Source organism: Gammaproteobacteria bacterium (genome assembly GCA_029882975.1).
In the GTDB taxonomy this organism is placed as follows: Bacteria; Pseudomonadota; Gammaproteobacteria; order SZUA-152; family SZUA-152; genus JAJDNG01.
The window spans coordinates 1-53,118 of sequence record JAOUJW010000035.1; the positions used below are offsets into that span (position 1 = coordinate 1).

Genomic DNA, 53,118 nt, shown 5'->3' on the forward strand with positions numbered 1-53,118 from the left:
TATGTCGAATAAAGATCAACATAATCCGGCAGAGTGCCCTTAAACATGCGCGAAAAAATGATATAGGCATCTTCGATAAAACTGACGAGAGGATTGAGGAAACTCATACAGCACCAGCGGGTGTATGCCAATTATACAAACTAAGCAGACATATCAGTTGCAATGATATTAACATCAGCATTCCTTCTATAATAGACAGCGTCCTGGCTCAAAGGTATATTGAGTGATAGAATCTAATACATAGCAAAAAAATATGCAAGGAGCTTAAACATGCAACGATCAAGGGCCTGGATTAAACACACAGTCTATTCATTCTGCGCGGCGTGTACGATTTTGTACTTGCTCGCACCGATAGCGAAAGCAACGGGCGGGGAAGAAGCGGCTGCCATGATTTTATTCCTTGAAAAATTTTACGACGAGTATTTAACGCCAGACGATAACGAACGTACGGCCAAAGTGATGACCAGCATTGCACTGGCGTCTGACAAGGAAAACAAAACGGTCGTTGACCTCTACAACGCCCGAATAGCATACGATTCAGCCATTCCACCGAAAATGTGCACCAACAACGAATCCACTGAAGCGGTCGCCGCTTCGGATCAAATCAAAAAATCGAACAGCAGGAGCCTCGACAAGCCATTAACGGACGTGAACACGTCAACCACTAACCCATATGCCCACTCAGTGGCGCAAGTCAACCATCACAAAGAGAACTATTGCGGAAAAAAAGAGGAAAACTGTAAACCCGGCCGGTACCCGAATGCCGATCTGGAAGCCGCTAATCTGTATGTCGACGCATACAATAAAAGCCAGCTGATGGCGGCGATATCTTTCGCGGCACGCACGACTAACCCGGATCCCACCCCGCCGCTACCGAAAAGCGTGAAGGAATCGAAACTCGCGGTCCTCGCACAAAACATATTGTATGCAGAGTCGGCCAAACTGTCGCTAGCGCAACATAGTTTAAATCAGATTATTTCGGACCGAATTCCATCAAAGCATTTAGGCAAAGTACTGGACAAACAAAGCGCTAGCCCGAAGGAGGTGCGTGATCACGAAGCAGCGAAACGGTACGGTAATCAGCAGTGGGAAACGGAAACACTGGAGAATCCACCCGCTGCCGCTGTCCGCGACATTGCGTTGATGATGGCGTATCGCATCAAACAGGAGGAACGTCAATACGAACAAAACCAGCGTATTGAAAGCTTGCTTGCCATATTAGTCGCACAACAAACCAAGCAGTGGTCTAAAGAACAAATGGAGCTGTTACGCAACAAAGCGACAGGAGGAATGTGATGACCAATATCGCCAAAAAACTAGGAAAAGCCGCTGTCACGCTAACTGGCGCAGGTTTATTCAAAGGTGCATATGATCATCTCTCAAGTGATGCAAATGCGTTGAAAAACCGGGGGAAGTCCCTAAATAACGAGGTACGATCCGCTGCTAAACAACAAAGCAGAACATCCTACGAAAGTTTTGAGCAGATGGTAATCGGTGAGAATGCCAGCGAAGCACAATTACAAAAACGCTACGCCAATTTAAGAGCACAATATTTCGTGTTTATGGCGGGCGTTTTATTAGCCCCCTTCTTGATTGCCACTAGCTTCAATGCTGGGTTTCCCTCAGCGGCGTTCGGAACCATCGGCATCAGTGCATTGATGCTGGCAAAAGCGATAAAAGCCAGCTACTACGCCTGGCAGATCAAACACAAAAAACTAGTGCGGTTAAAGGATTGGGCGCAAGACCCGGCAAACTGGATACCCAGGCGGTAGATTAGCGAGAAAACTGAGGCTCTGGTTCTTGTGCCCGAACGTACGCTTGCCTCCCTTGTTCCCAGGAATTGGTTAACGCATCCGGCAAATCGAGAGTATTTGGATTGGTCTGGCGCAACGCTATTGCGCCGGCATCCATTTGACCGACATACCGAATCATATCCAGTGCCGATTGGTGGTGCAGGTTAAACTGATCAAATTCATTGTCAATCAAGTAGTCTCCCGCCGCGCGATGACACTCCAGCGCTTTGCCATATAGCGTATCGCGATCAATAGCGCCATTGTCGTACAGATATTTAATCGCCTCACGTGCATCACCAGGCGTCAAGTCAAAACCAGTCTCTCGCGCCAGGCGTTCTGCTTCATAAAAAATATAAGCCAGCGGCGCACGACTATCCGGGCTATCGACACTGGTTGGCAAAGCAGGAGATAGTCCTTCTGGATACTCGTAAGTGCCTGGTCTCTGATCGTAATCCAAAGTGGTGTCCTTTTGGTGAGATTGTTTCATAGCATGGAATAACCCTTCCAATTCTTTCAGCTCCGGAGCCACTTGTTCGTAATCTAATGTTTTCTGTGAGTGCTGGTTCAAGAATTCCCGGGTTATCATAAAGCTGGTCTCATAGCCTGAGGGTAATTCAAGGTGCTTCGTCTGCGCTAAATCCCGCGCATAATCTAGCATCCCCGGGGTTGGCCGCAATTCTTCCATAAACGACTGGACCGACTCGCGATCCACATAGATGTGCGAATCATGGGTATGGCGACTGTTCGCAACATAGGCCAGCTCGCGATTCAACATGCTGTCTTCGGAAATTAAGATGAATGACTCATGGACGGTCGACCCTTGCGATTTGTGTGTTGTGGACGCATATCCATATTCAAACTTATTGTAGTCCTTTAGCATCATACGCTGGCGTCGACCACTGTCCAACTTAAGAGTCACTGACCAGTACCGCTCGTTCGATGGTGTATGCAAACCGGCAACGGTGGCCAGCGTGCCATTAGCCACTTTGTAATACTTGGAATTGCGAGTGGTCATCAGCCGATCACCAACGCACAATTCCATGTCACCGCCTGGTGTGGACACTTGGGTTCCGTTAACCAGCTGCCCCAGTTCTTTCAAACGATACCGGGCCAGAGCGTTTAAATCGTTCACCTGGGCGCGTGTATTGGCGATCATACATAAGGAATGGTCAGGGCGTTGTTGTCGGGCCTCCATCCAATCGGATACTAAGCGCAGCTTTGAATCGACCGCATTGTCCATAATATGCAGCCGCCCTCGCTCAAAATACATACCCATGGCCTTAGCAATATCGCCTTGAGAAAAGTGGGTGACCGCCTGTTTGGCCCAATCATTTTTCTGTCTCATGATCTCCGTAACAGGAAACGCTCCCAATTCATTGGTAATCGCCTTAAACGCGCCCCCGGCCAATATAGGCTGCAATTGCTTATTATCCCCGACCAGCAACAATTTAGCGCCGGCGTTTTCGGTTTCCCGAATCAAGTCGGACATTTGCCGTGAACCCACCATTCCGGCCTCATCCAACACGACCACTGTACGTGCACCTAACTGCAAATCACCTCGGTTGATATCACCCAGGAAACTGTGGAGCGTTTGGCTTTTAATGCCACTGCTTTTAGACAACTCCGTTGACGCCTTACCCTGCAGCGCATTACCCACCACACGGTATCCTGCGCTTTCAAAGGCGACTCGAACAGCCTCCATGGCCGTACTTTTACCTGTACCCGCGTCCCCGCGTATACACACCACACCACCGGACTCGGAACACACACCACGCACTGCCCGCACCTGCTCTGAGGTCAATTCAAATCCTTTGTTTTGCTGAACGCTGGCAATCGCTTTCGCTACAACGGACGGATTGATTCGATGATTCGAATCGGATTGTCTCTTCACAGCACTTTGGACCATGGACTTCTCCAGCTCCATCATGTCAGTCGTGGAATACTGGATCTCTACACGTGAGCCGTCCGTCCGGCTTAGTATAACCACATCGGGATGGGACAAAATTTTGATCGCATCACGCTTTACGGATGCCAGGGATTGAACGCCTTGGCTTTTCTCGGCAACCAAGCGGAACACATCACGCTCAAGAAACGTACTGCGTTTTTCTGTTAATTGTTTAAGGGCTTCCCTGGGCGGAACAACTGAAGAGATACTCACAGCATTGCCAGCGAACCGCCGCTCGGGATTGAATAGCCGTGCCACCTCGTCCGGGCCAAACCCCAATCCCCTGCCTCTGTCTTGCCATTGCGCGAATAGCTGAGGCCTATCCACCATTGCTTTGCGCTCCCGAGTGGCGCTGGAAATCATTTGAGCGCCCTGGGCCGTTGTCCAGCCTCTCGCCTCTAGTTCATTCACTATACTAACCCGGCGTTGACTGAATTCCAGTTCTACCGATTTTGGTACCAGTTTGACACGAAAACTGCCACTATCCTGCTCCACCTGCAGACCCAGCTGGGTCTGTAGTAGATCGGCCAACTCCGCCCGGTACATGGCGCCTAGCGCCATTTTCCACTGAAAAAATGGTCTGCCTTCCAGACAACCCCAGCTACCATCGAAACGCTGGGCTATGTTGGCAACCAGGCAATGCGTATGCAACTGTGGATCCTGCGCCCGTGAGGTGGAATGCTCGAATTTAGCAACAATCAAACGCTGTACGGCTTCTTTCTCGTTGCCTTGGGCGCCCCTCGGGGTTTTGGCAACGTGTTCCTCCACAAAGGCAAGGGTACGCTCTACAGCAAGGTCCTGGACGCGTTGAATCGAATGCCGCAAGTCCGTATCTGCCTGAGCCCATACAACCGATACACTTTTGGGCGCTGAGAATGTCATGTCCCACCCCGCAAAATGCTCTGGCCCTGCGTTTTTGGTTAGCGCCGCTTGAGTAATAGGATGAAAGCCAGCCAGCACTGAGCGTAGCGTGTCATCCGTTACGAGTGTATTGGTCAACCCCAAACCTGATAGCTGATGATGGTTGTGCCACCGGCCAGGCGGCTCACCACCTTTTTTGTAATAATCCTCAACCGCTAAATTTGTGTAGTAGTCACTTGCACCGTCTCCGGCTTTACCCATAGGGTATACGGTTAACATGGGTCAGATACCTCCATGGCGGATTGACGAAACCGAACAATGTGCCTCTCATAGTCCGACTCACTGATCATTCCGGCAATATATTCCTGCTCATGTTTTTTTAATGCCTCGGAAAACATGAGCCCATCATCGCGAAGGAGATCGGCCTTATACCTCGCTTTTTGCTGACGCACATCCAGGCTATCTTTATCCTGCTCCGCACGATCGGCAGATGCAGTCCGGATGACCAGCCGCTTCGTCTTGCTAGTAGTTTTAGTTTCGTCAAGGCTGAGTTGTCTAACAGGCATGTTTGCAGTTTTCTTTTGTGCCGGTTTTTTCTTACTTCGGGTTTTTTTCTTGGCTGACGCATCATTATCTTGCCCCATCCATCCCGGTACCTCACTCCAGTCTGGCGGGCTTTCATTCGATGGCGCCGCCGTAGGCGTCATACCTTCAAAACACAGTTGGTCGTTATGCGACGCCCTTGGCGGCGGTGGAACTGGCGGCTGCTCCTGAACCACTGCTTCCTGTGGAATTGCCCAATGAGCCCGCACAACCGCAGCACGCAAAGCGAGACGCTGCCGTTTTTTCCATTCCAGCCGGTGAATGTTAGGCCAGCCAGTGCACACCAACAAACCAGTGAAACTTTTCTCGCCCATCGTTAAATCCGTGGATAGTTGGCTAGCCATAATAACGATGCTGTCGCGCTTTTCCGGATGGGTACTCACAGACAAACGATTACTCTCTGTGTCTAAACTCTGGCCATGGACATAACGCATTATCTCGCGCTTGCCAATCATTTCATTAGCAAACCAGTTCGCCGTATCTCCCGGAGAGGTGAACCCGATGAACTTCGTGCCCAGTTGTGAGAACCAGGTATTTAACGTATCACGGCCATACTTCTCGTTGATCTGCCCCTTATCCTGGATTCCAATAACAGGGATGGCGCCCTTAGAGCGGCAAACCGATATCAACGTTTTTAATTTTTGGATAGGTTTTAATGTATCCAACTCGTCGAGAAAATAAAAGACGCGATAATCGTCCTGCCTTTGCCTGACTTCTGGAAAATGGGCGTCCGCCATTTCGGATATCGCGATCGTTATTAAAGCAGAATGCAACGAGGACGCGATAGTCCCGTGAGATTCAGATCCTTGTAATATCACCATTCGGGGGCCTGAATAATCATCCTCCAACCATTGGCGCACGGAAAAACCATCTCGGCTCCCCGGCCAGGCCTCCGCCAAATCATAGATAGCCGACATCTCCGATTGAAGGTTGATCATGATGCCCTGTCCGGTTTGGCCACCCTGGCCTTCTCGACTATTTAAGTTGGCCATCGTGGTTACGGCCTCCGGAGAAGTAGACGCCAAAATAGCCGACAGAGTTTTAGGCGTTTGCGAGATGGCATTGCGAAGATCGGCAAAATTCCACCGGCCTGGATTTGTATTAATGAGGTGGGTTATGACGCCAGCCAGTATCTGCTGTGCCGCTTTCGACCACATCGGATCGCGTGACTCACTGATGATGAACTCGGAAAAAACCCGCGCGTCAGATTTTGTTCGTATATCCGCCGCAATATGCCAAGGCACGCCACGCTCATCCCAGGGTGCAACCAAGGTGAACTCGGGTACATCCAGGCCGCTGGTATACTCGCCTTTTTTGTCATGGATCAAACACCGGTGCTTGTCTTTGATGACTTGATCCAATAAATCAAACAGCAACCGGCTTTTCCCGGATCCTGAGGAACCCGCCATCAGAAAACCTCTGGACTCTCTCTCAAAACTCAGAGGGATTTCGCGGTGAATACGTAAACCACGTTTTCTGAGAGAACCTCGGCGTTGCCCTTGCCGTATTTCCAGAAGACTGGTTTGGCGCGCGACCTGAACTGAGCGCTTAACATCCTGCAGATACTGCAATCCGCGTAGGTGGATATCTTTAGGCGTGAAGTAATGCAGTGACCACTTCATCACCACCGAGGCCACGGTGAGCGACAGAATTAATGGGATCGCCATGTGAGCGTAAAACGAACCCAGCACACCGCGTTGCCCCATTTGAAACCAGTAATCCGCCCACGGGCCGCCGCTGGATAACCCAAAGATCGTTGCCAGGCCATCTGCTAAATACGGCATGTGGTTATCGATATCGCCAAATCCAGTTAATCCGACTAACGGCATAGACCAGGACCAGGTCAACCCAGCCACAAGCCAAAAGCTCAACCCCAGGCTAAACAGGGTGAGCACAAAGGGAAAGAGGAAGGTGTTGTAATAGCCGGGATTATTCGATGCGTCCATGCTCCCCTCCGTTTAATCGTCGATCACTTCTATTTTCAGTGCCGATATTTCATCCCGGATTTTTTGCAAAATACTCAGCTCCATTTGCCGCAGCCGAGTATTGATTTTGATCATGATGTCGTCATGTTCCTTGCGTTCATAATACAAGCTACGCAAATATTCGGTAGGCGTTACGCCGCTATTAGTCGCTACTTGAACCAGTTCCTCATACTCAGTTTCCTTAAAACGTATGCCTATCATCTTACTTGCCATCCGTTGGGGCGCTCCTTTGACTGGACGTTGTAGACCACAAGTTTGCCGATTAATTAAAAAATAGCAAGGGATTTCAATGATAACAGGTGTTATCACTATCGCAGTAGTATCTATGGCCCTAAAAAAGAGTTGTACAGATAACACCCTGATAACAGTGTTATCACTATAAAAAGTCTATTAAACAATAAAATAGGGGATAGTGATAAAATGGCTGTAAACATTTAGTTCTTCAGGTGTATTATTCCATGGCCGTGGGTCGAGATTGCACAAAAATCGATCGTATACGAATTTTGCCGCCGGTCGCGTCTAAGTTCGTCTCCCGCCCCCTAGTCGTTCCCGTTTCAGGGTCTGTGGTGGCTCACGCCTCTGAGTCTCTCTGATCGCACCGTGTTCTGGCCGGTTAGCCAAGCAAGAATGGAACTGGCAGGAACAGGAACCAGGAACCAGGAACCAGGATCAGGATCAGGAACCAGGAACAGGAACAGGATCAGGAACAGGATCAGGAACAGGATCAGGATCAGGATCAGGAACCAGGAACCAGGATCAGGATCAGGAACCAGGAACAGGAACAGGAACAGGAACCAGGAACAGGAACAGGAACAGGAACAGGATCAGGATCAGGAACAGGATCAGGATCAGGAACAGGAACAGGAACAGGATCAGGAACAGGAACAGGAACAGGATCAGGATCAGGATCAGGATCAGGAACAATCCCGGAGTAGACCGGGATTACGGTCTACTCCGAAATGGAAAGGCGCTCTTTCTTCAATTTGGCGATTTCTTCATCAGATAATTTCAAATGCGCCTGAATCGAAAAAAGCAACCGATCTTGTACAGGGAATTCGTATGGACGCGTTCGCATCTTTACCCAATGTTTACGGTCATAGCCGAAAAAAGCGGCACATTGCGGGCCACTCAATTGCAGAATACTTTCGACCTCTTCCAGTTTGAGCGTTTTCTTTTTTGGCATGTTGTAAATTACATATGACCGGTAATTAGCCAGCATTATACCATCTCCCCTGCCCTTTCGTTCATTCCAAATGACCCGGTCCCGCCTCGTCCGCCACACTAAATACAACAGCGATGGAATGAGGATTAAGCTGGATACTTCGCGCGAGTTTCGCCGCCTCCCTGGCGTTATCCGCCTCTATATCAATTTCCCACGTCACAATGAATCGCATGCGGTTACCCTCCAAACAAAAAACCGGGCGGGATAAACCCGCCCGGTCGGTGACTACGCCGCCTCTGCGATCCGTTTCCAGGCGCTAGGCTGCAAATCGAGCAAGCGCCCGCCGATCGTTTCCAGCTCGGTGGAACGCTCATAGTTCGGGTGGGTATTCGCCACTTCGGTAATCGCGTTAAGCGCTCCCCAGCGGCTATAGTCCTGCCCGCGAATCAGATTTTCCAGCACACTGCCCTTTTCCGAATCATTCAGACCACAGGTTTTCCCCAGCACTTCCACCGCTTTGGTCGGCACCTGGATACGCGATCCGCCCGCCGCTTCACGCATTTTTCCCAGCAGGATATTGAATATGTCCTGACTGCACGCCGCCCGGACGGTGTCTTGCAGTTTCAGCAAAACCGCTCGATCATCGGCCTGAATGGTTTCATCGCGGAAAATCTCATAGTTGGTGCTATCCGCTGCCACGTTGCGACCAACGTGGTACTTGTTCAGCGAATAATCGCCGCTGGCATCCGCTACCAAACCGTTAGTACACACTAGCCGGTAAATCAGCGGTGCTCAACAATGGATTTACCGTTATTCATTGGGCCACCTCCGTTTTACGGCTCATCACCGGCGGCAAGCCACGGATCATAGAAACCTCTTTTATTGAGTTAAAGGGTCCGGGCTTGTCTGTGAGCAGCATAAGCAGTTGCTCAAAATAACGCGCCGCTAGCGCCAACGTGCGCCAGGCATTTTCCTGGTCATCCGCTGAAAGCGTGTCACAGCGCATAGAACACAGTTCTTGCGAAACATCCAGGGCGCGCTTTACATTATGGACATGCTGTTCAATGTTCTCGCAGGCTCTGCGATCGGAAAAAATGACTTTGAATAAATACTGCTGTTGTTCGACGTACTCTGCGTGAGAGACAGGTTTTACCAGTTGTTTGATGGGTATGTTAATATTAGACTTAGACATAAAATTACCTCCACGGGTTTTTTGTGTTTAGCCCTAGCCGGTGGTGACCGCCACCAGCTAAGGGCGCTTTTAATTAGTCGTGATTTTCGACCGGCATTGCATCCAGCATGACCAATTCATTGACAATCACCGCAGTTGAATAGCGATCAACGCCGTCATTGCCCTGCCATTTGCTGTTTTTCAATTCCCCTTCAATGTAGACCTTGGAACCCTTGCGTAAATACTCCCCGGCGATATCAGCCAGCCCTCGGAAAAAAGCCAGCCGACCAAAATCACTTTATTCACTGATTTAGACATGTAACGAATCTCCTCTATTAACGTTGGTGGTAAGTTAATTATATGTCGCATAATGCGACATTGCAAGGAAAAAATGCTAATAATATGAATAAAAATAACTAGTTACACCGTCTTTCTGGCATAAATACTGAAATTCCCTCCATGATTAACTGGCCGAAATCGCTCGATCAACTAGACTCAGCGGCGTGAGCCACCACAGACCCTGAAACGAGAACGGCTAAGGACGAGGAAAAGACTTAGCCGCTACAGGCGCCCGGAAAAGCCGTACGAGGCAACCAAGCGCAAAGCAACGAATGGGCAACACCCAGCAAGAGAAAAAAGGCCAAGAGTTTTGGACCGGAAGGACAAAAAAACTGGCAGACAGCCGATCGCGCGGGGGAAAAAGGAATCGAAACGCTAAGGGAAACTAATCAACAAAAAACCGAAAGCCAGCTAGCGGCTGGCCGGTTCAGGGAGAACAACAGGAAACGCTAACTTTCCGTTTCCTTTTTCTTTTTGGATTTAGCCGCCAACACCAGTTGACGAATACGCGAGGCTCTATCACTGCCTGTTGACAAATATTTCTTAATCGCCCGAACGCTCAAACCATGAAGAACACCGGATTGTTGAGCGGCAAGCACTTTTTTAACCAAATCGTCATCCGAGGCAAGTGCACTGTCTGAATCGGGAACTGGCGACTTACCAAAAGGCACCACCGTCGCACCCGAGCGCGACTTGGCCCGAGCGGCATTCATTTGCGCCATTCGGGACGGTTCAACCACAGCGCGACGGTCAGGCCCTGACGGCGCCTGTGCCTTTCCTGCGGGCAACACCGGCGGGACGGCACCCTCCGCAGGCTCACGGCCTAAAACGGTCCCAGACGGGGCATCAGACGATTCCGGCGGCACGCCAGGCGGGTGTGCCATACCGCGCTCACCACCAGAGGGAAACGGGCCGGGCTTTAGCGCGAGCGGATGAGAACGCCTGGGCGCGGGCTCAAAAACCGCATCCGCCGCAAAAACCAAACGGTCGTTGTCCGGGCTGAAATAGCCAGACATCAGTTTAACCGCAGTGGTGATCAGCACGATGCCAATGACCTCAAACAACAACGAGAGTGTAACCAGAAACGCAATACCCCAATACCCTTGCTGAATCCCTGTGAGCGATTCCAAGCGCAAAAAAAAGTCCGAAGACGACTCTTTGCGAGACCGGTCCAATTGGCCCAGCTGCTCCAGGATCGCAAACTTCTTTTGCTCTAGTTCAACTGCGCGATTAATCGAGTCCTGCCCCAACGCCCGGCTGTTGGCATAAACGGACTGGCTTTGTGTATCGGCATTCTTACGGTAACTGTCGATGATAGAGGTTAAACTCTCCAACTGCTGTTCCAGGCGCAGCCGCTGACTATCGTTGGCGGCGGCCTCCCGCACACCGGTTTGTAACGACGTGCTCTGTGCCATTGTCATGATAAAAACAGAAAACAAAAACAAGGAACACCCCAGCGAGAAAAACCCCGCCCGGCCCAGCCTGGAATGCTGGCCCAGCACATCCGTGGACGCCAGCAAAAACAAAATAACTTCGGAAACCTGCAACACGATAGCGCCAATGATCAAGACATTGGTCGCGCTGCCAAAAGAACCAGAAGATAATCCTTTGATCAGGAAGAAGGCAGCGCAAATCATACTGACGGCGCCACACACCAAGACAATCGACCACACCCCAAAATCAAACCGCGAATGTTTTCTCATCCAATACCCCTGTAGAAAAAATTAACAGCGAGACCATATTCCTTACGCAATGAAACGATGCAAACGAAAAGCATGTACGGCACGAACCGCACGGCGAGCGCCAGCGCCGATACCAGGACCAGCTCGCCAGCAAGCAACCCACGGCCCAAGGCAAAAACGACAAAAGGCGTCAAACTCAACCACGACAATATGACAATTGAGGCAAAAACAAACCTGGGTATTTGAACAGACGGGAATAAAAAACAATAAAAAAAGGCCCATTCAGCCCCATAGATCGCCAAAGAAACCAGTACAGAACAAAAGGCAAAATAAGAGTCGTGGGAGAAAACAAGCCAAGTCCCTCTGACCAACGCTAACAACGTACCTGTAATACTTAATAAAATCAAAGCGATAACAACCCTTGCAAATCCTTGTGGGTACGGCATCGAATTTTCCATTTCCTCTCCCCTTCATCGGGCCCGGTCCCTAAACGGAACAACTAAGGAACCATTATACACGCTGCCCGCTACACCACCCCTGCCCTGCTCCGCTCCGCAAGAAAAGTCACCCCCACTGTTTTCAAGCATGCTTGAAAGCTCACTTTGCGAGAGATTTCTTTGCCGTTGCCAGTTCTTTGGACAATCGAGCCAAATCTGATATACCCAGCACGTAACGGTGCTCTTCTTTACCGTTATAGGCAATCGACAACACCGGTTTATCGGCTACCATTTTTATACTTGCTTCGCGCCCTGCTTTGGCACTAACAGTTTTCTTCTTGCCCGTTTTAGCCTGCTTCAAAACACTCTGCACCGATGTGCGCAAAGAGCCTTTCAATTTGTTATTCCGGGCATCCGCCATCCAGGCTCGGGCAGATTTCTTATCCTTTTCATAAAGCCGCTTTAGCAACACGATGGTGTCGATATCTTTGGTCACATCCTCATCAGCAAACTGCAACACTTCATCATCGGCTTTTAAAATCAACAAACGGTTTGATACATAGGTATCCGAAACTCCCAAATCTTCCGCCGCTTTGCGCTGGTCGCCGCCGAAAAATTTATTGACATAATTACTGTGCCAGGTTGCATCCTCTAATGGCGTTAAGGATTCACGGTCCTTGTTTTCCGCCATCTGTAAGCGCGAAATTCGATGTAATTCGTCATTAGAGAAATCTCGCACCAAAGCTTCAATTTCCGAGAATTCCGCCAGCTGTGCAGCACGCCAACGGCGTTCTCCAGCGACAATAATAAAACGCTGCGGATCTGCCTCATTACGCCGAAGAACGATTGGCTGGATCTGGCCGTTCCGTTTCAGAGAATCCGCCAGCTGTTCCAGATTCACCATTTTTTTTCGAGGCTGACCTGGGTCATTACTAATAAGGTGCACGGGTATTCTTCGATGATCGCCAGAAACAGACGATGATTCAATGATACTCAACAGCTCATTGTCTAACTGTGATTGGCGCGTTGGCTTGTTGGCTTTTTCACCACCTAATTTCAGCATTATGATAGTTCCCTGGTTATCTCAATAATTTCATCAATAATAAGATCCACTTCCTCTTTAGCCGATTTATTATGGCCTTCAAATACTGTCTGACCTCGCGAAGCAGTCTGCTTATAGATTTCCCGGTCGTAAGTACAGCTGCGAAACAAGTTCACGCCTTGGTCTTCCAAGGCATTACGCACTTCCGCAGATAACGACGCATTGGGTTTTTGCCGAGTAATCACAAACCGTGACACCGGTCGGCCATTAGCCACGCTCTGACGGGTTTTCACCAGGTCAACTAATTCACCGCAGGCCCAAATGTCGTAAGGGGAAGGGTTAATAGGGATCATTACGATGTCAGCGATCACAACAGTCTCCGCATTAATCGCCATGTCCGTTGCCGGCCCGTCAATAATCACAAAATCCTTGTCGTCAGCGACCTTGGCAATACCACGGACCAGCTGCGGGCGGTCGATTCCATAAACAGGCGCGAAATCGCTCTCGTCACCACCTGCGGAGTACCAGTCCCGCGCGGAACCTTGCTGGTCGCAGTCTCCGATAATCACGGAGAAATTGCGTTTTTGCAGGCCGCGCGAAATATTGGTGGATAGGGTGGTTTTACCGCATCCGCCTTTCGGATTAATGATGGAAATAATTTTAGCCATCGTTTTTACCTGCCTGTCAGAGTCAAAGGGCAGGGAGAGTCGACACTTTTAACCCAATTCAAGCATGCTTGAATTCAGACAAGAATGACGTTCCCCCCGTAGTTTTTTAATATTTTATTGCGAGTTAATAAACGCATAGGCTCAACCGCACTTTGCGCCAACAACAAACGGTCGAACAAATCATCATGATACTCGGGCAATAGATCCACCTGTACTGTATGTGCTGCAGACAATGGCAGCGTTTCAAATCCGCTTTGTTTAATTGCATCCGCCAGCTCTTCCATATCAATATCAATCACACCATCGCGTCTTTTCCTGGAAATTTCCCACATATTCGCGGCGCTGACAAAAATATCATTGTCCGCATCCAAGATAATCTCTGTCACTTTTGCCGGTAGCTTCTTGTCATCCCGCAGCCACATCAACAAAACTGCTGTATCCAACAACACGCGCATTTTTAGTTCGCATCCAGGTCCTGTTTAATCTTCACTTTGCCTTTCAGCAATCCCTTAGGCCGATGCACCAATTTTTTCACCGGCACAATACGGGCGCAGGGGACACCCCTGCGAGCAATAAACACTTCCTCGTTTTCTCTTTCTACATGTTCGACGATTTTCGAAAGCGTCGATTTAGCATCGTGCATGTTGATTGTTTTCATTGAAACGCCGAAACGATAAAAGATATAGCTAATCATAGCTATATCTCTATGGTGCGTCAACGCTCGGCCATGCTACGACACCTCAAACGGTGTTGCTGTTGAAACTAGACAAAACATGTCCTCAGATAAAAACAAAAAACCCGAAAGAATCCACAGGCCAATCCGAATAGCAGAAAGAATGAGGTGCAACCCACGCATTGATTGGACGACCAAAAACGTATTGGCACGATGGTTGTACGGGAAGTAGTGCTGTATTTCCACTGTATGGATTCGAACGGGTTTAAAGAATTCAGTATGGTATTGTGTGGCGAGTAGTGGTGTTTCAGTGAGGGATTTCTAACACGGGCAATGCAGAAAGCGGTTTGCTGGTGCGATAGCACCAGTATCCTTGTGATATGTCAAATTAACTGAATCTATTAAACAGATAAATACGAATCCGATTTATTCCAAATAATACGCTAAAAAGAATGCGATTTATATTGATTAAAATACACACACTTATACACAATGCGATTTAATATCTTAGAAATAGTAACCATACAGGGTACAGAACAGCCGGGAAGGCAAATAGCATGGATAAAACCGCTATTACACGGCCTAATAGAGCGTATTGCCACACGCAATGTGGTCGAAGGGGAATATGAGGCCGTTAACGAACGTTCGTTAAAATGGAAATAAGGAAGGGGTACAGGGATCGGGTCAAGGGGGGTCAGCGGAACTGAGCATCCCGCGAATTTCATCCATGTAGGTTTTCGCCGCCGTTTTATTGGGATTGTTTGTTGCGCAGGCCTTGGCCGAAAAAGCTGGCTGGACACTAGGTGGCTGAGTTGGCTTAATACGATCGCCCAGGTTCTTTTTGATTTTCTTTTTCATCCCCAACAAATCGAACAATTTCCAGGTCAGCCATTTTTTCGATTTGCCTTCCCGATAATAAATCGCTCCGGATTCATCGCGTTTTTTTATTTTCATTGGTTTGGACCGATACAGGCCCAGCAATTTGAGTTTAACAATACAGTCGTTCGCGGTGGACAATGACAGGCCGGTCCAATGAGCAATATCGACCAGCGCCAGGTCATTGACTTCCAGATTGTTCAACCGATTGTTCGGCTGGATGTTGCATTTCAGCACCAAGCAACGCAGCACGCGATCCAGAGAAAGCAAAAACTGATCCCTCACTTTACGTTTTCGGCCGTCTTTGTTGAGTTTGTCATTGTGATATTTGAACCGCTGCCATAGCCGTCTGGAATAGTCCTTAACATGCCACCGAATACCGGTATTAAACAACTGGCCTAAACGTTTTTCAGCTTCTTGAATGTAGAACGGATGGGTTTTCATAGGGGGTAGGGTATAAGTCCCCTCACGATGTCGCTTGAATCTATCTGGATTTTTGGCAAATGCAACGCTCATGGTTTCGCTATCGTGAGCAAAACCACGGGGATTTGGCGTTTTGATGGTCACGCAACCACCGGTCTCCGAAAAATAATCGGAAACGTGCATCATGCGCCCGTAATCTATTGACATCTTGTCAGAGTTGATTACACTATCCCCATACTGCTTCGGCAGTGAGGCACAAAAAAGCCTCACCATCAAAGGTGATTTTTAGGAAATTTTTTGTGTTTAGCCAACGAGTGAAAGTTAACTAAACGAATTGAAAAAAACCTGCTGCGCCAACAGCGGGTTTTTTCGTTTTCAGTCTAAAAAAATCTTCTGGTCTTTCTCCTGATTAAACAATAATCAACATATAGTGTGATTACAGAAATTTGACACACAATATATTGTGTTAAATACAATAGTCAAGAAAATCGGTGAGATGCTACAAAAAGGGACTGTTGTCCACAGATATGACTACAAAAAAGGACTGCTTTCCACAGATAGCGCTACAAAAAAGGACTGTTGTCCACAGATATGACTACAAAAAAGGACTGCTTTCCACAGGGGTAGAGAACGACAAAACAGCTACAAAAAAGGACTATCAACGCGCATCAAACTGTGCTTATATGACTACATACGCTAAACAATGTAGCTGTATAGTCATGGAGGCCTGGCCCGATGGGTTATCTTAGCGAAGTCATTGAAGGCACGGTTACTAAAAGTAACGATTTAATTGAAGCTAGCTATAAGCTCACACTGAACGAGCAGCGGCTAATACTGTCGGCCATCTCAACGATCGATCCCGATGAGCCCCTGCCAAAGGTTTTAACATTTACCGCAAAGACCTTTGCAGAAGTTTTCAATCTTTCTGATAACAAAGCCTACGAAGCATTATCCGAAGCAGCGGACAGGTTATTCGACCGGGACATCAAAACCTATGACGGTCGTAACGAAGAGCGTATACGCTGGGTCAGCCGGGTTAAATATATGAAAGGGGAGGGCACAGTATCCGTGTCGTTCACGGAGTGGGTGGCGCCGTATTTGACGAAATTAAACAGCCGTTTTACATCCTATAAGCTCAAAAATATTGGCTCCTTGCGAAGTGTGTATGCGATCCGCCTCTATGAGATGGTTATGCAGTACAAAGATGAACACGGGTTCACTATCGGCGTCAACGAACTGCGGGAGCGATTTGAGATTCAAAAAAAATACGAGCGGTTCTCAAACTTGCGTGCACGGGTCATCAATCCAGCACTAAAAGAATTAAAGGACAACTCCGGCTTGGTAATCAATTTCAAACCGTTCAAAGAGGGACGCAATATCACTCATTTGAAATTTAGCTATACGCTGCCGGATTAAAAAAGGCGGTTGGAAGCGTATCTAAAACCCCGAATATGACTACAAAAAAGGACTAGCCTTAAAAAATACGTATAACTTATTGATAAATATAAGTAATAAAACTAAGATACAGCTACACTCGTTCATTGGATATATGATATGCCTACAAAAAAGGACTTGTTCAACCGGATTCTTAGGGTAAAACCCTCAAAACACACAAATAACACTAAACGCGCATAATAATGTAATATTATGCGGGGGTTGCATTAATCATCGTCATGTTTTTTCTCCTATCAGGAATACTGGAACCGCCAGCGCGGGATTTTTAAAATCAACTAAATTGTACCACATTTAAACGGCATCACGGCGCAAAGACAACATTTCCGACACTATCGCCCGGCGACTATCCTCTGGCAGCTCCGCCCAAGGCAGTTCCACGACAGCGCCCCACGGAACACCCGCATTGGACAAAATCAATTTCTTTGACCGCACCGGCAGGTGCGGCCAAAGGACGTCAATCGGCACGAGCTCATCCACTGCCGTACTCCAAATCCGACACCAGTTACGCTCCGGTGCAATAAACTTCTTGCCAATAGGCGGATAAAAATAACTGTCCTCACCCATGACCAACGCGCAGGCCTCATTCATTTCCCAACACTCAACGCCTTCCTTTTCCATAATCGCGCGACAAACCGAAAAGTAGTCCGCTAACGTGATCACCCCGTGCGACAAACGCAGGTCCGACGTATAAATCTCACTCCTGTACTGCTCGGCAATTCGTTCAAAATTTTCCATCATCAAATCCTTTAAAAAAGAGCGCCGGTAAAGGCGCTCAAGGGAGGGCAGAACTAATACCCCATCGCTTTCTTAACACTCAAAACACGCACCGCGTTTTCATCCCCAGGGTCCTCGCACCGGGCGGTCATGTCCTGGTTGTAATAATCAATCTGAAACAAAAACCGCTCACCGTTATGCGCAAACACCCCGAAATCGTGTTCCTCGCGAGGATCAAAACACGGCCTAAAATCATCAAACTCCCGCACTTTATTCAGCACTTCAAATAACACCGGTTCCGGCAACGCCTCCACACCGGGCGATACATTCACCGAACCACCTTTAAACGACCGACGAAACTGATCATTCAACAACGCCACCCGAATCATCCGAAACTGAGAAATCTTCTTCGCACCCATCCGTACACCCTCCATGTCTTGTCTTTTAATAGAATTTCGAACATCGCCCCCTGGGGGCAAAGGGAAAGAAGGGTTAAACCGCACAGGTTCTGGCGTAGGCCAGGGAAGGCCCTGACCTGCACAAGCGGAATGTTTTTGATGAAGCGCGGAAGGTTAGGGAGGCGTCCCTTGCCGCAGCCAGGTTCTGTGCTACCCTGAAATCCCGCCCAGGGGGAGATGAGACAAACAGCGTGCGCAGCACAGCCGACAGAGGGTTTTGACTTTAAGCTTTAAGCGCTTTGACAAGGATGTCTAAGCGCAACGGGCAGGGAAGGGCAGGCGGTATCGAGCGGGAACGACAGCCACAGCCACAACGCCAGTGACCGACCGATACCGCCTGCCCGATGCCCGGAGTGAAGCGAGCGAGTGCTTTCAACGAGCTGGCGTAGCGACAAAAAACAAACAGCGCAACCGCCCACCGGTTGCCTCCGATACCGCCCGGGTTTTCACACCCTATTGCCCACACGCCGCGCTTAGTCAACCAGCGCTTTGTGTGGACAAAGCGTGCAAAAACCAACAGCTTAACTGCCTGTTAGAAGACAACCAGAAAACTATTCGCTTAACACATGCCGTGCTTTGCGTATCCAAAAATACAAATGCACCGGACCTGAGGCACTGACCAGGTCTAAAAACTGATCCAATTCAGCGTAGCTCATGGTCCCGTCGTTGCCTTTTTCACGCAAGCATTGAAACGCCGCCTGGTCGGCGTCGTCCCTGCAACGCCAATCGTAGTCATCGAAAACTTCCAACACATCGTTGGCCTGGTCATCCAGCGCCGCACTGTGGACCAATTCTTCTAAAATGACTTTCATCAGGGAATTTTGTTCCGATACGGTCAAGGACGAAGTGTCCCGGTCCGCGATGGTCTGAATTTCTTTTGTCATCACTCACTCCATTAATTATTTGCGTACAGACTCAAAGATACCTCCCCGAAAGGGGAGGTCATGCCCAAAATTACTCAAACCTCTGCGGCATCCAGGACTCCCGGATCGAGGCCAGATTCTCAGGCAACCCATCCCCATCGGTATTGAAAAAGTCGTGGAAAAATTGAACCAGATCCTTTTTCTTGTCCCTCTTGTGATCGTCTAGCCAGTCATCGCCAAACCATTGCTGGCCCTGGGCCAGCAAATCCGCTGCACTCAGACGTTTGAAAAAATTGTCGCCATTAGGCCGCCAATAATCCGAGTACGGAATATTCAACAAACCGGCGACGTGTTCACCCAGGGGCGCACGTTCTGCGTCGGACAACCCTATCTCCAACAACTGGGCCACCGTGAACGCGACCAGCTGCCCCTTCAATTTCGGCGCTAACGCCCGAAACGCCTCAAAGCTCTCGACCGGCTCATCGGCGTTAAGCCATTGTGTTGACAACGACAGCAGATCCTCAGCCATGGCCTTGGCCGCTTTCGTTTGTTTCAGATCATCCAAGCTGGTGTTTTGTTCACAAACCTCCGCCCGGAAATTGATCACAGCGTCATAATAGCCGTGCTTATCCAGCACTCGCTTGCACACGCTGTAGTGCAACAGATCCGTGGCCAGCTTGGCATCGCCGCACAATGCCGCCTGCACAATCTGCTGGCGATACAAGGCCAGATCCGACAAGAGGGCAGCGGACAACGAACTGGCCGGAGGGAAATCACTGGCCGCACAGGCCTGGCTCTGCTGATTCTTACTGGCCGCTTTGCTCATCAGCCCGCGCAACACCAGCAGTTTACCTTCACTGTCTACCGTCACGATGCATTGGCTCTGCGCGATCTGTTCATCCGTGTATTGCTGGTAGGTGTCTTTCTTCGCTTCCAGCTCATCCATTCGTTTTTCCAGTGCCTCGAACTGTGCGTATTTTTCATCGGTCCAGTCCTCGGCATCATCCTCCATCGCACCCATAGCGGCATCTACTTGCGTGATCTCGGTCTCAAGTGCGGCGGGTACGCCCACGAATTCAGGCTCAGCCCGAAACAGCCCGGCACCCGCATGGCAACCTTCTAGCGACACCTCCACACGCGCCCAGCCTTCTTTTTTCACGTTAGCCGACACTTTGTTCAGCTTCTTAGTGGCCAGCTCGTTAAGCAAGGGCAGGTCGTGCAAATACGTCCGTGACTCAAACAAATCACTGCTGACAACGCCACCGGCTTTCTTATACGCCGCCAGGCCCACAAACCGGCAAATGGGGGAATCACTGGTTTCCGCACCATTGAGCAAGTAGCTTCGGATACTGTGCGGGTACACATGGCCGCCCAGTTCCTTATAACAATGAAGCTGCTTTTCATGGTCTGCCTCCACCGTAAACGCCATGACTTCCTCAATGCCTAGTTTACCGTTGCGGTAATCCTCGACAATGGCCGGAGCCACGTCCGCCAGGCGCAGGCGTTTTTTAACGTGGGCAGTCGCAATCCCGAATTCCTGCGCAATGTGTTTCTCGCTCATGCCCCGGTTTGCCATCGCCTGGTACGCCATAAACTCATCAGCCGGGTGCATCGGTTCATGCAGATTCTCAGACAACGATACGGCAGTCACATCGTCATCCGCACTGACCCGGCAGGGCAGTTCAATATTTTCATCCCAAATGCCTTTATCGATCAGCACACCGGCGGCGGCAAAACGCCGCCCGCCGGCGATGACTTCAAACACGTTTTTCTTGCCAGTCGGTGCCACCACTAAATTCTGCAAGATCCCCCGCGCCTGCATCGACGCCAGCAATTGCTTGTCGCTATGCTTGCTGGCTGAAACCACCCGCACATTGTCTTCAGAAATCGTTAACTGGGAATACGGAATATTCTTGATCATAAAAACCTCCAATGAATTATCAATATTGAAAATGAAAAAGAGCGCCGCGAACGGCGCTCCCTGCGCTAGTACTCCAAAGCCGTCATAATGGTGAGTACGCGCACCGTGACCTCCGGGTTCGCCGGATCGGCGGAACGGTACTCCATGCCTTTGTCGTAGTAGTCGATTTTGAAAAAATACCGCTTACCTGCGTGTTCCACACAGCCAAAATCATGCTCGCCGTAGGGATCATCCTCAGAATCAAAGGCATCGAAAGTCATTACCTTTTCCAGGACGGCGCTCTGGTCTGCCTCGGGTAAATCGTAAATCCCTGGCGTCAATAACACCTGGCCACCCAAAAACGAGCGGCGAAGCGAATCGTTTAGCGCCGCAATACGGTTTAGCTGAACTGCCGTTACTGCTTCACACATGTTTAATTACCTCCAACGGAATTAAGTTGTTATAAAAGCTCTTATAAACATCGCCCCCTGGGGGCAAAGGGAAGAAGGGGTAACGGCACAGGTTCTGATGGAAGCAAGGGAAGGCCCTGGCCTGCACAAGCGAAGTGTATTTAAACGAAGCGCGGAAGGTTAGGGAGGCGTCCCTTGCTGGAATCAGGTTCTGTGCTACCCTGTAATCCCGCCCAGGGGGAGATGAGACAAACAGCGTGCGCAGCACAGCCGACAGAGGGTTTTGAACTTAAGCATTAAGCGCTTTGACAAGGATGTCTAAGCGCAACGGGCAGGGAAGGGCAGGCGGTATCGAGAGGGAACGGCAGCACCAGCCACAACGCCAGTGACCGACCGGTACCGCCTGCCCGATGCCCCAAGCGACACGAGCGAGTGTTGTCTACGAGCTGGTAGAGCGACCACAAAAAGCCGCAGCTGCAACGAGCAGCTGCCCGCCAAAGCCCACCACCGGCCAGCGGGGCGCGAAACTCGCACCCCGCGCAGCACGATATCAACCTGCAGAAAACGCCAGCCGCAACACATTATCCGCCGTCAAGGACAAATTTGAATCAAAGGCCGCAACCGCCTCAGCCTCATCAATCAACAACTCATCACTGGCTTGCTTTGCCGATTTCAACCAGCCTTTAAGCCGCCCGAATTCAACATTCAGCTTGCAAATAAAAGACTGATTGAACTTAATATGCAGATTGCCATTCATGAATGCTCGCACCTGCATCAAACAAACTGTTTTACCGCTGCGATGGCAATCAAAGTCGATACGCTTGTTGGACTCCCATTGGTACTGCCTGGCGTTACAGTGGCCGGTTTCAAAACCTAAATTGTTCGCAATGGTCAGAATATCATTCACCAAATGAAACGCACGCTCTTCCAGGCCATTAAACCGGTTACGATCATAGGACCACTGTGAGGTACAAATACCACCGGTGCGGTGCAGAACAATGCGATAGTCCAATCCGTACCGGTCCAGATCCTTAGGTGTGGTGCAATAACGCCATTGCTCATCACCGAACGTATTCTGATTCGACACGTACAGCTGAATACTGGCTTTTTCTGTCATGCGTTCCACCAGGGCCACCAGCTGGTCATCAAAATACACATTGGCATTCTTGAGCACCCAAATCAAAACGGCATAGGCATTGGAAGCGGTATAATCCACATGGGTATGCGCGGTTAAATGTGACAGCATCGCTTCACGGGTTTTGTGCGTGAGCCGTTCCGTGATCTTGGACAAGTGATTAAATAACTCTTTCCAGTAGGTATCTTTAAGACCTTCTATTTTCTGCCGCAACGCCGCGCGCAGGCCTTCGAGGTTCACATCCAGCTCTTTTAATATCACGGGGTCAATCGCTTCCAGCGATTGATAATTACCAATGAGATTGTCCAAATCCCGCCGGTACAGTTTTTCCAAAGCGGTCACAATATCGGAACCGGCCACCAGTGCTTGATTCACCCGCTCGCTGACGGTTGCCTCCCGCGCAGAATCCAAATCATACTTACTGGCTTCCGTGTTGTTGATCTCAATAGCAAAATTCTCTTCAAACCAAAGGGAAAAAGGATCAACCTTAATCTGAGAGCTATAGCGGCTGTTGTAGCACAAACGCACCCGCACAATATCAACTCTAGCCCGCGCCTGTCGTTCCGCATGAAGAAAATCGAACTGGCCAATGACATCCGCTTCGGCGCTTCGCGCTGCTAAGGCCTCCGCGATCGCGGGGTCATCGGACCACCGGGAAGGGACCACGAAATAGACGAAAGGCGCATTCGCTTCTCGAATGATTTTAAGCATCCAGAGTGAAAATTCGCTATAAGGCGGGTTACAGAAAACGAGATCGACTTTTTTGTCGATCAATGTTTGTTCTGCGAACTCAGTACCAACGATGAAAATGGATCGGTCCATCGCATCGAGCAATGGACGGCTTTTCTCAATGGCATACCGGTCGCCATCGGTTAACGCCTGCAACACCCGGCCATCACCCGCACCACAATCCAAAATACTGGGATGATCAAAGTCCCCGGAGAAATCCTTTTTCACCGCATCAATCATCTGCGGCGTGGTTGGATACCATTCAAAATCCTGCCCCGTTGATTTCGCCAGTTCTAAAAGTTGTTGAGCCTGTGCATTCATTAAAAATACTCCCCATTGTTATTAAAAGAGCGCAGCGACTGCGTCCTGCGCTCCTGTCCTGCTGGCGAAGCACGGGGGTAGCAAGTGCAAGGGAAGGGTGCGGGAAGGAGGGAGCTGGCGCGGCCCGCAGCGCAGCGAGGACACGGGCGACCGGATGACACGGCTGACCTTGCAGGCGCGAGGGGTGGCACCCCTTAGCATCAGACAGCGATGGAAGCCCGCAGGGCCAAGACAGGCCTTAACTGGCTTGGTTCACGACAGCGCGGTGCGCAGCAGTCTGCTAGAATGAAAACCCATTACACAAACACAACGACAAAAAAGGACTCACGGGTGATCTTGTCCCTCAACCTCGCCACAGAATCCGGCACACCCGGCTGGGTCAGTCTGGAACCACCGGCAAAAGCCGTGTACCTGAAAACAGCCACCAACGAAAACATCAAAGCATTCTTAGGGAATATCGAAGACAACGGCCTGCCCAAAGGCTACGCCGTGAATATCAATGCGTTAACCAAAGCACCCTGGCAATTCGCCAAATCGCTGACCTTGAAAGCCAGCGGATTCACAATACAAGCCATCGATGGGGGACAATACCACCAACAAATCCCACTCGACAAACAACTGACCTACCGAGGCATAGTCCACGAAGAGAAACTGTACGCCTACCTGGTTGTGGAAAGATCAACAGATGGCCGGTTTTTCTATTACCCGGTATTGGCAAACCGAAAAATATAGGCAATCGCTGCTACAGCGAGACGGCACAACAAGATATACTCGGAAGAGGGGCACGTATGGCTGGAAAAAGGTAACCAACGTGGAGAAAAATAAAATCTAAATAAACAAAAGTACACTGCAGATAGCGCAGCCGGATCTACGCTGAAATGAAAATAAAGCCGTTCCACGCTTATACACAAAAACTGTGGATAAGTCTGGGTACTCATGGCGAAACACCGCAAAGAGAGCTACATTCATTAGAATGATCAAGGCCCACACATTTTCAATTGTCACCATCGCCTTTATACAATGCATATCAATAGCCGCATTTGCAGACACAGGCCGTGTGATTCATGTCGCGGACGGCGACACCATCACCATCTTAAACGGCAAGCAGAAAACAAAAGTTCGACTGGCGGAAATCGACGCGCCCGAATCCAAACAACCGTATGGCAAAAAAGCAAAACAAGCACTGGCAGGGTGGATTGCCGGTAAAATGGTCACAGTAGAACCAGTCGGCAAGGATCGCTATGGCCGGACGATAGGGAAAGTGTACCTGGACAATCGCTATATCAATGCCGCTATGGTGGAGGCAGGGTATGCCTGGTTTTACCGCAAATACGGCAAAGATAAAAACCTGCTGGAGCTGGAGAGCCAGGCCCGGTCAGCCCGGCGGGGCATTTGGTCGGTGGCGCACCCGATACCGCCCTGGGAATGGCGTAAACACCAATACAAATCCAAAAACTAAGAACCATGCTATTTGAACAATTACCCGCCTGGGTGGAGAAACTGCCCTAGATAAATTGAAGGAAAAGCATTACCGTAAACTCACTAAACAAGCGTGAAGTAGGTAATTATCCAATGATGGAGGTAGTACAATGAAATATATTTATGTATTAATTTCCTTTGTAGTATTGTCTAACCCGGGCAGTGCAGAAGAAATATTGTACAGATCTGATTTACAGTACAAATATTATAATGATGTGTGGAAAAGCCAAAACAACAAAAACATATCGTTAAGAATTGAGCCACAAAATAAACGGATAGATATATACGTTGAGGAAATATTACATGTCGGTGTAATACAGCTTGATGATGAAAACAGAAAGAAACTTATTGATTCAATATTGAAATATAACGCCTGGAACAATCAAGCGACAAAAAAAAGAGTAAAAATTGACAAACAAATTACGGAGATAAAACCTATCAGGTATTATTTTAAATCTGGAAATGACTGGTATGAAACATGGGGCTGGCCATTTACAGTACAGTTTTTTTCACAATCGTCAAAGATTCACCAACTTGTATTTTTGTTTCCAAATGTTCCTTCAACCAGTAATGACTATATTAAGCATCAAATTAACACGATGTATTTTACTTACCAGCAAGCGAATAGTCTCAGAAAAGCATTGCTGAATGAATCTATTGATAAATTTATGGCTAAATACAAAGAGAAAAAGTCGATAGAAGACGAGTTCAAATGAATGTATACAGCTAGCAAGAAGGCAACACCACCCCGCCTACTAAGGGTATTTAATCCCGGCTTACAGTTGCACAAAAAAACGTGGTTTAAGCAACCACCGGTAAATACCTATAATGCTGGTCCCGGTGAGCACCATAGTTTGCAAAGAAATAGCCATGTCGGAAGACAAGTAACCGTAAGTCAACCACAAAATATTTGCAATCAGAAAGAATAGCCACCCCCATGCAGAGTAACGGCAATTAAAAGCCAGAAGACCCGCACCGGCGACTGTAGCCAGAGAAGCGAACCATTCAACAACTAGTATCGTACTCATCCGCTAGGGCCAAAACGGATCAGAGATCCATTCACGAATCAATTCACGCTCCGGGCCATCAAGAGCCGATATAGCATCCACCAGGTCAAACCCGTAACGCTGATTGTTGTGGAACCAAAGGGAAGCGAAGAATTTTGCCAAATGCACCTCGCCACTGCTCATTACGCCCAACTCTGCCTCAAACAGTTCGACCTTTAACGCCTTTTTTTCTATATCCCACAAATGGCTAATTCTTGGTACTCTTTCCAGCATTAGAAAAAACTCTTTTTGACCATCGGACAACCGCGAGAACGCTTGTTCTCGTATTTTTTTCAACCGTTTCTGTTCTAAGTCGTCTTGACTCATTATCCACCCCTTAAGTGATGACACTAACTTGTATTGTTTTTGAGATCGTTGTTTCTCCACAACAGTCAACTTAGTGAGCGCATCCTGATATGACTCGCACGGCACAACCATCTTACTCCCGGTCGCCTGGCCAATGCCACCCCAGCAACGAAAAACCTCCCAACCAAGTAAACTTTCCTGCAGATACGCCTGGTAGTATCTGCGTTTTCCTGGATGTTCCCAGCGCCTCGTAATCCAGGATTTTTGCGCTGAATTTTCTGACATAAGAATCACCAAAACTCTATTATAGTAGAGTATTCATTATAGCATAGCCATGCTATAATGTAACTATTAACACCGTATTCTATACATTGTTTTTAAGACGGGTTTAATTACACTTTTTTGACCCATTTTGGACCGTTTTTAGAGTGTCTCTTATACCATGGTATGTGATACATTGAATTTGCACGAGGATAAACGCATGACAACACGAAACAGCACAGTTTTAACCATCACCGAACAGCGATTGCTGGACGACAGTTCCGTCAGCTTCTGGGTAAAGAAACAAATCCAGGAAACAAAAGACAGGGATCTGGTTGACGCAACCCGTGACGCAGAATTACTTCTCATGATTCTAAAACAACGTTGCATGGAATCCGGGCTGCCGCAATAATGTTAGTCGGATACGTCCGGGTATCCAAAACCGATGGCAGCCAGGTGCTGGATATGCAGCTGGACGCCATGAAGAAGGCAAAGGTCAAGTCAAAGAACATTTACCAGGACAAGGCCTCCGGCAAGCAAGACAACCGGCCAGGCCTGGAGGCCTGCTTGAAGGCCTTACGCCCCAAAGATATCCTGGTGGTATGGAAGCTAGACCGCCTGGGTCGTAGCCTCAATCATCTCCTGCAGGTGATAGAAGACCTCACCGAACGTAAAATTGGATTCCGGGTACTAACAGGGCAGGGGGCCACTATCGACACCACCACACCCAGTGGCAAGCTGGTATTCGGCATATTCGCTGCTCTGGCCGAGTTTGAACGGGAATTGATTGTGGAGCGGACCAAGGCGGGCCTGGCCGCAGCTCGGGCCAGGGGAAGGGTAGGGGGACGCCGGTGTCAGTTGAGTAAGTCACAAGTCCGCTACTTACAATCCGCCATGAAAAAACGGGATACCGTCGTGGCGGATCTGGCGGAGGAAATGGGCGTCACACGTGCTACACTTTATCGGTATGTAGGACCGAAAGGGCAGTTGAGGGTGTATGGGAAAAAAGTTTTGAAAACATAATTATCACTATATAGCAAATAATAACCTAAATTTATCATATGAATAAAACCAAGGTATTTGAATTCTTAAGCAACGCAACAATACCAGTTTTGTTTGCGGGTGCTGGAGTATCTGCAAAAGCTGGGTTACCGACGTGGGGTACTCTACTAAAAGAATTAGCGGAGCAAACAAGACAATATAATACATTAACTAGACAAATGATGGTAGAAAGAATAGCAGAACATGATCTAGTTAATGCTGCTACTTACTTTTTTTCATGTCCCGGTATGACAATAAATAGCAAATTTATGGCAATACGATCTATTCTTGGCTCATACGATTCCAACGGTCTACAAGACGTAATGAAAATACCATTTAGATCTGTCGTGACCACCAATTATGATAGAGCATTACATGATGCATACAGTTATGTCAAAAGGAGATCATCGCTAGAATTTCATGGCGATAAACTTAATCAAGCAGAGTATGAACGGGATTTCTATATAGCTCGAATACATGGCGCTATAGAAGACTACGATAGCATAGTAATGAGCGAGGAGCACTATAGAAATATAAATAACAACGATAAGTATTGTGACTTTCTAACTCACATGTTTACTACAACGAATATTCTTTTTGTTGGCTTTTCATTTCTTGACCCGGCAATTAAGAATGTTCTAAATATCATATACGACAAATATGGCGGTATTCACAACGGGAGCCACCTCGCTTTAGTACCGAATAATGCTCAAGCAGAGCTTGTTTCTGAATTTGATAAATTTTCAATAGAAAAAATTCATTACAACTCAGAGAATAATCACAAACAAATGTGGGATTGTTTGCGAGAGTGCGCCAATCGACTATCTCAAGGTAGTTTTGATTTCGGCTCGTACAAACTAATTCCATTCAAAAAAGCAGAACTTTATTTGTCGTCTTGTTATGCCAGAACAAAATTAGGTCCGCAAGTTATGCCTTTAAAAGATGCAATAATTGAAGGTATAATCAGCCAGTTGATAATTTCATCAGGCATTGGTGCTGCACGATCAGAAATATATTGTAAGATCCATGAAAGTTTAGTTATATCACAAAAAGAGTCAAAGGAACTTGTGGACAGGGCTATTTTTAAATTGACTTCCGAGGGATTATGTCAGGAAAAAGACAACAGATTTGTGTGGATTGGCAAAGACGATAGTATTTTTAATGAATCTTTAGAAAAGTTAATAAATGGAGTTATCGATAGATTTATTGTCCGCTATGGTGGACAAGATAAACAAGAATACCGTGATTGTTTGCTAAAAGTATTTGAAAAACTGATACTCTACCGCGGCTGGGATTTGGGAGCCGCCTATGCTAAATATGAAACTCCTGATCAAATAAATATTAGACCTATTTTCAACGAAGAAACACCCAATATCTCCAACCATACTAAACAAAGTATATTTGAGTCATTGGAGGACCTACTAAACAATCCTAGCACTACCGAATCTAGAGTCCTGGCGGAATTAGGAAGAATTTCTTTCGGTTTAGAGGTGGTATTTCAGTCGCCGCACGATACATTATTTCACTCATTGACACTACCTGATGCAATATATTTGGATGCCAATGTACTAATGCCAGCTATAACAAAGGGACATCCATATTACCAAATATATGTGGATACGATCGAAAGCCTAGTAAACGCAACGTCTGAATCAGGTAAAAAGTTAAATATTTACGCATATGGTGAGTATCTTAAAGAAACCGTACGTCACAAAAATTATGCAGAAACCGAAATCGAATCAATGGGGGATCGAGTTATAGATATGCTAAGAGACGAAGTTGTACTATTTGGTCATAGCAGTCTAAATGTATTTATTGCTGGTTACTTGAACTACGTTGCGAGAGACAAAAAACTTACTTTTAATCAGTATTTGAAGGAAAATGCACCATATAATTCTATCAAGTCAATGGTCCCATTTATAAAAAAGAAAGGTATAGAAACTATCGAAGACAAAAATACGGTCGATAGAAATGCCGATTATCCAGGCATACTCAACGAATTGGAAAAAGCTTATGTCGATGATTCTGAAAAAAGTGCCTCACTAATACAACATGATGCAAAAATGCTGTCAATGCTTAACTATGACTTACAAGCTGGTAAATCTTCTCTTTTTATTACCGCTGATAACAAATTGAAAAAGAAAATTGAGAAAACTAAATACTCCTCTTTATCTAACTATATGATGAGCCATATTGGGTTAAGCCAACTTGTAGATTTGTTAGTCGGAACAAAAGTACATTCAGGAATCACAAAGTTATTGTGGTCTACACAAGTTTCGAGCGACACCGAAAAAGTCAAGAACTTACTAATCAGCAAAGCCTTACATCACTACGATGAAGGTTTAGCCATGTCTCTTCCAGACAAAGTCGAAAGTGTGGCAGAGGATATAGTTATCGAGTTGAATAAGAAAAACTTGGATTTAAGTACAAACGACGCTGGTGACCGAGAGAAAATATTTGATACTATTGGATCGTTTGAAGAAAAGTTTTATGAAGGGATGCGAGCTGCTATTGAAAAAAAACGACTGGAGAATAACGAATAAAAGTATTATCTAAGAAAAAGACTTGATAATGTCTGGAAACCCCGCTCCTTGATACAAACCAATAATCCGTTAAAATAGGATTAATACGGATTATTGAGGTGTCTAATATATGTCCAAAATTGGCCAAGCACGCGTACTGGATGAAGACCAATTCGCCGCCCTGCTGGCAGAAATACAAAAAAACCGGCACCCGGAGAAAAATACCCTGCTAATGGAAATTAGTTTCAAGCTGGGTCTACGGGTCCAGGAAATCGCGTTGCTGCGGATCAAGGAAGTAGTGGACCTGGGACCGCAGTATCCTCGGGGCTTTAAAATCAAAGATCTTCTTGTGTTACCCAAAGGCTTTACCAAAGGTGCGCGTGCCATGGAGAGATGCCAGGCTACACCGTCACGCCGGAGTGTACGGTTTACCCTGGAGGAATTTGACCAAGTGGTGCAACGCATTGTGAAAGACGCTAAGTCTGGGCCGGTAAACCCGGAAGAATATTACCCGGAACAAACGAAAAAAGGTGGCAAAACGCGGGAATTGCCCATTGTGGATACAAATCTTAAGTCCGCGATTGGTGGATACATTGAACACCGGCTGGAAAAGAACCCGTCCCTCAAACCCAACAACCCGCTAATTATAAGCCAGAAAGGCGGTGCCTACTCACCCAACACGTTGCAGGATCACATGAGTATGATACTCAAAAAATGGGCGGGTATAGAACGCGCCTCCAGTCACAGCGGACGCCGCACGCTGGCCACGAAATTGCTGCATAAGCAAAAGGAACATCTCAAGACTGTTCAACAAATACTGGGACATAAAGACGCGTCAACGACGGTGATCTATCATGAGCTGCCAGAATCGGAAATACGGAACGTTCTTAAAAAAGTTGGTGAAAACTTCGAGTAAATTTGTATTACGCCCTCTCCGGCTTACGCTTTTGTAGTCCGTGGCAACTGAGACAATTGCTATTTTGTTCTATTCACCGCATCCCTCACAACTAAACTCTAATTCGTTTTGCATATTCGGGTTTTACCCCAGAATCGTCTTCTTAAGTAACTATCAACAATTAATTCGTCGGAATTCAAAATGCAACACCTGTAGGTAATATTACAAATTATCAAACGTCACGTTATTATTGGTTTGGCTCGTCACCGTCCCGCCGACGCATGTAGCCTCAACACGCAATGTGTGCAATCCACTAGTTCCTGCCGATTGAAAAAGCGGTACGTAAAATTGTTTTGTTGCAGTTATATCCGGCGGCAATGATATCGGTATAAAAGAGTAAGAATAGTGAACGTTATCAATAAAAAATTCAGCCTGTTGCACACCAGTAGTACAATACAAATCCACACTAAACATCGCATCACCGCTGACCGTGCTGTTTTCTGCCGGGGTAAAGTTCGTGATGACCGCACCATCCTCGTCGATATCAATGGGTGCCACACCGGCGTATACCGCGTCTGTGGCGCCATTAAACACCAATGCCGCCGGAAGCATTTGTTCCCGTGTGAAACCGGTTTGATTGCGCGTATTGTCCACATGGCGCATCAAGACCACTGCAATGTCATGATGATAGGTGTTGGCATCAATGCTTTGATTACCAATCATCAATTGGACACCACCGGCGCTCAAACCGTCCAACAAGCCATCGGATACAATATCATCGTAGGCGTTGTTGATGAAATCGATACTGGTATAGGGCCGGGCGCGACTGCCCTGCCCGGCTTCAATCGACCAATCCAAGGTCATTTGGCTGATTCCGGCAAACAGTATAGTGCTTCGCTCACTCCTTTTTTAGCGCCAGTACAATGTATTACAACATTTACTGATACCATACTTGGAACACACACAGGTTGCGACATATAATCTTTTAGGGGCTTTCTATTATCGATCATATTGTTGGCGAATATGTGTGCCGAAAAAAATACAGAAGTAGAAATAAACACCAGCCTAATGATTATCATTCTAAGATCCCTTATATAATTACGGTATAGTTATTAACAAGTGCGTTGCCATATAGCCCGAGCCAGGCGTTATCTTTAGCCAAAAGGAATCTCGAATGGAATTCGCGTCGCAAGATGCCGAAATACTAAAATACCCAGTCGCCGCACATAAAATTCACAGGGATACAAGATCGAATACCTGGCGGCAAAACACGGGAGCTACCCATTGTTCCCAGCTTAGCTAATTTTCTCCCTTCAATAAAAATATACGTCGGTAGGCTACAGATTATCAAAAGTGACATTGGTATTTGTCAAACTAGTAATTGTGCCGTAGACATTAGTAACATCTACTCGCACAGTATGGGTGCCGCTTGTACCGTCGGGTTGGAAAACAGGGACATAAAACTGAATCGTCGAAGTGGTGCTCAATGGTCGCGTATTGGGAAACCAGCCATAAGAATAGTGAACATCATCAATAAAAAACTCAACTTGCACTATACCTGTAGTATCTACAAGATCCACACTAAACATCGCGTCTCCGCTCACTGAACTTCCATCTGCTGGTTCGAAGTTCGATATGACAGCACCTCCTTCGTCAATAGCGACGATCGGTGTCTCGCCATAAATAGAGTCCGTAGAATCATTAACAGCTATCGCTAACCCCAGCATACCCACTTTGTCGTAACCCAATAGGTTATATGGGTTATCGGCAAATTTCATCATGGCCACAGCCAGATCATGACGATACATTTCCGTACCCACAGCCCTATCGCCCATAAACAATTGAGTCCCATTAACACCTACCCCATTTAATACACCGTCGTAGCGGATGTCGTTGTGTGCGATGGTGATATAATCAGCGATCGTATATGGACGCATTCTCATGACATTACCGGCGTTCACTGATTCATCCAATGTCAATTGACTAATTGCTGCGTGGACGTACCCATTTAGTATTTCATTGTCTGTATATGTTCTCGTCGGCGCTACGGAAACCTTGGCAACGTTGGTATGTAGAATATTAAATCCAGCCAAATCCCAAATAGCGTCATTACTGACAGAAATATGTAGAACTGGATTAACAGCGAATGAGTTCGAATATTGAGCCAGTCCAGTCGACAAAGTTGTATAGTAATTGATGTTTGCAGTAATGCGGCTGTATATCGATGTATTGTAAGCGACATATAGTTCGTCGCTACTATTGATAGTAACCAACGCCATATCCGCATCCTCTATGTAATCACCAGACATCCATCTATTAATCGTGGGCGTAGACGTAGAACTACGTTCAACATCATATATCCAAATGTAATACATTCCCCTGTCCAACAACTCAGTACGCGCGCGCTCTTCACCCTCATATAGCGAAGCGGCCACCAATCCATTATCTGAACTGCTTAACGTTTGTCCCCAGATAGAGTAATCAATAGTGACGGGATCTGGCTGTGATTCCGGATCATCGGTGCCACAGGCAGCAATAGAGCTGCCTATGACAAAAAGAAAAACGTGTAGCTTACGGAACATTAGCGATTCCGCGTGTAGAAAATAGACGATGTCGATAACCACCATAGCCCTGTTTGACCACAGAAAACGTACCTATACCTCCGTCTTGTGTTATATTAGCTTTGATTACACCGTAACTGTGTCCAACAGCAAATATACTAGTGCCTGTGACATCCAAACCAATGAATTGCGTCTGAGAGCTATTGAGAAAACTAGGATCTCTTGCCGCCTCACGTGCCGACAAATCGATACTAAAAGGAGATCCAGGGATCTGACTAAAAACGCCGGTTTGGAAATCCACCGCGTACGCCATTATGGTTTCATTATCAGCAAGTATATACACATATTGGTAATCGCTCGAAACGAGCATTATCTCATATGCTGGGGATAATAGTGTCGTTACGCGATTTTGCACAACTAACGATCCATCAGCCGATACCCTAAAACGGGAAATGGAGTTATTCGCACTATCCCTTAGATACGCATAGTCTCCTGCAGGATCCAACAAAACATCAACAAATTGTTCTGTACTTAGTTTAGAAACGTTACTTTGGAAAGACAAACTGCCATTTGGTTCGATATTGTAAATCTCGATCTCGTGGACACCGGTAGTAATTACAGAACCAACATATATTCTGTTATTGCTCGGGTGGACTGCGAGTTTGAAAACAATGCGTCCGCCCGTGGAAATCGAACTAATGAAAGTTAAAGAACCGTCCTGCTCTACCCGGTAACGATGAATACTACCCCCTGCTGTATGCGACACGCCTGCGTAGAAATATTCTCCACTTGCATCAAATACATACTGATTTAGCTCGGAAAAACCAGAGGTAATGTCGCCGTGGTAAACATCTACTTCGACTGGGTCAAAGGGTACACCTGTAACCGGGTCCAATTCATAGCGCAAGCTACGGGGAACCAGTCGATCCAAGGCATAAATGTATCGCTGGTTTGGATTAAGAGCAAATACTTCTATGTCAATTAACTCACTTTCTTCCGTAAAAATGCCATTATCAGCATACGAGAATGCCTGAGTATTCGACTGAAAAGCAGGCCTGGAATCTCGAATAGCATTATGAGCATACAAATATTGTTTGTTGTCTATATTGATCAAATGTTCCGTATTGTTTGTAGTACCAGCAATATTGGTTACAGCTAACGTGAGTGTACAAATACAATCATTCATAGCAAATGTATCTAAATCAAAGGAAAAATCAGGGATTGTCGCAGATACTCCCTGCGATGCTCCGTTATAAAACAACTCAACGCTAGAAACGCCAACCAGGTCAGAAACCGTACCGCTTACGGTAACCAAGCCACTACTGTAAACATTATTAGAAGGACTGAACTGCGTCACCGTAGGCCCGCTCTCATCTATTGCCACTGTAGGTATAGAATCAAATAGCGCATGGGAGGAATCATTGAGCGCCCGTGCGCTGGGCAACAACTGAGTAGCTGTCAATCCAGTCTGATTATTGATATTGTTCGCCATTCGAATGATACCCAGCGCAATATCGTGACGATAGGTGTTAGCTGTTATGTTTAGCCCGCCGAAAGTCAGCTGTCCGGTACTTCCAATCCCATTAAGCAGTCCATCAAACAAAGCGTCTTCATACGCCACCATTGAGAAATTGATAGAGTTAGTAAACGAATGAGGGGACGGATCGAAAACAGTGCTCAAATCAAGCGACCACTGAGATAGTCCACCAGCATAGAAACCGTATAGCAGGCTGTTAGTGAGAGCGCCAGCATTATTAATGTCCGTGATATCACGAGGTACTGTAGACAGTATGTCTAAGCCGAGAATCGTTGAAACATCATAATTAGCGCTGAAAATTGCATTATCGACTGAACTGCCGTTGGCGATTCTGTACTGCGCAATACCTGTGGCAATATTGGTCCACGTGGTGACATTAACTTTTACCGTGTTACCTGGTACGAGGTGTGCCACTGCTCGTAATATGTGATTCTGGGTAGCTTGCAACGGTATATTGATTGCACTGGCTTCCTCTATATACCTCCCACTGGTGACTTCTATCAATATCGGTGTAGCAGGTGACAAAATAGACAGCTCGTAGCGGCCGAGTGCGTCCGTAACCGTAGCAGCAAGCTCGGCCCCTTTTACGCCGCCCGCAAAGCTGTACACTCTTAGGTCCCCATTGAAAACCAAATTCTGGAACACTTCACCATCCACCGTAGACGGCGGAGTATTGAACACGTCGATGTTTCGTGTAAACGTGTCCGCACCATCGAAAATGTTCGTTGCCACAATCTGTAAATCATACGGTCCGTCAACAATAACAGTAGTATCAATAGAGGCCGAATAATTGTTGCCGGAATTAGTAAAGTTAACCGGAGAACCAGCCAAAGTAACTGTCACGTCTTTTATTCCGTACGGGTCAGTAATGGAGAAGTCCGTGACGAGCGTCCCGACAGTATAGCCTGTCGTATCGGTATTGAATGTAATAGTAGGTAGTGAATCAAACGATTGCGTAGGCAAACCACCAAACACACTGTCACTGGCGAAGTTCAAGGCCTCTACTGTGGCTTTTACGTCGCCCCCATCCAAACCAGACAAATTGTAAGCAGAATTGACAGCCGTAAACATAGCGCTGGCGGTTTGGTAACGGTATGTATCTACGTCCACTACAACTGACCCTAGACTAATCGAACCCTGAGATCCCGTGCCATCCAGTAACCCATCCGCTAACAGATCATCGTATGCAGTAACCGACAAACTCAAAGAATGATATAAGGAGTGCGCATCCACTGCATTAGCTTCGCCAATTTCCAGCGCCAATTGGGATACCGCCGCTATTGCGATACCGTAGCGATGACCATCGGTCGGAAAAGAAGTGCGGTTAGCCGCATCGGTAATGTTCAGTGCAGCAGTTGAGACCACATCAAAACCCAATAGAGTAGCAAACCTCTGGTTAGCCTGAGTAATGGAATTAGCCGCCGTCTCACCCTGCCCAGATAAGTAGTTGGCCAACGCATACGCCAGGTGCGTGTAGTAGGTTAACGAAAGCTGCGCAGTCTGGTTGAGTTGAAAGTTATGAACGGCGCACAACTCGTATCCGTTAGCGTTCACACCGACATCGCTGGCCCATTCTCTATAGGAACCATTACTGGAACAAATAAGGATTGGCGTATTTAATATACGCAAGTCAAACGTGTAAGTACCAGCTCCATTGGTGTTGGACGTCGCCAGTTGCGCACCTTTGGAATCCGTCGCGCTGGGGTCATACTCGAAAACTGTCACCTGGGAAAACAACAAACTTGACACGCCGGATAGTTGAGTGGCAGTACTGTTGATCACCACAATCTCCCGCTCAATGTTCTGTTGAAAACCGTACACATTCTCAACCACAATCGACAATGTATAACGCCCATCCGGAAGCAAAGTGGTATCCAAGCTAGCGGCAGCACCATCACGGTTAGCGTTTTCGGTCACTGTCGCCGGTAGGGTGCCGATGGTCGTAGAAACATTCGTGACGCCATATGGGTCGCTGTAAGAAAAATTCAAATTAGCCAGCCCTTCAAACAAAGTGGATGTATCCGTGTTCAAAGTCACTGTTGGCTGTTGATAAAAGGGTATAGATACCGCGCCGCCAAACATTAAATCGACCGAAGAATTCAAGGCCTGCGCCATATCTTTAATGGCCGACCCGCGCAATCCGGTTCGATTGTAATCTGCCTGCACGGCCTGAAACATGGCCATAGCCAATTCGTGTCTGTATAAATCGACATTAACTGGCACAGTACCCATGGTTAGTGCGCCATTCGCCCCCATTCCGTCTAACAAGCCATCAGTAGAAAGGTCATCGAACGCTAATTCACTGAAGGCAATGGTGTTATATAACGCATGCACATCAACGTTGTTGGTCTCGCTGATATTGACAGTCAACTGTGACAAACCGCCCAATGCTAAGCCATACAAGTGACGGTCAGTAACAAAGGAAGTGCCACTGGCCACATCCGTAATATCCACAGGCCGGGTTGTAGTAGTATCGAATCCCAGTAAGTTACCGGTTCTCTGGTTTGCTGCACTAATGGCAGACTCAGTCTCATCACCGTTGTCGATATTGTAAGTGGCCAGAGCGTAGGCTAGATGAGAAAAAAAACTCACATTGAGTGACAAATTCTCCCCAGAAGTATAAAGGCTGAGGGCGCACAATTCCTTGCCGGTAGCGGGAACCTCTCGGTTACTGGCGGCTTCGAAGTAAGTGCCATTGGTGGCGCACACCAAAATTGGTTGATCTCGGGTTTGAAGATCAAGAGCGTAAGATCCATTTCCATCAGCGGTCGTACTCGCCAGCTCGTCACCACGAGCGCCATCGTAGGCATAGGCAGTGACATCGGCGTCAACAATCGAACTGTTGCCGCTAACTTGGCTAACAGGCCTCGGCTTAGCAGTTACCGATGTTGTTGTTTCTTTCTCACACCCTGCACTAAAAAAGCAGACTAATAATACTAAGAAAATCACCCGATCTTTACGCCACATACTCCCCCCTTAAGGTAAGAAACACATCCATATTCAACTAAGAGTCATCGGTGTTCAACGTTAATTTATTATCCCAATCTTTGTCACTGTACAAATCGACACCTCTGGCGCTGGCTTCTTCCTCCACCATCGCCAAATAGGCATTAAAACGTTCAAAGTCTTCCTGATTTGATAATTTATCCACGACCTGCAACAAACGCTGGATGAACATTAAAGGCTGAATATCAAGATACTTCCAACGCGAGACAGCCGAGACCTTACTACCCAGCATCAACGAAAAATCCGTCATAGAAACCGGGTCTTCACTAAAAAAAACATCATTCACTTTGTCGCGTAATTTCGCGGCATCCACATTTTTTAAAAGAGGCATTTCCTCTGGATATTTCGTGTAAAAGCGCAACAAAATAGCGATCGCAGGAGACAACGGCTCTTCTTGTTTCATACGCTCGTACAATTTGGAAACAGAAACAATGCCAAAAACGTGGCAAGCCTCCAAAGTATTTAATTTGTGCTTATCAATAAACGCTTTAAAATTAGACCCAACCATAGGTCGAGATTTTTGGGATCTTCTAGCCATATACTTCGCCCGTTCTTATTTTTAGCCACCATCGACCCGCCTCTAGCCCGTAGTCAGAAAGAACCGCGCATCGACATCATGTGGGCTGTATACCATATGATGGCGACAATGCAAATCCAAATCACCTTTCCGAAACCGCTCTCTATGCAAATGTTAAAAATAGGAGCGGTAAGAAAAAACATGAACAACGGCACGATGAGATTGGCGAATCCGTGGCTTGAGAAATACAAAGAAGCGACGACCCAGCCACCGATATTCCCGAAAAACGCTGTCACGGCCAGCATTCCCAGCGCATCGTCAGCTGCGCCCTTAGGGATGCGCACCACCGCGCCGTTGCTGCGCATGGCGATAATCGAAGGCAGGCAAAGTAAAGAAAAAAAGATGACAAATGCAAGCATAGTTAGTCTCCTTATGGCCGGTTAACCCGGCATCAAATCCTCTGTTGAATGATCCGTTCGACTTGGCTGTTCGTTGCGTGAGGCCAGCGGTGTTCCGTGTTGGGGGCCTTGAGTTTGATTATGCCGCTCGCCATCGTTTTGCGCGGAATCTTGTTCATGAACACTAGCCTGCTCATGACGGCCATTGTTTTGACCGGCTACACCTCCGTCATCACGTGCATCCTCGGCACCCTGGTGCTGCTCATACACATCGAAGTCAAAACCGGGGCCGTGCGGGATGCTTACGGTATCCTGGCTGTCAAACGGCAATTCCGCCTGATGACTCGCGCCTTGCGTCGAATCTTGCGGGACATGGGAATGAGCCTCTGGCATTAGGTCATCGGTTCCGTTGACTTGAGCGGCAACAGGACGACCAAAGCCCCGACCTCCCCCATCGTCGTCGCCGCTACCACCACTGTTTTGGCGCGGCAACGTTTTCATGGGTTCGGGAACACTGTTTTTTTGGCCACGCCCTATGTGCGCGAAAAACGCCCCGAAATTGCGCAACTCTTGACCCGGCTCCTCAGAGTGCGGCGCAACCATATCTGTTTGCCCGCCACCGTACCATTGCGGCACCCAGGATGGTACGCGGTAGACCAGCGAAAAACACTGCCTGGCCAGTGCAATAACAATCGCGACGTAGATAAACATGATCGTCAGCGAGTGCATGAAATCATTCATACCCGACAGCGCCATGAAACCAAACAAAATATTATTCAAGAATGCGATCATGACATAGAACAAGACAAACCCGGAAATCAGGCCTAACAACAACAAAACAGGCCGCAAAAACAGTTGCAGCAATTGATAGTAGCCCGCCCTGGCCTGACCGGTCATGCCGCCCCCTTCGGGCAATAAGTGCAACACACCCCAAACAGGCGCAGAGATCATGGCGTTAATCACCATGATCAACCAGCCTCCAATGCCAAACAAAAAAACGATAAACGGCATCAGAGGCACATACGTCCCCAATAACCCACCCAGCGCAAACAGTATGAATTGAACCAGCGTCAGCAAAGCGGGCTTGTCGTCCCATAACGTCATCCCCACTGCGATCGCCATCATATTACTGCCCAGCGACTTCATCATGAGCAACGGGTGCTCTGCGCTGTCGCTTTGCAGGACACCCAGCATCATTTCGCTCACTGCCAGCGCAGCCTTGTCTAACCAGCTATGCTCGCCATTGCTATCCATTTGATCGATCTCAGCCAGTACACCACTGTTTGAGGCGATATAAGCGCGAATAGCATCCACCCTGGATAGACGGTCCGTGATATAGGTTTCCAACCTATTAAACCAACGATCCCTAGGGTCATAGCGGTTAAATTTAGCCAGGTTATCGTAAACGACCGAATCCACTTGACGTTGCATTTCAGCCAGCCGCCAAAACCAGGTTCCCGCGTATACCCACCCCCCTTTAACGGCGTTCTCTTTGAACTTATGGACCATTTTGCCTTTGTACAAATCAAAATACCGCAATGCATCGTTACGCAGGCGGGTATCATATTCAAAGACGGATTGCTGAAATAATGACGCGAGTTCAGCGGTGCTGTCCGCAGCGCCGGATTTCGGAAAGACAATACGCTTAGCAATGCGGCGCATGTCCACGATCAGCTTGTCAATCAACAGCGCGTTATTGTATTGAATGGCGTTGGCCAGCAGGACGCCGCTTTTCTCGTCGGATTGCGTCTGTATTTTAATCGGGAACCGCAGCGTACCGCACATATCGGCAGGAAAGCCTGCCACACTCCAGGTGATTCGACGGACGACGACAGACCGGTGTCCGGAGAGTGACGACTTGGCATGATCGGGCATCCAATCCTTATAATCCAATTCCCAAGGCCGGGCGCTCGCCGTAATATCCTTATGCCGGTAATCAATTTTTGCGTTATTGCTCGCTTCTTTTTCCTGACGATACAACGACCACGTACAAACCTCAAAACTTAACAATGCGGTTGCTAGATCGTAATGCAACTCATTGTTGTTAATCGCACCCGTCGGAGTAGAGATGATCGTATTGGTGCCTGTGTAATCAACAACCGCTTTCCAGGTTTGATTCGCTAAACCGCTGCTGACGAGCACAACGAATATCACAACCACCTGCGCAGGGACCAAACCCGCCAAGAGCGGGTTAGGATAAATCAACATGACACCCACGATGGAGCGAAACGGCACCCAAAGACTGTGCCAGCTATTTCCCAGCAGTTCACCTGTATGGCCCGTATTGAGCGCCCCGGCAATCACCACATAACCGCCAATAAAACCGGCGAGCATGAAGATGATCGATGACAGAGTGACTAAAGCGGAGACGAGCAACGCCGGTTTTTCAGGATCTAAATAGCAACTCGTGTCTTTCGCCACAGTGCACACAAAATCACCAAACAATTGCTTTAAGAATCGGTAGGATTGATCATCTTTCCCTGGCATATAATCCATGAAACCATCGATGACATCGGCCATCGCCACGCCAGGTAACAACAGCAAAACGGCGAGCAGACCGAATTGCCACACTGTTATTTTTTGCGACGCGTAATCCATGCGAAAAATCCTTTGATTATTTCGAGATAATATATTAGATTTTACCATTCGATGTAAAGCACAAACGGGATGATCGGATAGAAGGAATACTGATAATGAGATCACTGCTACTGATAAGTGTGCTTAGTTTGTTCACCCTAAGCACAAGTGTATGGGCTGGCCAGCAATGCGGAGTCAAACCCAAAGAGAACAAATGGCTCGTGGGAAAACCTTGCTCCCTGGTGGCCAGTAAAACCTTCAGCGCCCTGCTCAAATCCGGCACACTCAAAGAAGCAGTCAAAGGGATGTTGAATGCGTATTATCAATATCAAGATATAATGAACTCGGATTGTTTAGGAATGGACCGAATGCTAGAGGGTTCTAAATACCGGGATAATTTTTCGTTTCAGTCAACGCGTCAAAGAAAATCGGTAGAGTATGCTGTCGATAGCGATTTAAACGGAGTGATTCAGGAGGCGATTAGGCAATATTATGGGCCAGGGCAAAGACAAGAATAGTATTACGCCGCCGCGCATAATTGTACCGAACAACTGGTATCGCAGTGTAGCGGCCAAAAGTATTGCGCTCAATATTCTTTTAGGACTAGCGGTTGTTGTGATGGCTTTCGACAAACTCAACGCGCCGCCGATTCAAACCAAATACTTCGCTGTCTCAAACGATGGAAGAGTCACGGATTTGATTCCGCTCAACAAAGCGCACGAAAATCAGTCAAAGATTGCACAGTGGTTAACCGATGCAGTCACGGAAACGTATGCATGGAATTTCACCAACTACAAGGAAGTGACGGACACGGTTTGTAAAAAATATTTCACCCAGAACGGCTGCAACGGCTACAAAGAGTCTCTAAAGGAAGAAATTCTAACATACGTGACCAACAACCGCTTGCTGGTCTCGGCTGTGGTTGTCGATACGCCGTTGATGGTTAGAGAAGGGCTGACAGAACAAGGTATTTATTATTGGACCTTCCAGTTACCATTACGGGTGACGTACGAATCATCTGATGCGAGAAAATCACAGAAACAAATATTGACCGTAACCATACTTCGGGAAAGTCTGGCAAACAAACCAAGGGGACTGGGCATTGAGGATATTGTTTACGAACGACTGGAAGGCTAAAACCATCGCTGCACTGCTCGGTGTAGTGTTCGCCGCTGGCGCTCAAGCAGAGGAAAAAGCCCAACCACCGGCAGACCCAGCATTTGAAGCGGCGAAAAAAGCGATCCTGCAATTAACGCCGGCCCAAATCCAGGAAATGAACCGGGCCATGGATGAGATGGAACGCAGCAAGTCTAAGCCGGCGAATAACCCCACCCCAATAGTGGCGTCTGACGTCATATACCTCGCACCCGGATCGCCCATACGCAGCGCACGCCTGGCGGCGAATAACACGTCTTCCCTTGTATTCCTGGATGCCACTGGCGCCGTGTGGCCCATCGAATCCTACGATTCGAACGCGGAAGTTTTCAACATAACACACCCTAAAACGCAGAAACACGTGCTGAAAATATCCCCCAAAACAGCCTATGCCGTAGGCAATCTCAGCATCACATTAGAGAAGCTGGATGTGCCGGTTGGGATCCAGTTGGTAGCGGGATTCGAAAAGGTTGTGGATTACCGGCACGAGTATCACATCGATGCCCAAGGGCCGAACGCAAGAACAGACCCAAGCAAAAAACCGGACATCATAGACGATGACATGCTCAGCATATTAGACGGTGTTCCGCCAGCGCAAGCGCGCGGATTGAAAACCAGCAACCAGCTTGCTGAGGTGTGGGAGCTGAACGGACAGTATTACATCCGGACGCGGGCAATATTGCTACTACCCGCACCTATCGCCAGGCAGAAATCGTCGGATGGAACCACAGTGTACAAAACCGCTAAACTCCCAAGTTTGGCGATGAGCGAAAACGGACGTTACGTACAGGTAAGAGTCTATGAATGAACAAACGCAAAACAAGCCTTTTTATAAGAAACCGGCCGGTTTCATACTACTGGCGGCTATGACTTTTGGGATGGCGTCATATTACACAACAGAGAAAAGCGAACCGAGTATAAAACCGTTCAACAACGTTGAGGCGCCTCGCGACTTGAAATACCTGCCAGGGGAAGGAACAGAAGAATACAAGCGCACTATGGAAAGATGGAATGAGAAATTGAGAGAGGATGTCTCGCCGGGCGAAACCTTACTGGCGCCCCCACCCGCCTGGTCGGAAGCCGATACTGTAGAAAAGAAGCAACCGGACGAGGCGATTATCGCAGCGCAGGACAATACAACACCTAATGAACCCACCGCGATAAACACGGCTGATGTGGATGGCAAAATAGTCATGGCCAGTGCCAGTGGTGCGCTGGCACCGCTATTCGATAGTGTAGAACCGGACTTTGAACCAACGCAGGCAGCAAACCCAGCACCGGCGGAAACCGAACCAAAGAAAAACAAAAACAGCAGACAAAGTCATGTCCCGTCACAGGCACAGCAAGACCGCCAACCGGGCGAAGAAGAGTTGAAAATGAAGGTCGCAGCACTGACTGCATTACAAAGTGAATTGAAAGCACGGCATTACAACACGCCAGGCCATGTGTCCGTCGAAACTACCTTAAGAGGTGCAAGCACCGGATCAGCGAAGACAGGCGCACAAACACAAAAAGTGGAGTCCATTTCACCGGGTGAAATGTTCCTGTGTAAATTTGATATGTCGGTCGATAGCCGGGTGCCCAAGAGCGTCATTGCCACTTGCCTCAACGGGCCGGTTAAAAACGCACGTATCGTAGGCACGTTCGAGCAGCGTGAGGACATGCTTATGTTCCAATTTAACACACTGACACTCAACCGAACCACCATCCCCATACAAGCCTTCGCGGTCGATCCGGACAACTACAGTGCTGGGTTAGGATCGGAGGTAGATCACCACTATGTGTTGCGCACAGCGGGCCTGTTTGCATCGGCGTTTCTGGAAGGACTGGGACAAACTGTTTTATCTGCCGGCACGGTCACCAGCACTCAGGGTGTTACCGTGATAGAGCGGCGTTATGATGCCAAAGAACGGTTGGCCGCTGGCGTCGGTAAAATCGGCGAACGAACCGCACCAAAAGCCGAGGCGCTGTGGAATAAACCCGCCACAGTGAAAGAGCACAAGGACAAAGTGTTCGGCCTAGTGTTTACCCAAGCCGTGCTAGCCAGCGATCTGCCGAAAAGCGCGATGGCCAGCAAATAGAGAAGAAACGGCACGCCATGGAACAGATATCGTTAGACTTCATACACAAAAGCTTGGTCGGGAATTTCTTCCCGGTACTCATTAAGCTCATCTACTGGGGTTGTGTGCTGCTTGGCCTGTGGCTGTGTTATATCGGCGTTAGCAAACTGATGGAAAACGCAACCAGCAGTGCGTCAAGCAATGGTACCAGTCTGGCTTATATATTGTCCGGTATACTGTTAATCTACCTGGAACCCTCCGCTTGGGTGGCGCAAAACACGTTGATACAGAACCCGGACCCGTTTTTGTACGCCAAATCGGCTGACCCAAGGAACCAGAAACTAATGGAAATCCTGGTCGGCGGTATTTACATCATGGGCCTGCTGCTCTTTGTTCGAGGAATACATATACTGCGACTGGCAGGGTCGCACAGCGTAGCGACCGAAAACGCGGTATTTAAAGGCATTACGCTGATGGTACTGGGGGTGCTCGCCATGAATATTCTGCAATCTACCGACGTAGTCGCCAATCTTTTTGGAGTGTCGATTTTCAAATGAAAACCAAAGACAAATTAATGCTGATCGCACTGTTAATCCTGCCTCAAGGGGCCCTGGCTGATATATATGAATACGGCCTAGGACTAAGCTACGGGCAGTATTCGGTTAATGATCCTGACGGCCCCACCGATGTCGCTTTCACACAAGCCGTTTCCGGGCAATGGATTGTCACGTCGCGCAAGCACTGGCGCTGGTGGATTGATGCTCAATACGTCAACTTTGACCTGGATTACACGCCCGGCAATATTGGACAGGCGGTGCGATCGTTCCATATCGATGCGGTTTATCAGCGCGGCTTCCGGTTACCGATGTATCTGGACGGTTGGATCGGCGCTGGCTTAGGAATGGGGATTAACAAAATGACCAACCGGGCGCTGGTGGATGACCAGGGGTTTATCACTCAAAGTTTCGATGACAGGGACGAGACGAACTATAGCATTATCACGAATGCTGGTTTTGCGTTCGGAGGGAAAGATGCGCGAATGACATTGAACGCACGCTATACCATCGCGCTGGACAATGATGTGGAAACCATGAATACAGGATTCTTTATCGTATTTACCTATGATTGAGTTGCTAAACAGCTTGACCTGGAGAGAAATCACTGTTGCGGGTATTGTCATTGGACACGCCGTGCTGCTGGCGCTCGCTTATTGGAACACAAGACACAGGCGATATATCAGGAAAAGCCGAAGAATACTGAAAAAGATAATGTCTTTCACAGGGCCTGGGAAGGACGCGCGAATCATGAGCTATTTGAAAAAGATCAACCCTTATGTGTTTGAGGAATTGATATTGACGGCGCTGGAGACGCATGGAGCAAAAATCGCCCGCAACCATAAATACTCCGGTGATGGCGGTTTAGACGGAAGATTCGAATACAAAGGAAAACGTTTCGCTATCCAGGCGAAACGATACAAAGACCATGTATCGACGGAACACATCAACGAACTATCCCAATTGTCCGGTACGTACGATCAAGCATTGTTCGTACACACGGGCAAAACCCGGCGCAACGCATTCAGAGGATTGCCATCCAATATCCAGATCATCAGTGGCAACCGGCTACTGGATTTGTTGTTGGCACGAAAGCCATTAGATGCCGTTTTGCAGGCCCGGAATTTTTAACAAGGAGAAAGACCCATGAGATACAAAACCAGCATAATCGTTTTCGCAACTGTAGCGTTACTATTATTCGCCACTACCGCCTCCGCCGAAGATCTGACCGACGTGTTGAAGCGTATCCTTAACGTAATTCCTTTCGGAGTAAAAGTCGTATTGGCGATCGCGGCAGCTTATGGGGTGTGGCGAATAGCCTCAGGCTTTAATGATTTGAGAACGAACGGAACCGCACAAGTCTCGCAAATGGGCTACCGTAATCCTGTCATCGGCGTTGTCGTAGGCCTGCTGTTACTGTACTTGGCGACATTCGTAGGCATTGGCGGGGAAACGTTGTTTGGCAGTGGCGCCAAAGCAACCAACGTGGAGAATACAGAAATACGATTCTGATGCCCTTGAAAACGGGCGGCCCGCAAGCCGCCCGCGCCTGCTAGTCTTTGTTGTTGGGCAACGCTGAATCAAGGGCGGCCCTTAAGCTGGCAAAAAAACCGAAGATCCCCCATTTAAAAATATGCCAAAATATTAAATAGACCGTAACCATTGCGGTGGCGAATACAGAGAACGGCACTGAACCAAAGTGGGGCACTAGTGCCCCATAAGTCAGATATCCAAAACAAACCATGATGACAGAAAAAAAAGCAAGCGAATTAAAATATACCCAGCCTTTCGGCACATAGTGAGTACCAAAGTAGGCGTTCTCAACCGGGAGAGTGGATCGCATCCGTTTCATAGTTCACTCCCAAGAGTTTAACGAAAAGTTTTTTTATAGTACCTGGAGGGCCTACGTGACCCCATCATTACCCGCAACAACCGCCGGTTAGCCATTGGCACGCTCAATCCCAACAATCGTATCACGGTCAGATAAATCAACAACAGCGCAAACACAACAACTGTTCCCCGGATCGGAATAACAAACAAAACGAACCCATAAAAGGCTAAACCGTCAAATAATGGCGTTAACAGGAATCGTTTCGCCGTGTTGCGCCAATGCCATTTAACCATAGCTTTTTCCAATTAAATCGTAGGTGTACCGGTCAATCAAGCCGTCACGTAGTCTTTCATTGGCGTGGGCAATCATCGGCCGGCCAAACTCTTCCACCAATGACCGGACAATAGCGGAGAAATGACTGGCATCTGCGTTAAACAAACGCTGGCGCACTTGCGGATTGAACGGTAAATATTCCCTGATTGCTACCCGCTGACCGTGAGTATCCGGAACCAAACGTTGGGTAACAATCAACTGGAAGCTGTCGATTAAACCGGCTGTTTGAAACGAACGTTCGTTTGCTGGGAAAATACTCACCATACGCTGTAGCGTCTCAGCAACAGAATTGGTATGCACGGTGGTTAGTACTAAATGCCCTGTTTGAGCAAACACACAACATTCAGAGATCGTTTCTTTGTCTCTGGCCTCACCGACCAAGATAGTGGTAGGCGCACTTCTTAGTGCTTCTGAGACGCCCTGGGTAAACGACGGTAGGTGCCGTGGAATCTCACACTGGGTAATCACATTATTATGCCGTTCAATCCCATAGTAGACGAACTCAATGGGACTTTCGAAGGTTTGGATTTTTTCGTGAGAGTGTGGATTCTCCAAACGCTGGCGAATCATTGCAGCAAGCAACGTGCTTTTACCGGACCCCGTCGAGCCGGTTACAGCGATCAAACCCTGTTGAACCTGGCTGTGCGCCACTATCTCCGGCTCCACCTGCAATGACTCGATACTGGGTGGCTCGGACGGTATATAACGAAACGTCATCTGAATACCGTCTACGCCATCTATCATGCAGCCCATCGCATTGACACGGAACCGCAAAGTTTCATCGCGATTTCGTCGCAGTTGATAACTGGTATTCACCGCTTGCGCTTTTGCTATCGTTGGCAGCGCGTACTCACCCAGCATCTCATCAAGCAAGCCCCGCAATTCGTGCGACTGAATGCGCCGCTGTATGAGTGGCAACATTTTGCCGTGCACGCCCGCTATGATCGGCGCATTTGACAAAAAGTGAATATCCGACGCTCCTGCATCCACTGCATGAATCAACGCGTCGTTGATGGCCAAACGATTAAGCGGTAATGGCACGTCTGAGAAAGGCTTCATCAATCAACACCCAGCCCAAACAACTTCGGCAGGGATTCTATTGCCCGCCAGTTCTCGGTATCGTGCTGCATTTTAGGCTTCGTTGTAATAGCGAGAGTACGGTCATTAATGACCAAATTATCATCGTCTCCTGATACCGCCTGCACGGAATCCTTGATAAAAGGTTCAGACACCATACCGCGTAACTTCAACAGGTGATACAGGTACATACCTACTAGGTCACGCCGCAATTGATTGATATTAATTCGCCAAACCGCATCGGCATTACTCATGCCATGCTGCCACCCTCGCACAACCCAGACGCGCCAGGCGTTCAGTTCCGCTTTATTCCTCGGCAGCAAAGCGGGTGTTTTAAACGATTGCGAAGGGGAATTAAGCAAATAATCCCTCCAGGTCGGTATAACGGTGATAAAGCGGGCCTGTTTGAGGATATGAAAACTCTGCCCGGCAGTGCGCAGCACCTGGCTATTATCACTGATCGCCAGATTATCTTTTGCTGTGGACAACACGGGGGGCAAAACAGTACCGTTTTTCATCGCTACCGAATCAAAACGGAAAGTGCGGTCTAAGGCTGACGAAACCGTCAGCACGGCTTTCTCCAACTTCTGATGCCTGTGCGCCATGCCGCCAGCGGCCCCAATGCGCATAGCCTCCTCCTGAAGCAACGGCCCGCGCGGTCCCAGGGCTTTCATGTCAATGTCATCGTCTTGCCATTGGTATTTGCTATGCGCGTAACGGTCACCGTAACGTGCCCCCCAGGGACGCACTGCATCGTCGCTACCTTTCGCGCCTAGCTCAACGAGCTCCTTCAAACTGGGAGAACCTTGCGCGTACAGCGGGATACTCACAACAATTAGCAAACTAAACGCTACCGATTTCATGTCACAGCCCCTTACTCGGATAGGTCACGCGCAGCAAACGATTGTTCGCGCTAATGACCGCACGCGAACCAACTTGATATTGAATACTGCGGTACATTTCGACAATCGGCACATCTTTCATATCCAGATTGATCATTAATGGTTGCACTGGGGAGCCCACAATCTTAACCTTATAATCAGCCATCATGGCCAGGCGCTCCACCAGTTGGTTCAATGGCCCATACCATTGCATTGATCCCTTTTTCTCAAACCCCTTCGGCACCTGATTGGCCCTAGCCAGCGCCTTGACTTTCTGGTCTTCCGTTAATAGTTGTGTCGCCATCGCGTTGTTGGTCTGACTGAGTATACCCACCGCTTGCTCGATATTTTTCGATGCTTGTGCGATCTGTTCTAGCACTAATTGTGTATCTTTGTCCTCGGCCTCTTCGATCCTCTGACGGACCTGCTCCGATGCTGTAGGTTCCGGCTTGGTTGCGCAACCGGGCAACAAAACGTACAGGATTATTAAAAGTAACGGTATTCTAAAGCGCCAGTGCATTAATTTCATTCCGTAATCCCTCTTTGTGCAAAATGTCCGCCGCCAATTGCTCAACGACATGCTGATCCAAATCCTCCGCACCAGACTGGCTGTCTTGCGCACGCAGCATACGTTGTTCAAACACGTCCTGAGCGCTCCCGGTGGGGAAATGGCGCGCCAGTACCTCCCGCGCCTTATTAGATCCTAATCGCTCGGTAAGGATGCGCCGTAGTGCCGCATCCTTTCGTGTCGTCGACAACGCCCACAGTTCCTCCGGCGGTGAACTCAGCATGAGTAGCTGAGTATGTAACCCAGAGCGCGTATAAAAACGCATGACAAACGGACAACCATCTGCGGTAGGTCCATTCACCCGGGTCTTCAATGCGTACACCTCAGCATCCGATAGCTCCAATCGTTTCGCGACCTTTGGGAGTTCTTCGCCGAGATTTAGCAAAAAAATGTTTTTGGCATTATTGATCATCTCGTTCGTAAAATGATCAATGCTCTGGCTGGCGATGCCGATGTGTATCCCAGCCTTCCCGCCCTCCAGAATATCCATATCGAATTGCTCGCGAACACGGGGGGCGTTGCGGGTGCGGTGGAACTCGTCAATAAACACACGTTTGACCGAATCCATAATCTCTTGAATACGAGGCCGGTGGTATGCCTGGTAACCCTCGGGCATATCGGACACCTGGTCCGTGTTAAGGAAGAATTTGTTCATCAAAACATGGCGAGCGGCCATATACATAACAGCGGTTTGCCGGTCCGCCTCCAAACCACCCTTCGGTGCCACTTCCTGTAAATCCAAGGAAATGACCCGGGCGTCGCCCAGATCCAACCGGGTGGGCTTAGACAAATTAGGATACGTCGACGGAACCAGGCTCAAGGCGCGCACGAACGCCTGTATTAACGACTGCTGGGTATCCTGGGATATCAGGACATCGCCGAATTGTGCTTTGATACTGGCGCTATTCTGTACCACGCTAATCACATCCATGATAGTAGGCACCGCGTATCGCTGTGCTTTCCAAGCATCATTAACCCGGCCGTGATTAAACAAAGCGTCAGTGACTTCCCACCACGTGGTCTTAATGTCCACAGGGTAACTGATTGAAGCCAAGGCAGCATCAACAATGCTATCGACCCCCACATCGTAGTGTTTTGGATCTCGATCATCGCTAAGGAGTTTGTAGGTTTCCTCAATGGCAGCTTTGACTAACTCAGATGTGTTGGGATAGGCGGTAGTCAATTCCAGCGGAGTCGCCAACAAAGAGACGAAGTTAATTAAAAAAGATTTCTCCAAAGGCAGCGGAAAACGGCAACCCAACTGGGTGTCGAATACATTGATGGCATCGGCGCTACTGAAACGCAACCGGCGGTACATGACCTGATGTTTTAAATGCTTGGGCAGGTGATCACGCGCCAAGTCGATAAAACCCTTAGAACTGGGCGCGTTGTCCATGACAGCGATATACGGCAACCGTGACGACTCACCATTGGTTAAATACGCCATATTCATCGTATTAGCCAGCAGGCTTTTACCGGATCTGGTTACCGCGATATACAACTCTATACAGACTTCCTGTTGCGCGGATGCGGGTTGATAAGGCCAAAGCCGGTTATCCAGGGTGCGGAACATGATTGTACCAGTGGTCCACGGCGAAGACTGTCCTGTGATAGGCAACATTCTCAACGCGTCGCGTAAAGGCGCTAATGACACCTCGCCGATACTCGCCAAACTGGCGCCAGGCAACGTGCTGACAAACCCCCTGGCCGGATCGCCTTGCTCAATCCGGACAGAGCATGATCCCCAGCCCTGAACCGCTTTCACGAGATTCGCGACCCGGCGCTTGAGTAAATCCGGTTTGCTGGCATCAGACCACGTGGTCAACGCGATCTGTAGCTGCACACCTTTGATACCGCTTCGAATAGACGCTTCCATACCCTCTATCGCGTTTACAATCTCCCGGTTGTTACTGCTGGCGAAAGCAGTAATCGACGCGGAAAGTTTTTTTAATGAAAGCTTCGCCAAACCGCCGCCGCTCAATAGAAACGCAATTCGGAAGGGAGTTGAAATATCGTGGATACGTTTGATCAGCTTTGGGAACGCAGACGCGACCTCAGGCGGCAGTTCAACCAGCACGCTGGTATAACTCAGCCCCCCGATTTGCAAAGTACAATGATCGGGATAGTGGCCATCCTGGTAAAACAACTGATTGGCGATTGGCGGCCAATACAAACTGGACACATCATCGGTCGGGGTCTTTGGTAAACACAAAGCGAGCGGATCCCCTGGGAGCCGGGCATGGCTCGCTGCGTCGGTAAACTCTGGCGCTGTCTTGGATCGCAGTTCCTGCAATACTGTACGCACATCCATGGCCTGCACATCAAACCCTTGCAGCCGAAAATCATTATGAACCGATTTAACAAAGGAGCTATGAATCTCCCCTAACTCAGGATAGACACGATCGGGTTGCTGGGAAGACATCGCCGGCGGGCGGGAGGAAGTACGCCTGCGAACCAACTTCCGCGCGCTCGCTAACTCCAAGTCGCCTAATGCCGCAGGTGTGGTTACCAATGCCAGATAGACGTTTTCATTGACGCAATGCGACTGCAAATATCGCACGCGCTGTTTTAGCAGTTCCTGCCAATGAAGGTGAATACGCTGACACGCATAAAAGGCCGGTGACAATGCGTGTTCAACGACGTGTCCAGAGCGCTCAAAATCGCGTTCAAACACCACCTGAATTTGATGACAGCAATCCTCAAAATAGGAGCCTAATGCGTATTCCAAATCGTCTATTATATGATCGAAATCATGCATTGTTAACAGGCGTTTCTGCCCGTTGATACGTAGCACGCTGATTAGACGGGAATCTTCTGTGGAAAAGGTATGGTTGTCGTATGTCGAATAAAGATCAACATAATCCGGCA

The 53,118-nt window shown here is 48.1% G+C and carries 53 protein-coding genes; 18 read left to right on the forward strand and 35 right to left on the reverse strand.

Translation table 11 applies throughout. The features are described from left to right. Positions 1 to 270: 270 nt before the first annotated feature. Together OEY58_19315 and OEY58_19320 are read left to right on the forward strand one after the other, a co-directional pair. Positions 271 to 1,296 carry a hypothetical protein gene (locus OEY58_19315; protein ID MDH5327608.1) on the forward strand — a complete coding sequence of 342 codons (1,026 nt, stop codon included), beginning with the start codon at positions 271 to 273 and terminating at the stop codon, positions 1,294 to 1,296. Beyond that, entirely contained in the window at positions 1,296 to 1,772 is a 477-nt protein-coding gene (locus OEY58_19320; GenBank protein ID MDH5327609.1) for a hypothetical protein, read from the forward strand. Before OEY58_19315 ends, OEY58_19320 begins: the two co-directional genes overlap by 1 nt. A gap of 1 nt (position 1,773) precedes the next feature. Here OEY58_19320 and OEY58_19325 read toward each other — a convergent pair whose 3' ends face one another. The 16 genes from OEY58_19325 to OEY58_19400 form a co-directional block, all read right to left on the reverse strand. After that, complete coding sequence (locus OEY58_19325; protein ID MDH5327610.1) at positions 1,774 to 4,878, reverse strand: relaxase domain-containing protein; 3,105 nt, start codon at positions 4,876 to 4,878, stop codon at positions 1,774 to 1,776. Further along, positions 4,872 to 7,148 (reverse strand): type IV secretion system DNA-binding domain-containing protein, encoded by a 2,277-nt coding sequence (locus tag OEY58_19330; protein MDH5327611.1) that lies wholly within the window; start codon positions 7,146 to 7,148, stop codon positions 4,872 to 4,874. Before OEY58_19330 ends, OEY58_19325 begins: the two co-directional genes overlap by 7 nt. Positions 7,149 to 7,160: 12 nt before the next feature. Continuing rightward, positions 7,161 to 7,400 (reverse strand): hypothetical protein, encoded by a 240-nt coding sequence (locus tag OEY58_19335; protein MDH5327612.1) that lies wholly within the window; start codon positions 7,398 to 7,400, stop codon positions 7,161 to 7,163. Between the two features lie 549 nt (positions 7,401 to 7,949). Beyond that, positions 7,950 to 8,111, reverse strand: coding sequence for a hypothetical protein (locus tag OEY58_19340; GenBank protein MDH5327613.1), 162 nt, complete (start codon positions 8,109 to 8,111; stop codon positions 7,950 to 7,952). Between the two features lie 25 nt (positions 8,112 to 8,136). Further along, positions 8,137 to 8,406, reverse strand: coding sequence for a hypothetical protein (locus OEY58_19345; protein MDH5327614.1), 270 nt, complete (start codon positions 8,404 to 8,406; stop codon positions 8,137 to 8,139). 25 nt (positions 8,407 to 8,431) lie between these two features. Beyond that, positions 8,432 to 8,581, reverse strand: coding sequence for a hypothetical protein (locus tag OEY58_19350; protein MDH5327615.1), 150 nt, complete (start codon positions 8,579 to 8,581; stop codon positions 8,432 to 8,434). A gap of 53 nt (positions 8,582 to 8,634) precedes the next feature. Further along, entirely contained in the window at positions 8,635 to 9,120 is a 486-nt protein-coding gene (locus OEY58_19355; GenBank protein ID MDH5327616.1) for a hypothetical protein, read from the reverse strand. Positions 9,121 to 9,163: 43 nt separating this feature from the next. Next, positions 9,164 to 9,541, reverse strand: coding sequence for a hypothetical protein (locus OEY58_19360; GenBank protein ID MDH5327617.1), 378 nt, complete (start codon positions 9,539 to 9,541; stop codon positions 9,164 to 9,166). A 73-nt stretch (positions 9,542 to 9,614) separates the two neighbouring features. Further along, positions 9,615 to 9,803, reverse strand: coding sequence for a single-stranded DNA-binding protein (gene ssb / locus OEY58_19365; GenBank protein MDH5327618.1), 189 nt, complete (start codon positions 9,801 to 9,803; stop codon positions 9,615 to 9,617). A gap of 505 nt (positions 9,804 to 10,308) precedes the next feature. Then, complete coding sequence (locus tag OEY58_19370; protein MDH5327619.1) at positions 10,309 to 11,562, reverse strand: hypothetical protein; 1,254 nt, start codon at positions 11,560 to 11,562, stop codon at positions 10,309 to 10,311. Continuing rightward, the gene (locus tag OEY58_19375) at positions 11,559 to 11,999 is read right to left on the reverse strand and encodes a hypothetical protein (GenBank protein MDH5327620.1); all 441 of its coding nucleotides are present in this window, start codon (positions 11,997 to 11,999) and stop codon (positions 11,559 to 11,561) included. The genes OEY58_19370 and OEY58_19375 overlap by 4 nt, the downstream gene beginning before the upstream one ends. A gap of 139 nt (positions 12,000 to 12,138) precedes the next feature. After that, positions 12,139 to 13,041, reverse strand: a complete 903-nt coding sequence (locus tag OEY58_19380; GenBank protein ID MDH5327621.1) for a ParB/RepB/Spo0J family partition protein — start codon at positions 13,039 to 13,041, stop codon at positions 12,139 to 12,141. Beyond that, positions 13,041 to 13,688: an AAA family ATPase gene (locus OEY58_19385; protein ID MDH5327622.1), complete on the reverse strand. Its 648-nt coding sequence runs from the start codon at positions 13,686 to 13,688 to the stop codon at positions 13,041 to 13,043. Before OEY58_19385 ends, OEY58_19380 begins: the two co-directional genes overlap by 1 nt. 74 nt (positions 13,689 to 13,762) lie before the next feature. Beyond that, the gene (locus OEY58_19390; protein ID MDH5327623.1) at positions 13,763 to 14,143 is read right to left on the reverse strand and encodes a type II toxin-antitoxin system VapC family toxin; all 381 of its coding nucleotides are present in this window, start codon (positions 14,141 to 14,143) and stop codon (positions 13,763 to 13,765) included. Positions 14,144 to 14,145: 2 nt separating this feature from the next. Then, entirely contained in the window at positions 14,146 to 14,346 is a 201-nt protein-coding gene (locus OEY58_19395) for a type II toxin-antitoxin system prevent-host-death family antitoxin (protein MDH5327624.1), read from the reverse strand. A gap of 699 nt (positions 14,347 to 15,045) precedes the next feature. Beyond that, a complete protein-coding gene (locus OEY58_19400) occupies positions 15,046 to 15,846 on the reverse strand; it encodes a hypothetical protein (protein ID MDH5327625.1) in 801 nt (266 codons plus the stop codon). Between the two features lie 549 nt (positions 15,847 to 16,395). Here OEY58_19400 and OEY58_19405 point away from each other — a divergent pair. Next, positions 16,396 to 17,076, forward strand: a complete 681-nt coding sequence (locus OEY58_19405; GenBank protein ID MDH5327626.1) for a replication initiation protein — start codon at positions 16,396 to 16,398, stop codon at positions 17,074 to 17,076. Between the two features lie 330 nt (positions 17,077 to 17,406). On the opposite strand, the gene OEY58_19410 is transcribed toward OEY58_19405, so the two are convergent. The 6 genes from OEY58_19410 to OEY58_19435 form a co-directional block, all read right to left on the reverse strand. Then, positions 17,407 to 17,853, reverse strand: a complete 447-nt coding sequence (locus tag OEY58_19410; GenBank protein ID MDH5327627.1) for a hypothetical protein — start codon at positions 17,851 to 17,853, stop codon at positions 17,407 to 17,409. Between the two features lie 50 nt (positions 17,854 to 17,903). Further along, positions 17,904 to 18,248, reverse strand: coding sequence for a DUF3768 domain-containing protein (locus tag OEY58_19415; protein ID MDH5327628.1), 345 nt, complete (start codon positions 18,246 to 18,248; stop codon positions 17,904 to 17,906). 590 nt (positions 18,249 to 18,838) lie between these two features. Continuing rightward, a complete protein-coding gene (locus OEY58_19420; GenBank protein MDH5327629.1) occupies positions 18,839 to 19,171 on the reverse strand; it encodes a hypothetical protein in 333 nt (110 codons plus the stop codon). A 70-nt stretch (positions 19,172 to 19,241) separates the two neighbouring features. Next, positions 19,242 to 21,071, reverse strand: coding sequence for a ParB N-terminal domain-containing protein (locus tag OEY58_19425; protein ID MDH5327630.1), 1,830 nt, complete (start codon positions 21,069 to 21,071; stop codon positions 19,242 to 19,244). A gap of 65 nt (positions 21,072 to 21,136) precedes the next feature. Then, positions 21,137 to 21,481: a DUF3768 domain-containing protein gene (locus OEY58_19430; protein MDH5327631.1), complete on the reverse strand. Its 345-nt coding sequence runs from the start codon at positions 21,479 to 21,481 to the stop codon at positions 21,137 to 21,139. Positions 21,482 to 22,010: 529 nt separating this feature from the next. Then, positions 22,011 to 23,645 (reverse strand): DUF4942 domain-containing protein, encoded by a 1,635-nt coding sequence (locus tag OEY58_19435; protein MDH5327632.1) that lies wholly within the window; start codon positions 23,643 to 23,645, stop codon positions 22,011 to 22,013. Positions 23,646 to 23,930: 285 nt separating this feature from the next. Here OEY58_19435 and OEY58_19440 point away from each other — a divergent pair, with 285 nt between their 5' ends. The 3 genes from OEY58_19440 to OEY58_19450 all read left to right on the forward strand — a co-directional run bounded on the left by OEY58_19440 (position 23,931) and on the right by OEY58_19450 (position 25,840). Continuing rightward, positions 23,931 to 24,377: a hypothetical protein gene (locus OEY58_19440; GenBank protein ID MDH5327633.1), complete on the forward strand. Its 447-nt coding sequence runs from the start codon at positions 23,931 to 23,933 to the stop codon at positions 24,375 to 24,377. A gap of 241 nt (positions 24,378 to 24,618) precedes the next feature. Continuing rightward, entirely contained in the window at positions 24,619 to 25,104 is a 486-nt protein-coding gene (locus tag OEY58_19445) for a thermonuclease family protein (GenBank protein MDH5327634.1), read from the forward strand. 130 nt (positions 25,105 to 25,234) lie between these two features. Then, a complete protein-coding gene (locus OEY58_19450; protein ID MDH5327635.1) occupies positions 25,235 to 25,840 on the forward strand; it encodes a hypothetical protein in 606 nt (201 codons plus the stop codon). Positions 25,841 to 25,900: 60 nt separating this feature from the next. Here OEY58_19450 and OEY58_19455 read toward each other — a convergent pair whose 3' ends face one another. Continuing rightward, a complete protein-coding gene (locus OEY58_19455) occupies positions 25,901 to 26,152 on the reverse strand; it encodes a hypothetical protein (protein ID MDH5327636.1) in 252 nt (83 codons plus the stop codon). A 3-nt stretch (positions 26,153 to 26,155) separates the two neighbouring features. After that, positions 26,156 to 26,761 carry a WGR domain-containing protein gene (locus OEY58_19460; GenBank protein MDH5327637.1) on the reverse strand — a complete coding sequence of 202 codons (606 nt, stop codon included), beginning with the start codon at positions 26,759 to 26,761 and terminating at the stop codon, positions 26,156 to 26,158. A 196-nt stretch (positions 26,762 to 26,957) separates the two neighbouring features. Between OEY58_19460 and OEY58_19465 the strand changes: the two genes are divergently transcribed. From OEY58_19465 to OEY58_19480, 4 genes are all read left to right on the forward strand, one after another. Further along, on the forward strand, positions 26,958 to 27,149 hold the full coding sequence (locus OEY58_19465) for a hypothetical protein (protein MDH5327638.1): 192 nt from the start codon (positions 26,958 to 26,960) through the stop codon (positions 27,147 to 27,149). Further along, entirely contained in the window at positions 27,149 to 27,760 is a 612-nt protein-coding gene (locus OEY58_19470; protein ID MDH5327639.1) for a recombinase family protein, read from the forward strand. The genes OEY58_19465 and OEY58_19470 overlap by 1 nt, the downstream gene beginning before the upstream one ends. A gap of 38 nt (positions 27,761 to 27,798) precedes the next feature. Then, positions 27,799 to 30,321: an SIR2 family protein gene (locus tag OEY58_19475; GenBank protein MDH5327640.1), complete on the forward strand. Its 2,523-nt coding sequence runs from the start codon at positions 27,799 to 27,801 to the stop codon at positions 30,319 to 30,321. A gap of 109 nt (positions 30,322 to 30,430) precedes the next feature. Continuing rightward, on the forward strand, positions 30,431 to 31,216 hold the full coding sequence (locus OEY58_19480) for a tyrosine-type recombinase/integrase (GenBank protein ID MDH5327641.1): 786 nt from the start codon (positions 30,431 to 30,433) through the stop codon (positions 31,214 to 31,216). 201 nt (positions 31,217 to 31,417) lie between these two features. Here the strand turns inward: OEY58_19480 and OEY58_19485 are convergent, their stop codons facing one another. From OEY58_19485 to OEY58_19510, 6 genes are all read right to left on the reverse strand, one after another. Further along, positions 31,418 to 32,059, reverse strand: coding sequence for a hypothetical protein (locus OEY58_19485; GenBank protein MDH5327642.1), 642 nt, complete (start codon positions 32,057 to 32,059; stop codon positions 31,418 to 31,420). Positions 32,060 to 32,532: 473 nt separating this feature from the next. After that, the gene (locus tag OEY58_19490; GenBank protein MDH5327643.1) at positions 32,533 to 33,777 is read right to left on the reverse strand and encodes an Ig-like domain-containing protein; all 1,245 of its coding nucleotides are present in this window, start codon (positions 33,775 to 33,777) and stop codon (positions 32,533 to 32,535) included. Continuing rightward, positions 33,767 to 38,260 carry an Ig-like domain-containing protein gene (locus OEY58_19495; GenBank protein ID MDH5327644.1) on the reverse strand — a complete coding sequence of 1,498 codons (4,494 nt, stop codon included), beginning with the start codon at positions 38,258 to 38,260 and terminating at the stop codon, positions 33,767 to 33,769. Before OEY58_19495 ends, OEY58_19490 begins: the two co-directional genes overlap by 11 nt. 37 nt (positions 38,261 to 38,297) lie before the next feature. Then, complete coding sequence (locus OEY58_19500; GenBank protein ID MDH5327645.1) at positions 38,298 to 38,837, reverse strand: hypothetical protein; 540 nt, start codon at positions 38,835 to 38,837, stop codon at positions 38,298 to 38,300. 53 nt (positions 38,838 to 38,890) lie between these two features. Further along, positions 38,891 to 39,235 (reverse strand): hypothetical protein, encoded by a 345-nt coding sequence (locus OEY58_19505; GenBank protein ID MDH5327646.1) that lies wholly within the window; start codon positions 39,233 to 39,235, stop codon positions 38,891 to 38,893. Between the two features lie 21 nt (positions 39,236 to 39,256). Further along, a complete protein-coding gene (locus tag OEY58_19510; GenBank protein MDH5327647.1) occupies positions 39,257 to 41,812 on the reverse strand; it encodes a DotA/TraY family protein in 2,556 nt (851 codons plus the stop codon). A gap of 95 nt (positions 41,813 to 41,907) precedes the next feature. Here OEY58_19510 and OEY58_19515 point away from each other — a divergent pair, with 95 nt between their 5' ends. The 8 genes from OEY58_19515 to OEY58_19550 all read left to right on the forward strand — a co-directional run bounded on the left by OEY58_19515 (position 41,908) and on the right by OEY58_19550 (position 47,072). Then, positions 41,908 to 42,309, forward strand: coding sequence for a hypothetical protein (locus tag OEY58_19515; GenBank protein ID MDH5327648.1), 402 nt, complete (start codon positions 41,908 to 41,910; stop codon positions 42,307 to 42,309). After that, positions 42,284 to 42,928, forward strand: a complete 645-nt coding sequence (locus OEY58_19520) for a DotI/IcmL family type IV secretion protein (GenBank protein MDH5327649.1) — start codon at positions 42,284 to 42,286, stop codon at positions 42,926 to 42,928. Before OEY58_19515 ends, OEY58_19520 begins: the two co-directional genes overlap by 26 nt. Continuing rightward, entirely contained in the window at positions 42,894 to 43,754 is an 861-nt protein-coding gene (locus OEY58_19525) for a DotH/IcmK family type IV secretion protein (GenBank protein MDH5327650.1), read from the forward strand. Before OEY58_19520 ends, OEY58_19525 begins: the two co-directional genes overlap by 35 nt. Next, positions 43,747 to 45,027 (forward strand): DotG/IcmE/VirB10 family protein, encoded by a 1,281-nt coding sequence (locus OEY58_19530; protein ID MDH5327651.1) that lies wholly within the window; start codon positions 43,747 to 43,749, stop codon positions 45,025 to 45,027. Before OEY58_19525 ends, OEY58_19530 begins: the two co-directional genes overlap by 8 nt. A gap of 17 nt (positions 45,028 to 45,044) precedes the next feature. Then, positions 45,045 to 45,563: a hypothetical protein gene (locus OEY58_19535; GenBank protein ID MDH5327652.1), complete on the forward strand. Its 519-nt coding sequence runs from the start codon at positions 45,045 to 45,047 to the stop codon at positions 45,561 to 45,563. After that, a complete protein-coding gene (locus OEY58_19540) occupies positions 45,560 to 46,135 on the forward strand; it encodes a hypothetical protein (GenBank protein MDH5327653.1) in 576 nt (191 codons plus the stop codon). The genes OEY58_19535 and OEY58_19540 overlap by 4 nt, the downstream gene beginning before the upstream one ends. A 175-nt stretch (positions 46,136 to 46,310) precedes the next feature. After that, complete coding sequence (locus OEY58_19545; GenBank protein MDH5327654.1) at positions 46,311 to 46,691, forward strand: restriction endonuclease; 381 nt, start codon at positions 46,311 to 46,313, stop codon at positions 46,689 to 46,691. Positions 46,692 to 46,706: 15 nt separating this feature from the next. Next, positions 46,707 to 47,072: a hypothetical protein gene (locus OEY58_19550; GenBank protein MDH5327655.1), complete on the forward strand. Its 366-nt coding sequence runs from the start codon at positions 46,707 to 46,709 to the stop codon at positions 47,070 to 47,072. 40 nt (positions 47,073 to 47,112) lie between these two features. On the opposite strand, the gene OEY58_19555 is transcribed toward OEY58_19550, so the two are convergent. The 5 genes from OEY58_19555 to OEY58_19575 all read right to left on the reverse strand — a co-directional run. Beyond that, positions 47,113 to 47,412 carry a hypothetical protein gene (locus OEY58_19555; GenBank protein MDH5327656.1) on the reverse strand — a complete coding sequence of 100 codons (300 nt, stop codon included), beginning with the start codon at positions 47,410 to 47,412 and terminating at the stop codon, positions 47,113 to 47,115. Positions 47,413 to 47,676: 264 nt separating this feature from the next. Further along, the gene (locus OEY58_19560; protein MDH5327657.1) at positions 47,677 to 48,783 is read right to left on the reverse strand and encodes an ATPase, T2SS/T4P/T4SS family; all 1,107 of its coding nucleotides are present in this window, start codon (positions 48,781 to 48,783) and stop codon (positions 47,677 to 47,679) included. Further along, positions 48,783 to 49,664 (reverse strand): type IV secretion system DotC family protein, encoded by an 882-nt coding sequence (locus tag OEY58_19565; GenBank protein ID MDH5327658.1) that lies wholly within the window; start codon positions 49,662 to 49,664, stop codon positions 48,783 to 48,785. The genes OEY58_19560 and OEY58_19565 overlap by 1 nt, the downstream gene beginning before the upstream one ends. Position 49,665: 1 nt before the next feature. Further along, a complete protein-coding gene (locus OEY58_19570; protein MDH5327659.1) occupies positions 49,666 to 50,211 on the reverse strand; it encodes a DotD/TraH family lipoprotein in 546 nt (181 codons plus the stop codon). Next, positions 50,186 to 53,118, reverse strand: a 2,933-nt coding sequence (locus tag OEY58_19575) for a hypothetical protein (GenBank protein ID MDH5327660.1), incomplete at its 5' end; no start/stop codon positions are given. The genes OEY58_19570 and OEY58_19575, both read right to left, overlap by 26 nt.

What these genes read in the sequence shown, in the direction of transcription:
- OEY58_19545 (MDH5327654.1), top strand. Translation starts at nt 46,311, where the DNA reads ATGAGCTATTTGAAAAAGATCAACCCTTATGTGTTTGAGGAATTGATA.
- OEY58_19510 (MDH5327647.1), bottom strand. Translation starts at nt 41,812, where the DNA reads ATGGATTACGCGTCGCAAAAAATAACAGTGTGGCAATTCGGTCTGCTC.
- OEY58_19550 (MDH5327655.1), top strand. Translation starts at nt 46,707, where the DNA reads ATGAGATACAAAACCAGCATAATCGTTTTCGCAACTGTAGCGTTACTA.
- OEY58_19320 (MDH5327609.1), top strand. Translation starts at nt 1,296, where the DNA reads ATGACCAATATCGCCAAAAAACTAGGAAAAGCCGCTGTCACGCTAACT.
- OEY58_19535 (MDH5327652.1), top strand. Translation starts at nt 45,045, where the DNA reads ATGGAACAGATATCGTTAGACTTCATACACAAAAGCTTGGTCGGGAAT.
- OEY58_19380 (MDH5327621.1), bottom strand. Translation starts at nt 13,041, where the DNA reads ATGCTGAAATTAGGTGGTGAAAAAGCCAACAAGCCAACGCGCCAATCA.
- OEY58_19400 (MDH5327625.1), bottom strand. Translation starts at nt 15,846, where the DNA reads ATGATGCACGTTTCCGATTATTTTTCGGAGACCGGTGGTTGCGTGACC.
- OEY58_19315 (MDH5327608.1), top strand. Translation starts at nt 271, where the DNA reads ATGCAACGATCAAGGGCCTGGATTAAACACACAGTCTATTCATTCTGC.
- OEY58_19560 (MDH5327657.1), bottom strand. Translation starts at nt 48,783, where the DNA reads ATGAAGCCTTTCTCAGACGTGCCATTACCGCTTAATCGTTTGGCCATC.
- OEY58_19425 (MDH5327630.1), bottom strand. Translation starts at nt 21,071, where the DNA reads ATGATCAAGAATATTCCGTATTCCCAGTTAACGATTTCTGAAGACAAT.
- OEY58_19500 (MDH5327645.1), bottom strand. Translation starts at nt 38,837, where the DNA reads ATGGCTAGAAGATCCCAAAAATCTCGACCTATGGTTGGGTCTAATTTT.
- OEY58_19465 (MDH5327638.1), top strand. Translation starts at nt 26,958, where the DNA reads ATGACAACACGAAACAGCACAGTTTTAACCATCACCGAACAGCGATTG.
- OEY58_19515 (MDH5327648.1), top strand. Translation starts at nt 41,908, where the DNA reads ATGAGATCACTGCTACTGATAAGTGTGCTTAGTTTGTTCACCCTAAGC.
- OEY58_19415 (MDH5327628.1), bottom strand. Translation starts at nt 18,248, where the DNA reads ATGGGTGCGAAGAAGATTTCTCAGTTTCGGATGATTCGGGTGGCGTTG.
- OEY58_19385 (MDH5327622.1), bottom strand. Translation starts at nt 13,688, where the DNA reads ATGGCTAAAATTATTTCCATCATTAATCCGAAAGGCGGATGCGGTAAA.
- OEY58_19390 (MDH5327623.1), bottom strand. Translation starts at nt 14,143, where the DNA reads ATGCGCGTGTTGTTGGATACAGCAGTTTTGTTGATGTGGCTGCGGGAT.
- OEY58_19325 (MDH5327610.1), bottom strand. Translation starts at nt 4,878, where the DNA reads ATGTTAACCGTATACCCTATGGGTAAAGCCGGAGACGGTGCAAGTGAC.
- OEY58_19555 (MDH5327656.1), bottom strand. Translation starts at nt 47,412, where the DNA reads ATGAAACGGATGCGATCCACTCTCCCGGTTGAGAACGCCTACTTTGGT.
- OEY58_19430 (MDH5327631.1), bottom strand. Translation starts at nt 21,481, where the DNA reads ATGTGTGAAGCAGTAACGGCAGTTCAGCTAAACCGTATTGCGGCGCTA.
- OEY58_19460 (MDH5327637.1), bottom strand. Translation starts at nt 26,761, where the DNA reads ATGTCAGAAAATTCAGCGCAAAAATCCTGGATTACGAGGCGCTGGGAA.
- OEY58_19405 (MDH5327626.1), top strand. Translation starts at nt 16,396, where the DNA reads ATGGGTTATCTTAGCGAAGTCATTGAAGGCACGGTTACTAAAAGTAAC.
- OEY58_19470 (MDH5327639.1), top strand. Translation starts at nt 27,149, where the DNA reads ATGTTAGTCGGATACGTCCGGGTATCCAAAACCGATGGCAGCCAGGTG.
- OEY58_19505 (MDH5327646.1), bottom strand. Translation starts at nt 39,235, where the DNA reads ATGCTTGCATTTGTCATCTTTTTTTCTTTACTTTGCCTGCCTTCGATT.
- OEY58_19495 (MDH5327644.1), bottom strand. Translation starts at nt 38,260, where the DNA reads ATGTGGCGTAAAGATCGGGTGATTTTCTTAGTATTATTAGTCTGCTTT.
- OEY58_19410 (MDH5327627.1), bottom strand. Translation starts at nt 17,853, where the DNA reads ATGATGGAAAATTTTGAACGAATTGCCGAGCAGTACAGGAGTGAGATT.
- OEY58_19350 (MDH5327615.1), bottom strand. Translation starts at nt 8,581, where the DNA reads ATGCGATTCATTGTGACGTGGGAAATTGATATAGAGGCGGATAACGCC.
- OEY58_19475 (MDH5327640.1), top strand. Translation starts at nt 27,799, where the DNA reads ATGAATAAAACCAAGGTATTTGAATTCTTAAGCAACGCAACAATACCA.
- OEY58_19450 (MDH5327635.1), top strand. Translation starts at nt 25,235, where the DNA reads ATGAAATATATTTATGTATTAATTTCCTTTGTAGTATTGTCTAACCCG.
- OEY58_19520 (MDH5327649.1), top strand. Translation starts at nt 42,284, where the DNA reads ATGGGCCAGGGCAAAGACAAGAATAGTATTACGCCGCCGCGCATAATT.
- OEY58_19345 (MDH5327614.1), bottom strand. Translation starts at nt 8,406, where the DNA reads ATGCTGGCTAATTACCGGTCATATGTAATTTACAACATGCCAAAAAAG.
- OEY58_19335 (MDH5327612.1), bottom strand. Translation starts at nt 7,400, where the DNA reads ATGGCAAGTAAGATGATAGGCATACGTTTTAAGGAAACTGAGTATGAG.
- OEY58_19360 (MDH5327617.1), bottom strand. Translation starts at nt 9,541, where the DNA reads ATGTCTAAGTCTAATATTAACATACCCATCAAACAACTGGTAAAACCT.
- OEY58_19440 (MDH5327633.1), top strand. Translation starts at nt 23,931, where the DNA reads ATGAAAACCCATTACACAAACACAACGACAAAAAAGGACTCACGGGTG.
- OEY58_19445 (MDH5327634.1), top strand. Translation starts at nt 24,619, where the DNA reads ATGATCAAGGCCCACACATTTTCAATTGTCACCATCGCCTTTATACAA.
- OEY58_19375 (MDH5327620.1), bottom strand. Translation starts at nt 11,999, where the DNA reads ATGGAAAATTCGATGCCGTACCCACAAGGATTTGCAAGGGTTGTTATC.
- OEY58_19370 (MDH5327619.1), bottom strand. Translation starts at nt 11,562, where the DNA reads ATGAGAAAACATTCGCGGTTTGATTTTGGGGTGTGGTCGATTGTCTTG.
- OEY58_19435 (MDH5327632.1), bottom strand. Translation starts at nt 23,645, where the DNA reads ATGAATGCACAGGCTCAACAACTTTTAGAACTGGCGAAATCAACGGGG.
- OEY58_19530 (MDH5327651.1), top strand. Translation starts at nt 43,747, where the DNA reads ATGAATGAACAAACGCAAAACAAGCCTTTTTATAAGAAACCGGCCGGT.
- OEY58_19330 (MDH5327611.1), bottom strand. Translation starts at nt 7,148, where the DNA reads ATGGACGCATCGAATAATCCCGGCTATTACAACACCTTCCTCTTTCCC.
- OEY58_19420 (MDH5327629.1), bottom strand. Translation starts at nt 19,171, where the DNA reads ATGACAAAAGAAATTCAGACCATCGCGGACCGGGACACTTCGTCCTTG.
- OEY58_19485 (MDH5327642.1), bottom strand. Translation starts at nt 32,059, where the DNA reads ATGACCTTGGATTGGTCGATTGAAGCCGGGCAGGGCAGTCGCGCCCGG.
- OEY58_19570 (MDH5327659.1), bottom strand. Translation starts at nt 50,211, where the DNA reads ATGAAATTAATGCACTGGCGCTTTAGAATACCGTTACTTTTAATAATC.
- OEY58_19395 (MDH5327624.1), bottom strand. Translation starts at nt 14,346, where the DNA reads ATGAAAACAATCAACATGCACGATGCTAAATCGACGCTTTCGAAAATC.
- OEY58_19455 (MDH5327636.1), bottom strand. Translation starts at nt 26,152, where the DNA reads ATGAGTACGATACTAGTTGTTGAATGGTTCGCTTCTCTGGCTACAGTC.
- OEY58_19565 (MDH5327658.1), bottom strand. Translation starts at nt 49,664, where the DNA reads ATGAAATCGGTAGCGTTTAGTTTGCTAATTGTTGTGAGTATCCCGCTG.
- OEY58_19480 (MDH5327641.1), top strand. Translation starts at nt 30,431, where the DNA reads ATGTCCAAAATTGGCCAAGCACGCGTACTGGATGAAGACCAATTCGCC.
- OEY58_19540 (MDH5327653.1), top strand. Translation starts at nt 45,560, where the DNA reads ATGAAAACCAAAGACAAATTAATGCTGATCGCACTGTTAATCCTGCCT.
- OEY58_19490 (MDH5327643.1), bottom strand. Translation starts at nt 33,777, where the DNA reads ATGTTCCGTAAGCTACACGTTTTTCTTTTTGTCATAGGCAGCTCTATT.